Consider the following 56,628-nt stretch of genomic DNA (forward strand, 5'->3'; position numbering starts at 1 on the left):
GGTACAGATACACTTTTTCGACTTTGGCATCGGGTCGCATCATGGCGAGCTGGCTCCTGAGGGAATCGGGAGCACAGCATCCGGGATCAGATCAGCGCTTTGAATGTGGGGTTTATGGAGCGCTTACGAATGTCTGGGCATCCGCTCTAGGTCGATTACGGCTCTCGCGACAGGCAGAGATCGGCCAAAAGGAGCCCGTCGAAGGCGTTTAGGAAAAGAGTGGCGCTTCACATCCGCCCAGCAAAAAACTATGAGGCCTCCCAAACTATCACTTGATGATCCACAATAGATCTGATTCCTAGTGCTTTGGTGAAGCATGGCCGCACTTTCGAATCGCCGTTTTATCTTACCTATCCTGATAGCGTGCTCGTTCGCGACTGGTTTATTTTTCGGACTAATAGCAAAAGGCTTGTTAAATCCTTCAGGCTGAGCTGAGGCCGTTTCGGGCATCGCTACGGTAGTAGCTCTCACTCTTGCTGTCGTCACATATATAGAGCTTGTCGCGGAAGTACATCCTCCTTATTTTTCCCAACATTTCCATGCTGATCAACCTGTGTTCTCCTGCTCAAAAAGTGAGCACAAGTAGTTGAACACCGGTAAATGGGGTCTGACCCTGAGGAGTCGTCTTGAGAATGGTGGTCTGACCCCTATTTCTTCGTTCCTCGGAAGAATGGCAGTGGTTACTATGATCATTTGAACGAAATGCAGGAGCGGATAAGAGGGCTTACCAACCATGCAGAAACGCTTAAGAATGTAAGTAACCCAGAGGCGCAAGCGGCCCGACAGGCAGCTTTGGATACTTTAAAACGTATTTCTGACTCTCTAAATGGTGCGGGTATATGAAAAAGACATTTCGTCAAATAGATGAGAGTAATGGGTTTAAGTGGGAAGTTGAGCCTGATTCTGATGAGTCTGCGCTGGAGTCATGGCACAGGTCGATTCTGGACACTCCGATAAACGAGCTTGAGATCGGCGACCTTTGCAGATCGGTCAGGCAAGATATGTATACGTCGGAATTATTGCCTGTCGTGGTTCGCGAGTTGGATAAGGAAGTGCTGGTAGGATTTCTGGATGACGCCGAGTTGCTAAAAGGAACCTCAAAATTATCGGAGGCAGTCTGGGCGAAGAATTTACTGCTGACGCAAAAAATGTTGAATATTCTGCGGCGAGATAAAGAGCTTATTGCTGCGGAGCCTCGCGCTGTCGAATATGTCGAATATGCTCAGGCGCTAGAGAGGAAACTGCTGGCAGCGCTTAATGGTAAATGACACAAGGTGCAAAAGCTAGAGTGGATGCGCCCAAGGGTGGATTTGGGCCTACTTATCGGCCAGCAGATAGCGATCAGTTTGAAAGAGGTAAATGGGGTCTGATCCTGATTAGCTCCCGATTAGTTCCTGTTGAGGGCTGGTGATGAATATGAATGTTATAGAACGATTTGTGCAGCAGGAGTTAGATGCTCATGTTAGAGGGGTCCTACAGGGCGCCATCGACGAGAAGCGTGGTTCTGAGAACGTCTATAAACGAGAGTTTGAATTTAATAGCTTTGATGTGGTTTTGGACTTTTCAAGAGGAATGGTGGTTGTACAAGATGTTTTGATCGCAGGCGAAGATGGTGATCAGGAAATCTCTATGTCAGACTTCATTGATGTTTGTAACTTGAAAGGATTAGATCGGTAGATCGTGCGGAAGTCATTATGCCTATGGGCTTGGATGCTGTAACTGTCAGCGGTTAACATTCCAGATGTATATTATTTGTGGTTGATGGTCTTGCCGGTGGCAGCAATAGGACCCGCGTGATGGAGTTGACTAGCTTTTTTGATGCGATAGTGGATGACGCTGAAAAGATACTTCTGGCCGGCGGAAATCGGGGTCAGACCACGTTTTTACAAAGGTCAGCAACATTGCTCTTTAAAAAAATGAGAATGGTGGTCTTGAGAATGGTGGTCTGACCCCTATTTCCCACGACATCGACAATCTCAAGGCAGAAATATCTCTGTTTCTATTGACTGGCCTTTTCCCTGAGTTGTTGGCGGTTAGGGCGGGGTAAATGGGGTCTGACCCCCAATTAGTTCCAGCCAGATACAACCAGCCACTACGGGTTCGGATGTAGGTAATGTCTGCTACCCAGGCCTTGTTCGCCGCCTCGGGTTCAAATTGGCGGTTCAATACATTTTCAGCAATCGGCAGGTCATGTTTGCTGTCGGTGGTGTGCACAAATTTACGCTTCCAGGCCGAACGCAGGCCGTTGACGCGCATCATGCGGCGAATCTTGTAAATGCCTACTTCCATACCCTTTGCGCTTAACGCTTTACGCAATGGGCGACTGCCATAACGCCGCCACTTTCAGCAAACGACGCCTTGAGTTGCAGAGCAACGGGGCAGATCGATGCAGGAGCCTCAGCGCGCTTGTTGGCCTCGTAGAAGGCGGATCGACTAACCCCCAACAAACGGCACACATACGCCACCGAATAAGCCTTCTGTTGCAGCTGCCGAACCAAGCGGTACGTTACTTCAGCTCGCGGGCAAAGAAGGCGGTGGCTTTTTTTAATACATCGTTATCCATCTTGAGCTGACGGTTTTCTTGCTCCAACTGGCGAATACGCTGTTGCTCAGAGGTCAGTGGCTTGCCGATCCCGGCTTGCCCCAACTTCTCGGCCTCATACTGTTGTACCCGGCGTCGAACGGCCGTATCACCAATATCAAGATCACGACAAACCTGTGAAACACTCAGGCCTTTGTCCTTGATCATCTTTACAACTTCCAGCTTGAAGCTGTCGTCGAATACTTTGCGTTTGCCGGTCATGGAGAACTCCTCAATAGGTGCATTTTCCACCTATCGGGGTGTCCGGGGAAATTAGATCACTACACAACCCGGACTTTAGCCGTGCCAACCCACTACTTTGCCAACGGTCCACAGCAGAAGAGCAAAGCTCAAAAGCCCTATGACACTCCACTGCAGGATTGCCAGCTTTCGCTTAAGTGGTGCTGGGAAGGTTCTCAAATCTTCCGCGTTTAACTGACCTCTTTTGAGAAGACCGTTTGGAAAGGTGACGATCCCAGAAAGCCCACCCACGAGCAGCAGTTTGCCCCAGGGGCCGCCATCTTTGAGCGGGGCTCTAGCCAGAACCGCAGGGCATTTAGTCAAGTGATTCAGCATTAAATCCATCTGGGTATAAGCCATATGCAGTGCGAACCCTATCCAAGCAATAATACCCAGCACAACGCCGCCAGACAGGTATCCAAAAAGGGTTTCGGTACCGGTCATTTGGTCTTCTCATAAATGACTTCGCCAAATTTCTCACTTGCGGTGCCCACAACAGTTCCCCCAGCAAAAGATCCGGCTCCCACCACCACAATGCCGCATGCCAAGGTCGCGGCCCCCACAGTCGGCACGCCTAGCGCAACGCATAAGGCGCTGACCACGGAGCCTGTTAAAAACGCTCCCGCTGCGGCGCCTCCGGCAACCGTGCCGATATAACTGCCTGTTTCAGTGTATTTGCCCTTCTCGCATGCCCCCTTATTACCAGCCGAACAGACATTCTGAACCTTCAGAGCGGACGCGCCTACAGCCATGCCGATCCAGCCGCCATACTTGATGGCTTTAGCTGCTCTGGATATCCCTTTAATGTGGGTGGCATACCCTGGGATCTGCCCAGGTGTCCCTGCCTGCGTCCAGCGATGCACGAGGCTTCGACTTGAAATGCCTAATGCAAATTTCAGGTTCGGATGATCAGGCAGGCCTGTGCCTTTACGCACAAAGGATGTCAGGTGGGTATCGAGCTGGGCGAGCAGGCGTTTGCGTTCACTGAAAAACTCAGGTGATCGTAAATGCCCATCCTTGAGGAACGCCCGCTGATGCAGCGCCTCGATTTCCTGTAGGACGTTTTTGAGGTCGTCCAGATTTCGGGCAAACATGGCTTCGCCTACGCCAATGGCAGTTGACCCGAGGGCCAGGAAACTTTGGATTTCCTCGCGGTGGCGCATCATGAAGTTCGCCTCGTCCGCGCTAAGTGGGGCCAGGGATTCATTGGTGTGCGCTGCTGCTTCCATCAGCCTGCTTTCTTCGCGGGTGCATTGGAAGTTGTTCGGGTCGCTGAGCACGATCATCGAGCCGGCTTTGACTTCGCTGAGATTGGGGTTCAGCGATTGGAATTTATCCAGCACTGCGGGGCTGGGTGACTGGAAAAGGGTCTTTTTCAACGCGTCGGCCGTTGTGCTCTCCGGTACGACGTAAAAGCCCGGCTCTTGGGGCTGAGGGCTAGTACGCATTGGCTTGCTGACCGGTAGAGGCGCCGGTTCGGTTGATCGGCGCTTATGGAAGCGACCTGCCCAGCCTTTGTCGGTGATGAATGAGTACTTACCGGAGGTGTCGTTGCTCAGTGGGCTGAAGGGCGCGTTAGTCACCAATAACAGATGACCACTTTCAACCGCGTCCAGGATCTCTTGCTGGCCCCAGGCTCTACCGAACGTGCGGACATCAAGCCCGCTGATGGTTGAGAATGACCGTCCCTCAAATGCGCTTCTCACGTCGGAGGCCGCAAAAAAAGGCGACTCGATTTGTTTGAAGGTTATTCCTAAACGCTCGCGGTCGTGCCAGTGAATCAAGCGCATCGATTATCGTCCTGATAGGGGAAGCCTAGCGGCCTGCATCCATTGATAGGAGGGCGAAAGATAAGTCGTGGATTGGCAGCGCGAGAATGCGGGGGTTATTGCATTTTATTTCTAGCGGGGTGAAGCAAGACGCGAACCCCTATATTTTCAATGCAGGTTGCCAAATTTAGAGGGAAGTCGAAGCAAAGTTTTCGAGGATTCTGTGAAGGCATCATTGTTAAATGAAATTACAGCGAGTGCCCGATAGTTATATCGGGCTCCCGCCAAGCATGGAGGATACTTTACGAAATGATTGGCCCCTCAAAGAAAGTGCCTCGAACCGTTTTACACCCGCCATGGCTTCGTTTTCGTCGAAAGCAGTGAATTCGACAATTATTATGACCGTCAGCACCTTACGCCGCGCTGTGCACCTTGCCAGCCAGGTGAAATGATTTGAATCCAGCGCCCTCCTTCTAGACAATCCCCGCCTTTGGCTCGAAAGGATGCGTGCGATGAAGTTCGAAGGGACTTTCCAATACATGGGCAATCACGGGATCGTGTTCAACGTCTCGCAGATCACCCTCACCGACAGCGAACGCGGGCGGCTGCGCGAGCTGCATTTTGGTGAGGCGAAGAGCGCGCACTACGAGGTCAACCGCAAGGTCGTCGAGGTGTACGACAAGATGCTGGCCAAGAACCTGCCGTGCCTGATGATGATCGGCATCTCCAAGCCGCTGACTCGGCAGCAGGGCGATGTGCTCAACGCCCAGCGCACCAGAATCGCCAACTTGGCGGCCTCGGCCTTCGCGGGCGTCACCTCTTACGTTGTCTCCCCCTACGTGGGGGCCCCCGCCGGCGCCGGTGTGCGCATGTACGTGAATGAAACCCTGCCCACCTATCATGCAGGCGACATACTGGTGAGCATCGAGGCGCAGGTGAACGGCGGTATCGGCCCGCAACGTACCGCCTCGACACTGATCATCAAGACCTGACGGGAGAAACCCATGTCTGACATTACCCAACTGGTCGCTGCTCTGGTGCTGTTCTTTCTGCTCGATCGGTTTCTTAAGTCGTACCCGCTTCGCAAGTGGTTAGGGGTACTGCTGGTGGCGATGGGGGCGGTCGGCTGCGTTGCGGCGAGCCACATCCGCTTGCTTGGATTTGACCTGGGGTTGCTGTCGATCTTTGCCGTTGCACTGGGGGTGGGGTTGTTCCTAAAGCGGCGGCGGTTCGAGCAGATGGGTTGAAGGTGGCAGGGGCTCCGCGGTTTAGTGCTCCAATGCCTGTCATACAGGAAGCAGCGGCGCAAACATTTGTTGTGATGCTTACGGCAGCGCTCTCTCGGCGACAGCCCTCCAGCGCCCAACCCATGATCGTTCCCAAGCACCGCGTGGGAACGATCAGCATGGCGTTACGCCGTGGCGTGTGCTCCATCAACAACGACGTTATACGGCGCTTGCTCACGATCCCGCAGGCCGTAATCACGAATGACCGAAGTCACGCGAACGCGGTAATCGTCGAAGATCTTGTCGCGCCCGGCGCGTTGTGCAGACAGGTGCGCGGTGACGTTGCGCCACTGCACCACGGCTTCCTCATCGCGCCAGGTGGTCACCGACATCACCTTCTTGGGGTTCAGCGTGCTCTGAAAACACTCGACGGAGATAAACCCGTCCATGGGTTCCAGCAACGGGGTCAGCTTATTGACCAGGTCCACATAGGTCTCGCCCTGGCCCGGTAGTGCCTGCAATTCGAATAACACGACGATCATGATTGACTCCTCATCCTTGACGGTTTTTTCAGGTGGTTTTAAACCGCGGCGGTTGCCCGCCGTCAGTGGGTTAACGGGGGCCCAGGTTGTTTAGCCAGGCGCGCATCACGTTGCCAGCAGCGCGGGTCAGGCGATCGCCCAGGCCAGCGGCCGTGGCGCGCAGTGCGACGAGGTCGATGCCGGCGTGGGCGAGTTCGCTGGCGTGGCCAACCAGCCACTGTTCGATGTGGGTGGTGTTGGCTTCGAGATGAAACTGCAGGCCCAGAATCGTGCGGCCCACGGCAAACGCCTGGTGGGCGCCCACTGGTGTGCTGGCCAGCAATACGGCACCGTCGGGCACATCGAACTGGTCGCCGTGCCAGTGCAACACGGGCGTGTCCATCAGCGCGGCGAGCGGTGAGTCCTGGCCGGCCGGAGTCAAGGTCAACGCGGAAAAACCGATCTCCTTGACGCCCAACGGGTAGACCTTGGCGTGCATGGCGCGGGCGATCAGCTGTGCGCCCAGGCAGATGCCCAACAACGGTTTGCCGGACGCCACGCGCTGGCGCACCAGCTCCAGTTCGTCGTGCAGAAACGGGTACAGGTCCTCGTCATACGCGCCAATCGGGCCGCCGAGCACAATCAGCAAGTCGGCCTGCAGCACCTGCTCCCTATAGATGGTGTCCACGGTGGGGTCGAGGTAAATCAGGGTGTAGCCTTCATCGGCCAGCACCACATCCAAGGTGCCCACGTCTTCAAAATGAATGTGGCGCAGTGCAATAGCAGTTTTCATGGAAACACTCAGCGGTTGAAATAAGGGCGTGACGGTTTATGCAGTGGGGTTGAGGTCGACCTTGATCGTCCCCGATTGCGGGAAGGTGCAGCAGGCCAACGCAAAGCCTTCTCCCTTGTCCTTATCGGTCAGGCAAAAGTCGGGCTCGAGGGTGTATTCGCCCTCGGACAATTTGATCCGACAGTGGCCGCAGATCCCGGCGCGGCACAGGCTGCGCACTGCAATGCCGCTGGATTCGAGCATCTCCAGCAGGCTCTTGCCGGCGGGCAGTTCCAGCAACTCGTCGGTGTGGCTGATGTGCAGGCGCAGCGCATCGCTGGTCGCAGGTTGCGCCTGCGCGGCCCTGACAGGCGGGGAGAAGGATTCGATCAGCAATTGGCTGTCCGGAAACAGCGCCAGCGTTTGGTCGCGCAAGCCTTGGGCAAAACGTTGACTGCCGCAGATCACCAACGTGTCCGGGTTACCCAGCAGGTTCAGGTCGGCGGCGGTGGGGCGGCCGGCCCTGAAATGGCCGTTGCTGCGTGCAGCTTCGCGGGTAATGAAGACCTGCAGCGAAAACCAGCGGGTGTTCAGTTCCAGGTCCAGCAACTCATGCAGGAAGGGAATGTCGGCCACCGTCGGCACACACAACAGCAGGCTTACCTCGGGCACCGCCAGGCCGCGTCGTGCGCGTTCCAGCAGGCCGCGCAGCAAGGCGATTGGCAAGGTGATGCCGATGCCGCCAGCGAGCATGCCGACGTGCTTGCAGCCGATGATCGACGCCAGGCTGATGTCCCCGGCCACAAACTCCACCGCGACCTGCGAACCCTCCTGCAAGGTAGCGTGCAACTGGTCCGAGACCCCGCCATGGCCTTCGCGCTTGACCGCAATCTCGAACCCGTCGGGGCCTTGCCTGCGAGTGATCGAATACAGCCGTTGCTGCGGCGTGCCCGCAGCGTCCGGAAAGCGCAGCGCCACGTGCTTGCCGGGTTCCAGGCGGTCGAGGAACTCGGCGTGGGCGCCCACGGCGCGCAGGCTGAAGACGTTGATCGCAGCGGTTTCAATGGTCACGCGTTCGCAACGGGCCTGCAGTGGGGTCATGGCGTTCATGCGCGGGCCTTCTCGCTCAAAGTTTCGATGGCGTGTTCGGCGCTGCTCAGGCCTTTGCCGGTCAGGCCGATACGGTCGATCAGGGCCTGGAGCGAGTCGGTGTATACGCTGATTTCGTTGTTGTCGCCCACGTCATGCAGGATCTCGCTGGCATGCGCCATCTGCAGTATCGAGAACACCTTGGCCCATGCGCCCATTTCGTTGTTGGCGAACATCTGCACGGTGCGCAGGATGATTGAGCGCAGGTACTCTCGCTCGGTGCGACTCAGGCCATGAACGATGTCGGAGGCGACAAAACTGAACACGCTGGAATGGCTCCATTCATCGATGGCGTGGGTGCGTGTGACCTCGTGGCACACCGCCTGGATGCTGGTGTCTTCGGCCATGGTCTTGAGGTAATCGGTGATCAGCGTTTCACTCGCGCACGCCACACCAAAACGGGTCAGGCGGCGCTCCCATTCGGCCGTGCAGTTGGCCAGCAGGGCTTCGCGCCAGGTCACTAGGTTGAACGCGCTGAAATCCAGCGGGGTCAGTTTGCGCATATCGTAGATGTAGTTGCAGGCCATGATCGACATACGCGTGTGCAGGGCTTCGTCCAGCAGTGCCTGGGACATCACGTCCTGCAGCAGGGCGCGATTGTGGCTGTGTGGCGGGGTCTTGATGATGTCCTCGCAGGCGGGCACCACCACGTCGCATTCGATGTAGATCGTCTTGAGGTTGTAGATGCCCCACGCGTAGGACAGGCACTTGGATTGCAGGTCCTGGGGCGCCTCGAGCCAGGCCTGGTGATGACGGAACGGCAGCAGCGACAGGCTGAAATCCTGCTTCTTCGGGTCAAAGGCCAGGCCCCAGTAATCCGGTTGCGGATTGTTCACGGCAGCGTGAGTTTTCCAGAGCCCGGACAACTTGGCGAGCATGTTTTTTACCACGTCATCGGTACCACAATTCAAACGGTCCATGTTTTAACTCCAAGGAAAAAAATATTGGTGTTCGGGTTAACCGCGCAGTCCTGTGCAAACATGACGGGGCCCACAAGGGGGTTGCTGCGTAATAAATGCGGGACGTTGCCCTTCAAGTCTGCGGCAAAAAAACGCCGGGGATATTGCTCCAGGTCAGCTGAATTGCGGGTGTGATGCGGGCATTTTCCGGGCTTTGGCCAAGTGCCGTTCCTGCATCAGGGTCAGCGCGACCGTCAGGCCCATAAAGGCAGCACTGGCCCAGAAAATCGAGTTGGGGTGGCCTTGGTCGAGTAGCCAGGCGAACCCGACCGGGCCGAGGGTGCCGCCGATATTGAAGCCGGTGGAGACAATGCCGAAGGTCTTGCCTTCGGCGCCTTTCGGCGACGCTGCGCGCACCAGCATGTCGCGGGACGGCGCGATCACCCCGGTCAGGAAACCGGCTACACCGAGTACCAGCAGCAGTGCCAGCACGCTCAAGTGCGCCGTGGCGACCAACAGTATCAACCCGCTGGCCAGGGCAAACGCGCTGGCGGCCACCACGCCATGGCGGCGGGTGCGGTCGGCCAGTGCACCGCCTGCCAGCACGCCAAAGGCGCTGGCAAACAGGAACGCCGTGAGTGCCGAGTTGGCCCAGGTCAAGGCCACGCCCTGGCCTTGCATAAGGGCCGCGACCGAGAATTTTTCAATTGCGCCGGTGCTCAGGTTCAGCAGCACGAACAACAACGTCAGGCTCAGCACCAAGGGCGAAAGCAACGAGCGCCGACGCGTGTCGAGGGGCGCCGGGTCGGCCGCTGGCGACACATAATTGACTTGGGCCCGTGCCGCGCCAGGTATCGACAACACCGCCAGCGCGACAAACCCTACGCCTGCGGCGGCGGCAAACGCCATGGCCGGCGTGCTCGCCACGGCGATGCTCAACAAAAACACCGGGGCCACAGCGGCGCCGAGGAAGCCGGCGAAGGTGTGCACGGAGAACGCTTTGCCAATGTGGGCAGGGTCAATATGGCGGGACAGCAGGGCATAGTCGGCCGGGTGGTAAACCGCGTTGGCGACGCCGGCCAGCGCCATGCCGATCAGCAAGCAAAGGTAGCTGGGCACGAGTGCAATCAACAGGAAACTGCCACTGCCCACTGCCAGCGCGGCTAACAGCAGGCGGCGTGCGCCGAAGCGGTCCACGGCAAATCCCATCGGCGCCTGCACCAGCGCGGTGACGATGTTGAACAGGCTCAGGGCCAGGCCCAACTGCACGTAATCGACGTCGAAAAAAGCCGGGAGGAGGGGAAACAACGCCGCCAGCACCATGATGTGCAGATGACTGACAAAGTGCGCGGCTGCGACCTGCGGCAGCAGTCCGATACGAAAAGACGTCATGGCAGAACCTGGGGAATGGGGGTGACAAAACCGGCGCAGAGCTTAGTGAGGTGTTGGTCTTGCGGGATAGTCCAATGTTCAGAGGTTCACCAGACCACTTTGCAGCGCTACTGGCCTAGCGCCGTGGCGCCGCGCCGCGCAGTGGTCTGCAACGCTGGCGCAAACTGGTATACCGACGCGGGCCGTGGGCCGCTAGGGTAGACGCCGTTTGCCAATCGACGTTTTCACAGGGAGTGACCATGCCGCATTTCGCTTATCGAGACGGGCACGCGCTGCCGGTGCTCAGTGGCGTCGCACTGGCCCAGGCGGACGGGGATGTGTGGCGTGCCATCGACGCCGAGCGCCAACGCCAGATGCAGTCAATCGAGCTGATTGCTGCCGAGAATTTTGTCAGCCGTGCAGTGCTTGAAGCCCAGGGCTCGGTGCTCACCAACAAGCATGCCGAAGGGTATCCGGGGCGCCGTTATTACGCCGGCTGCTGCAACGTCGACGCGGTAGAAGAGCTGGCCAACGAGCGCGCCCGGCGGTTGTTCAACTGTGCCTACGCCAACCTGCAACCCCACTCGGGCAGCCAGGCCAATCAGGCGGTGTTTCTGGCGCTGCTGGCACCGGGCGACAAGATCCTCGGCCTGGACCTCAAGTCCGGCGGGCACCTGTCCCACGGCGCGGCGTTCAATATGTCCGGGCGCTGGTTTCAGGCCCTCAGTTATGGCGTGGATCCGCTGACCCATCGGGTCGACATGGACCAGGTCGAGCAGATGGCCCGCCAGGAACGCCCGCGATTGATCATCGTCGGCGCTTCGGCCTATTCACGGGCGCTGGACTTCGCGCGCTTTCGCGCAATTGCCGACGAAGTGGGGGCCTTCCTGATGGCCGACATTGCCCACGTCGCCGGACTGGTAGCGGGCGGTGCGTACCCGTCGCCGGTGCCGTTCGCCCACGTCACCACCATCAGCACCCACACCACACTGCGCGGGCCGCGCGGCGGGATGATCTTGTGCAACGAGCCGGGCATTGCGCAGAAAATCAATGCGGCGGTGTTTCCCGGCCTGCAAGGCGCGCCGCTGATGCACACACTGGCGGCCAAGGCCGTGGCGCTCGGCGAAGCCTTGCAACCGGCGTTCAGCACCTACGCGCATGCGGTGATTGCGAACGCCCAGGCCTTGTGCGGGCGCTTGGCCGAAGGCGGGTTGTCGGTGGTCTCGGGCGGCACCGACTGTCACCTTGGCGTGATTGACCTGCGGCCGTGGGGCCTGGTCGGCAATGTCGCCGAACAGGCGCTGGAAGCGATCGGGATTACCGTGAACAAAAATATCGTGCCGGGCGACGAGGTCAAACCCAGTGTCACCTCCGGCATTCGCATCGGCAGCGCGGCCTGCACGTCGCGGGGCATGGGCGTGGATGAATTTCGCGAGATCGGCGACATGATCCTCGCCATGCTCGGCGGCGTGCGCAGCGGCGCCCTCGACAGTCGCACCGAGCGCTCGATTCGCGAAGGCATCGGCGAACTGACCAAGCGTTTCAAGCTGCCTTACTGAGCGGCTGCCTCTAGATTTTCAGCGCATTGGCCAGGCGCAGCATGGCGGCTTCGATTTCATACGCGGTCAACGACGAGTAGCCCAGCAGCCAGCCGTATTGCTGCGGTTCGCCTGCGTACAGCTTGCTGAGTCCGGACAATTGCACGCCGGCGGTGGCCGCCTGGCGGATGGTTTTTTCTTCGCTCCAGCCCGCCTTCAACAGACACGGAATCTGCAAGCCGCCCGGTGGCAACTGGGCGGTGACGACCTCGCCCAGGTACTTGCCAATGGCGTCATGCATGATCGAGCGTCGCCCGGCATACAGCTTGCGCATGGCCCGCACGTGGGCGTTGTAATGACCGTCTTCCATAAACCGCGCCAGGGTCAGTTGCAGCACTTGCGGCGTATGCCCGTCCATCATGCTGCGCGCGTAGGCAAAGGGCTTGACCAGTTCGTGGGGCAGCACCATGTAGCCCATGCGCAAGCCGGGGTAGAGCGTCTTGCTGAACGTGCCGATGTAGAGCGTGCGCTGATACTTGTCCAGGCCCTGCACGCAGGCGGTGGGTTGTCCGTCGTAATGGAACTCGCTGTCGTAGTCGTCCTCGATCAGCCACTTGCCTTTTTCTGCCGCCCAGTTGATCAACTCAAGGCGCCGTTCCAGCGGCAGCGTCACGCCGGTGGGGTATTGGTGCGACGGTGTGACGTACACGCAGTTGGCGCCGCTGCGGTCGGCGTACAGCAGGTCGGTGCGGATGCCGCGTTCATCGACATCGATGGGCAGCACCTTGGCTTCAGCGATCTCGAAGGCTTTGCGTGCGCCGTAATAGCCAGGGTTTTCGAGCAAGATCGGCTTGCCGGCATCCACCAGCAACTGCGCGCAGAGGTACAAGGCCTGGCGCGTGCTGCTCAGCACCAGCACCTGATCGGGCGAACACTTGGCCCCGCGCTCTAGGTTCAGGTAGGTGGCAATCGCCTTGCGCAGCGGCTCGGCGCCTTGAGGGTCGCCGTGCAAGAGCACGTTGGCGCGATAGTCCTTCATCACCTGGCGTTGCAGGCGTTCCCAGACATCCGTGGGGAAACTGCGGGTTTCCGGCAAACCGGTGGCGAAGGCCTTGATGACTTGCTGGTCGCTGACGCCGCCCGTTTCGAAGATCATCCGCCCGCGCTGGCTCAGCTCGGCGCCGGGTGCGGCGGCGTTGCTGCGCACTTCCTGGGCCTTGATGCGCCGGCGTGTGGCGCCGCGCAATTCGACGCCGACCGTGTCGCAGACGTAACTGCCGGCACCCTCGCGGCGCACGATAAACCCGTCCCGATGCAACTGCACGTAGGCGTTCTCGACGGTGTCGCGGGCGCACCCCAGCGACTTTGCCAACACCCGTGTGGCAGGCAGTTTCAGGCCGGGGCCGAGGGCGCCGTCGAGGATCAGTGCGCGCAACGCCCGCTGGATGCGCTGGTGCAAGTCCAGCAGTTGAAACTCCACGTCGTTGAGGCGCATTTTCAGGGTTTCGAGCTCGAAGGTTTTTGCCATGCGGTCTGCTCCGTCCTTTGGAATTGGCCTGTAATGGCAGGCCAGTCTATCCGTAGAATCCAGCCCTCGCCAGCCCGGCCCCGGCGCGTGGCGAGCCCGCACGATGCGAGTGTTCTTGAACAGGAGTTACGCGACGATGGCCAGATCCCACAACTTCAGCGCCGGCCCCACGGCGGTGCCGCTGGAAGTGCTCACCCAGGCACACGAAGAATTTTTTGATTTTGCCGGCACCGGTATGTCGGTGATGGAGATCAGCCATCGCTCCCGCGTGTTCATGGACGTGGCCCGCCAGGCGGAGCAGGACCTGCGCAACATTCTCGGCGTGCCGGACGCGTACAAAGTGCTGTTTTTGCAAGGCGGCGCCTCGCTGCAGTTCGCCCAGGTGCCGATGAACCTGTTGGGCGGCAAAGGCACGGCGGACTACCTGCACACCGGCCTCTGGTCGGGTAAGGCGATTGAAGCGGCGCGGCGTTATTGCGATGTGCGAATCGCGGCCAGTGCCCGCGCAACCGGCTTCGACCGCGTGCCTGACGCAGCGAGCTGGCACCTCAATCCTGACGCCGCCTACCTGCATTACACCGAGAATGAGACGGTCCACGGCGTGCAATTCATCGCCCCGCCCAACAGCGCCGCGCCGCTGGTGTGTGATGCCTGTTCAAGCCTTTTGTCCAAGCCGATGGACGTCGCCCGGCATGACCTGGTATATGCCGCCGCCCAGAAAAACATGGGGGTGGCCGGGTTGACGGTGGTCATCGTCGACCCCGCATTACTGGAACGCTCCCATGCCTTCACTCCGGACATTCTCAACTACGCCCACATCAGCGATGCGCAGTCGATGCTCAATACCCCGGCGACGTTTCCCTGGTACCTCACCGGCCTGACGCTCAAGTGGATCAAGCACAACGGCGGTCTGCCGGCCTTGCATGAGCGTAACCAGACCAAGGCACGCCGGCTCTATCGCGTCATTGACGAGAGCGGCGGTTTCTACCGCAATCGGGTGCAGCCGGCGTACCGCTCGATCAACAACGTGCCGTTCGTGCTGGCGGATTCGACGCTGGAGAAGACCTTCCTGCGCCGCGCCGAAGACGCCGGCCTGAACGGCTTGAAAGGCCACGCCAGTGTCGGCGGCCTGCGCGCCAGCCTCTACAACGCCGTCTCGTTAACCGCAGTCGAGGCGCTGACTGACTTTATGGCTGACTTCGCACGCGCACATGGGTAACCGCCCCTGCGCGAAAAAGTGGTCTGGTCTGCCGCGCGCAAGCGTAGGGGCAAACCCCACCATTCAACGGCTATAAATGACCGCCTGGCCACGGCCTGATCCATTGTCCAGCAAGGAGCCAAGACTTATGCCCTCTACTCAATCCCAGTCGTACCTGCGTCTGCGGGATGTGCTGCACCCGGTGGTTGCCGGGCTGATTTCGGTGATCGTCAATTACGGCGGCACCTTCATTCTGGTGTTCCAGGCCGCCAAGGTTGCCGGCCTCAGCCCTGAGCTGACGGCGTCGTGGGTCTGGTCGGTGTCGATTGGCGTCGGTGTGACCGGGTTGTTCCTCAGTTGGGTGAGCCGCGAGCCGATCATCACCGCCTGGTCGACCCCGGCGGCGGCGTTCTTGATCGTTGCCCTGGCGACCACGCCCTACGCCGAGGCGATTGGTGCGTATTTGATTTCAGCGGCGGCGTTCGTGCTGCTGGGTGTATCCGGCTATTTTGAAAGGGCTGTGCGCCTGATCCCGCCTGGCGTTGCGGCGGGCCTGCTGGGCGGCATTCTCTTGCAGTTCGGCATCGGTGCATTCGCGAGCATGACGGTCGACCCGCTGTTGGTAGGGCTGCTGATCGGCGCCTACATCGTGTTCAAACGCTTGAGCGCACGCTACGCGGTGGTCGGCATTCTGGTGCTGGGGCTGGGCTTTTTGCTGATGCAGGGGCGAGTGGACTTTTCCGGACTGGCGCTGGAGTTCGCCACACCGGTATTCACGCGGCCCGAGTTCTCGCTCAATGCGTTGCTGAGCGTGGCGTTGCCGCTGTTTCTGATCACCCTCACAGGGCAGTACATGCCGGGCATGCTGGTGCTGCGCAATGACGGCTTCAAGACCAGCGCCAACCCGATTCTCAGCGTGACCGGGCTGGGTTCGCTGCTGATGGCGCCGTTCGGCTCCCATGCGTTCAATATCGCGGCAATCACGGCGGCGATCTGCACCGGCAAGGAAGCGTCCGAAGACCCTTCCAAACGCTGGATCGCCGGGGTAGCGGCAGGGGTGTTCTACATCCTGGTGGGGATTTTTGGCGTAACCCTGGCGGCGGTGTTCATGGCCTTTCCGGCGACGTTCATTACCACCCTGGCCGGGCTGGCGCTGCTCGGCACCATCGGCGGCAGCCTGGCCAATGCAATGGCGGACGTCAAATCCCGTGAAGCCTCGCTGATCACCTTTCTGGCGTGCGCCGCCAACATCACCTTGCTTGGCATTGGCGGCGCGTTCTGGGGCTTGCTCATCGGCCTCGCGGCGTATGCGGTACTCAATGGACAACTGCCACGTCGTGAAAAAACCACTGCGGTGACCACCAAGGGAGCGACCCACTGATGACTGGGCAAGCCGAACACCTCACCACGCTCCACGCCGACCATGGTCGCTATCCGCAGGCGGTCAGCGTCGAGGACTTTCGTCGCAACCTTGCCGCTGTGCAGCAACGCATCATCGATGCTTGCCACCGTGTCGGGCGTGACCCGGCCACCGTGCGGTTGCTGCCGGTCAGCAAGACCTTCGACGAAGCCCATCTGCGCCTGGCCTATGCCGCCGGTTGCCGCCTGCTCGGCGAAAACAAGGTGCAGGAGGCCCAGCGCAAGGCGCAAGCCATGAGCGACCTGCACGACCTGCAATGGTCAGTCATCGGCCACCTGCAAACCAACAAGGCCAAGCAGGTTGCGCGTTTTGCCAGCGAATTCCAGGCGCTCGACAGCCTGCGCGTGGCCGAAGTGCTGAACCATCGCCTGCAGCTCGAAGGTCGGCAGATGGATGTGTTCGTGCAGGTCAACACCTCGGGCGAAGCCAGCAAGTACGGCCTGGCTCCCGAGGATGTGGCGGCGTTCATCGCGGCGCTGCCGGCATTCCCAGCGTTGCGGGTTCGCGGGCTGATGACCCTGGCGCTGTTTTGCGCCGACGTGGTGCGGGTTCGCCCCTGCTTCGTGCGCTTGCGTGAATTGCGCGACCGCTTGCTCGCGCAGGTGCCCGAGGGCGTGTCGCTGCAGGAGTTATCGATGGGCATGTCGGGCGACTTTGAAATTGCCATTGAAGAGGGTGCAACCGTGGTACGCGTCGGCCAAGCCATCTTCGGTGCCCGCGCCATGCCCGATGCCTATTACTGGCCCACGGCCGACGCCAGACCGCGCAACGACGACGAGTTGCCGGCGCTCGCCCCTTAACGTTGATTGATCTTTATAGGAGGCCTGCAATGTCCGCTGCACCCGCTTACCTGATGCACACCTCATCCCGTCAGCCGGTTTCGTTCAGCCGAGGCCTGGGCGCCCGCCTGTGGGACACCGACGGCGTTGAATACCTGGATGCCATCGCCGGCGTGGCCGTGACGAGCCTGGGGCACGCCAACCCGGAAATTGCCGCCGCCATCGCCGAGCAGTCCATGCAGTTGCTGCACACCACCAACATGTTTCGCATCCCGTGGCAGGAGCAACTGGGCGAGCGGTTGTGCCTGTTGTCCGGCATGGAGCGCGCGTTTTTCTGCAACTCCGGCGCCGAGGCCAATGAAGCCGCGCTGAAACTGGCGCGGTTGCACGCCCATGCCCGAGGCGTGGCCCAGCCGCAGGTGCTGGTGATGGACAACAGCTTCCACGGGCGCACCCTCGCCACGCTGGCGGCCACCGGCAACCCGGCGGTGCACGTCGGTTTCGAACCGTTGATGCCCGGCTTTGTGCGCGTGCCGTACAACGACATCGAGGCGATTCGGGCGGTCGCGGCGCGGTCACCCAACATCGTTGCAGTGCTGGTCGAACCGGTGCAGGGCGAGGGTGGGGTGCATGCGGCGTTCGCGGGCTACCTGCAAGGGTTGCGCGCCCTGTGCGATGAACACGACTGGCTGATGATGATTGATGAAGTGCAAACCGGCATGGGCCGCACCGGCGCCTGGTTTGGCTTTCAACACGCGGGCATCGAGCCGGATGTCATCACCCTGGCCAAGGCACTTGGCAACGGCTACCCGATAGGCGCATGCCTGGCGCGGGGCAAGGCCGCCGAGCTGTTTTCCCCCGGTCACCATGCGTCCACGTTTGGCGGTAACCCGCTGGCCTGCCGCGTGGGGTGCACGGTGCTGGACATCATGCAGCGTGAGCACCTGCCACAACGCGCCGCGGCCAGCGGCCGACGCCTGCTGGCCGCGCTCAAGCTGGCGCTGGGCAACCATCCCGAGGTGGTGGCCATTCGTGGTATCGGCTTGATGGTCGGCGTCGAACTCAACCGCCCGTGCGGCGAGCTGGTCGACCGCGCCCGTGAAGAACAACGCCTGCTGATCACCGTCACCCGTGGCACCACCGTGCGCCTGTTGCCCGCACTGATCTGCGATGACACACAGATCGACGAGATCGCCGCACGTGTCATTCGCCTGCTGTCGCCCGCTGTTTGAATTTGTTAACCAAGGACGCCCCCACCATGTACGACTCAACGCTCACCCTGGATGCTTTCGACCCTGAACTGCGTGAGGCGATTCATAACGAAGCGCATCGCCAGGAAGACCACATTGAGCTGATCGCGTCGGAGAACTACGCCAGTCCGCTGGTCATGCAGACCCAGAGCACGGTACTCACCAACAAGTACGCCGAGGGCTATCCCGGCAAGCGCTACTACAGTGGTTGTGAATACGTTGATGTGGCCGAGCGGCTGGCGATTGAGCGGGTCAAGACCCTGTTCAACTGCGACTACGCCAACGTGCAGCCTCACGCGGGTGCGCAGGCCAACGCGGCGGTGTTCCTCGCGTTGATCAACCCCGGTGACACCGTGATGGGCATGAACCTGGCCCAGGGCGGCCACCTGACCCACGGTAACCCGGCGAACTTTTCGGGCCGGCATTACAAGATCGTGCCCTACGGGCTGGACCCGAAAACCGGTTTTCTCGACTACGACGAGATGGAACGAATTGCCCTGCAGACGCGCCCGAAAATGTTGATCGGCGGCTTCTCGGCGTACTCGCGCTACAAGGACTGGGCACGCATGCGCACCATCGCCGACAAGGTCGGCGCCATATTCTGGGTCGACATGGCCCACGTCGCCGGGCTGGTCGCCGCCGGCGAATACCCGGACCCGCTGCCCCATGCGCATGTGGTCACCAGCACCACGCACAAAACCCTGCGCGGCCCACGGGGCGGTTTGATTCTGTCGAAGGGCCAGGACGAAGCCTTCTACAAGAAACTCGATTCGGCAGTGTTTCCCGGCGTGCAGGGCGGCCCGCTTATGCACCAGATTGCAGCCAAGGCCGTGGCGTTCAAGGAAGCGCTGACGCCCGAGTTCCGCGTCTACCAGACCCAAGTGGTGATCAACGCCCGCGCCATGGCGGCGGTGCTGCAAAAGCGCGGCTACAAGATCGTCTCGGGCGGAACCGACAACCACATGATGCTGATCGACCTGTCCGACAAGCCCTACACCGGCAAGGACGCCGATGCGGCATTGAGCAGCGCCTACATCACCGCGAATAAAAACTCGGTGCCGAATGACCCACGCTCACCCTTCGTGACCTCCGGCTTGCGCATCGGCAGCCCGGCGGTGACGACGCGGGGCTTCGGTGTCGAGGCCTGCGAGCAAGTGGCAGGGTGGTTGTGCGACGTACTCGACGCCCTGGAATATGGCGACAGTGACAAGGTCGGCCACCACGTGCGCGAACAGGTTGTCGCACTGTGCCGGCGTTATCCGGTTTATCGCTGAATGGGTTTGGGGGGCCGCGTGGACGGCCCCTGATTCACTTCTTTGCCGAAAAGGACGCTCATGCAGCCCTGCTTCCAGCTTTATCAGGCGTTCGATCTGGGGGAGTGGGGGCGTCGTGATGATCTGCCGGAGATTGATCCCGGTGAGCCCGAAAGTCACAGCGCGTGGTACTTCCCAAAAAATGATCTCAATTTGACGGCTCACCGGGCGCTGCCGCTTCAACTGCGTGTTGGAAGTGGAATCAACTTTTCATGTGATCGTAATGGCGGGTGGTCAGGGTTACATTGTCCAGATGTGCGGTCTTGGCTTGCAGAGTTGCGTTGATCAAGGATGTTGAGACGTTGAGTTCGGTCGCGTTATCAGAAGACGTATCTCCCCGAAACGTAGAGCGTTCAGCGCAAATGGCTGAGCAAAATAATATGTCCATCCAAGATCTGCTCAAAACAAGCGGTGGACTGAAAAGGCTCGCTACCAGCCTGCAGCTTGAAGTGAGCAAGTTTCAGTTGTAGGGGAACATTCAGCAGCCTTTTAAATCTTGAATTGCTTCAACAGGCCTTCGAGGCGATGACCGATGGCGTATAGCTCATCGACCGTGTGCACGCCGTTTTGCGTCTGGTCGGCGACGCTTTCAACCGCACGGGCTATTTGGTGGACGCTGCGGTTGATTTCTTCGGCCACGGACGTCTGCTCTTGCGCGGCACTGGCAATGTGGGCGTTCATCGCATTGATCGTGACGATCAGTTCGACCGCTTTGCCTAACGACTGGCCCGCCTGTTCAGCGTGCAGGCTGGCGCCATTACCCGCCGCGCCAGAGTGGCTCATCGCAGTGACGGCCTCTGTCGTGGCCTGGTCAAGCCGCTCGATCATCGCTTGAATTTCTTGGGTGCTGAGTTGTGTCCGGCTGGCCAGCGCGCGCACTTCATCGGCAACCACTGCAAATCCACGCCCAGCATCCCCGGCTCGCGCCGCCTCGATAGCCGCATTGAGTGCCAGCAGGTTGGTCTGCTCGGCGATCGAGCGAATGACATCCAACACCTTGACAATGCCTTCTACATCGCCTTGCAGGCTTTTCAACGACACGCCGCCTGCGGACAGGTCCTCGGTCAAGCTACCCAGCCGGACGATGCTCTCGTTGACGACCTGCCTGGCATGCTGCGCCTGTAAATCGGTCTCGGCTGCGGCATCCGAAGCGCTTTGGGCACTGACAGCCACCTCTTGCGCGGCGGATGACATTTGATTGATCGCAGCGGCTACCTGGTCGGTTTCCAAGCGTTGCTGCTCCATCGCGTGATCGATGCACTTGCTCTGTTCGGCCACTTGGGTGACCGAGTCATTCAGCTCCCGGGCCATGCTGACGATCTGGCTCACTAGCCCGTGAATCTTGTCGGCGAAGGCATTGAACGACATTGCCACCTGCCCGAACTCATCGCGACTGGTGGGTAAGCGCCGTGTCAGGTCGCCTTCGCCGGCTGCGATTTCATCCAGGTGTTCGCGAATCCTCGATAAGGGGCGCAGGCTGTTTTTCACCAATATCAATGCCAGCACGCCGATGACGCTCAGCGCAATCAAGGCGATGACGGTTATCCCATAGACAAGGTTGCGCACGCGCTGATGGATTTCTCCGCGTACCTGGGTAACCTGGTTTTCGATGCTGTCGAGATTGATCGCGGTGACCACCACCAGGTCCCAGGCGGGCAGGTAAAAGCTGTAAGCCAGTTTCGGAACGACTTTATCCGTATTGATCAGGGCCCCCGAATAATTGACGAAGTGGCTACCGCTCTTGGCGGCGGCAACCATTTCCCGGTTCAGGTAAATCCCGTTTTTGTCTTTGCGGTCACGCATGTTGGTGCCGACGCCTTCGCTACTGTCGCCACGAAACAGACGCACGACCTGACTGTCGTAACCGATAAAATAGCCGTCGTCGCCGTACTTCATTTTGGACAGTCGCGCTATCGCCAGCGCGCGCGTCGCCCGGTCCCCGGTCTCAGCCCGCGCATAAAGTTCCGCCACAGAGGTTTGCGCAAGCGTGGCGTAGTCCTTCAAGCGTTCGCGGCTTTCTTCGAGCAGACGTTCGCGGGTCACCGTGACTTCCTGCTCGGCGCTCGACAGCAGGGTGGCGCTTGTTGTCAGTGCCAACACCGTGGACAACAGCACCACGGGAGCCAGCACCAGGATCAGTACTTTGTTTTTGAACAGCATGTTGGGGGTTCCTCGCCTTAACCTGTAGGAAAGCGGCCGCATGGGCCACAATCGTCGACTTACCAGAGGGCGATGTCATAGGTGAGGTAGAGGCGGTTGCTGTCGCGCCCTCGGGAGAACTCCGAGCGGTACACATAGTTGCGCATGCGCACGCCCAGGCCCTTGAACGTGCCGGCCTGCACAACGTAGGCCAGTTCGGTATCGCGCTCCCATTCCTTGACCGTGGTGGTGGACTTGCCGTCATTGCCGCTCAAGTAGCGCGCAGAGAAAGTCAGGCCGGGGACGCCGACGGCGGCGAAGTTGTAGCCGTAGTTGAGCATCCAGGTCTTTTCGTCTTCCTCGATGAACTTGCCAATGCCGGCGTTACTGAACGAGTAAACGCTTGCGCCACTGATGTAGGGCAAACCGGCATCGCCGCGCAGGCTCTGGTAGCCCCCGCCAACGGTATGGCCAGCGATCGCGTAGGACAATTGCCCGCTGAGCATGTCGTTATCGATTTTGCCTGCGTAGGCAGAGCCGCTATCAGCGCTGTTGAAGTACCGCAGGTCGCCAGTCAGCACGCCTCCGGCCAGCGGCAGGTCGTGCTGGATGCCAGCGAAGTTCTGGCGGTAAAAGTTTTCCAGTTCGCCGTAGAAGTAACTCAAGCGGGTGTTTTTCCCCCATTTGTACTCGGCGCCGGCGTAGTTGAAGTCGCCTGACTTTTCGCCGCTGTAGCCATCCGGCACAATCGGCACGCTGTCGGTGGAGTCGCGTAATTTGAAACGGTCCAGGTGCCCGCCGGTGATCGTCAGGTTCTCGATGTCGTTACTGCTGACCTGGGTGCCCTGAAAGGTCTGGGGCAACAGGCGTGCGTCGTTGTGAATCAGCACCGGGGTCTTGGGCAGCAGGGTGCCGTACTTGACGGTAGTTTTGGCGAACCGGGCTTTCGCAGTGGCGCCGGCGCTGGCAAATTCGCCTGCTGCGCGGCCGTCGTCATGAAGCGGCATGAGCCCGGTACCGCTGCGACCGCGTCCTGAGTCGAGCTTTACGCCGTAGAGCCCCAGGGCATCAATGCCGAAGCCGAGAGTGCCCGCAGTGAATCCGGACTGATAGTCCAGCAAGAATCCCTGGGCCCATTCCGTACGTTCGCTTTTTGCCGTTCTCGCGGCACGTGAACTCATGCCGTGCTCATCGCGAAAGTTCTCGTTGAAATACACATTGCGCAGTTGCAGCTTGAGCTTGCTGTCATCAATAAAGCCTTCGGCATTGGCACCGGCGATGGGTACCAGACCCAATGCACAAAAAAGGGCCCGACGGGTATACATAGGGTTCATGGCAAACGTCTCGTTGTTGTTATTTGGCGTGCAGGGCGACACGCACCCCGTGAGCGAGGCGCGTTGGAAGGCAGCAGAGAGATGAATCAGGTAAACAGGCCGATGGCCCCAGTCAACAAGGCCAGCGCGGTGACGACCAAGGAGGTCAACACCGCCCACTTGACAGTGGCTTTCTGGAAATCGCCAATGTCTCGGTCGACCATTCCCACCAGCAACAGAGTCGATGCGACCAACGGACTCATCAGATGCACAGGTTGCCCGAGGATAGACGCACGCGCGATTTCTACTGGGTCGATGCCGTAAGCGGCGGCCGCATTGGCAAGAATTGGCACTACACCAAAATAGTAGGCGTCATTGGACAGCACGAAGGTCAGCGGCATGCTGGTGATCGCGACCACCAATGGAAACAGATGGCCCCAGGACGGAGGGATCCAATCGACCAGCGTCTGGGCCAGGGCATCCACCATTTTGGTGCCGGAAAAAATCCCGGCAAAAATCCCTGCGGCGAACACCAGCAGCACGACCGTCATAGCGTTGCCCGAGTGCGCCAGGATGCGTTCTTTCTGAATATCCAATTGCGGGTAGTTGATCATCAGTGCGAGCACAAAGCCGATCAGGAACAGGATCGCGGAGTGCATCAGCCCCATCACCAGGGCCACCATCACCGCAATCACCAGCACCAGGTTGACGTAGGCCAGTTTGGGACGTTTGTGGGGCGTGTTCTCAAGAATCGCGTTGATGTAGCAATCGCCGCCACCGCTTTGCAGTTGCACGTTGCCAATACGCTTGCGTTCGGCTCGCCCCAGTATGAAAGCCACAAAGACCACCCACATGGCACCGCCGATCATGGTCGGCAGTAACGGCACGAAGTATTCGCCGGCATCCAGGCCCAGCGCTGCGATGGCCCGTGTCGCGGGGCCACCCCAAGGTGTCATGCCGCTCATGATGCTCAGGGACAGCATGGAGATAGTCGCCAGGATCATCGGGTTCATGCCGATACGTTTGTACAACGGCAACATCGCTGCGCAGGTAATCATGTAGGTCGTGGTGCCGTCGCCGTCGAGTGCAACCAGCAACGAAAGGAGAGCAGTGCCCACCGCAATCTTCATCGGGTCGCCATTGACGCGCTTGAGGATCTTGCGGATCAGCGGGTCGAACAACCCTGCGTCGATCATCAGGCCAAAGAACAGGATGGCAAACAGCAGCAGTGCGGCAGACGGTGCGACCATTTTCAGGCCGTCGAGCATCATCTTGCCCGTGGTGCCGCCGAAACCGCCTATCACGGCGAAGACGATAGGTACGACGGTGAGGGCGACGATCGGCGACAAACGCTTCGTCATGATGAGGAAGGTGAATACGACCACCATGGCCAGGCCAAGGAAAGCGAGCATAGGAGGATTCTCTTGTTGTTATCGTAAGAATGGCTGACGCCGAGGCGCACGAGCCCTGACCCGCCGGGCGGCACAACGGCGCCTGGCGGGGAGGGGGGGGGGCAGTCAGGGGTAAGCGTTATTCAGTTTTCGCTAGACGCGTTTGGCGACCGGCAGGTCTTCCCAGGCTTTTCCCTGTACCGCAGAAGATTTGCCGTCGAGCGCCCGGTTCAGCGTTTCACGGTGACAGGCATTTTCTGACATCGAAATAACCACTGTCGCAACCGCGTTGCTGGCCAGGCTGGTCAGGGCCCGGGCTTCAGACATGAAGCGGTCAACGCCGATCAGCAACGCCAGGCCGGCCAGCGGGATGTCGTGAATGACCGTCAGGGTCGAGGCCAGCGCCACGAACCCGCTGCCGGTAACGCCGGCGGCGCCTTTGGAGGACAGCAGCATGATTGCCAGCATGGTGATGATTTGCATCAGGCTCAGGTCAATGTTGCAGGCCTGGGCAATGAAAATCGCCGCCAACGACAGGTAGATGGCCGTACCGTCAAGGTTGAACGAGTAGCCGGTGGGCAGTACCAGGCCCACGACGCCTTTCTTGCAACCCAGTGCTTCGAGTTTCTCCAGCATGCGCGGCATGACAGGTTCCGTGGAGGAGGTTCCGAGTACCACCAGGAATTCTTCGCGAAAGTAGCGCAGCAGTTTCCACAGGCTGAAGCCGTTCGCACGGCAAATGCTGCCCAGTACCACGAAGACGAAGAAGCCGCAGGCGATGTACAGGGTCATGATCAGCTTTGCCAGCGAACCCAGCGAGGTGATGCCGTACTGGCCGACGGTGAACGCCAGGGCCCCAAAAGCGCCGATCGGTGCAAAGCGCATCAGATAAGAGAAAATCTTGAAGACCATGTGCGAGGCGGATTCGAGTACGTCGAGTACCGGTTTGCCACGCTCGCCCAGCGACGACAAGGCAAAGCCGGACAACACCGCGATAAACAGCACCGGCAGCACTTCACCTTTACTGAAGGCACCGATAAAGGTTTCAGGGATGATGTGCATGAAAAACTCTACAACCCCAAGTTTCGCGGCCGATTCCGTGTACTGGGTCAGTCCCTTGGTGCTCAGTTGGCTGGGATCGATGTTCATGCCGGCGCCCGGCTGGAACACATATACCGCCACCAGGCCGATCACCAGGCTGATCACCGTCAATACGAAGAACAGCAGCATGGTTTTGCTGAGCAGGCGCCCAAGCGAGCGTTTGTCGCTCATCCCGGCGATGCCGGTGACGATGGTGCAGAACACCACTGGAGCGATCATCATCTTGATGAGTTTGATGAATGCATCACCCAGCGGTTTGAGCGCGATGGCCTGCTGGGCCCAGAAGTGTCCGACGACGATACCCAGCACCACGGCGCAGAGAATCTGGAAGTAGAGCGATTTAACAACTTTCATGGCATCACCCATTTTTAGAATTGTGCGGATGCAAAAATGCCAACGATCGCCGGAGTTATCCGGCGAGGCGTTGAGAGTCCGTGGCATAGACGTAGCCGGAGAAAAGCCTGCGTGCGGTGCGTACGACTGAAGCTTGGATTGTCTCACCCTTGACGCCGGTGTATGACAATACGACATCAATTGCGCCGCTTGGGTGCTCGATACGCACCGCTTCAAGGCGCGGCGTACTGATCCCGCCGAGCATCTGCGCGACAATGCTGCCTTCTATAACGCATGCGGTGGCCAAACCAATCGAGCCGGTAATGGCCAGGGCGCGGTGGCAGTTGTGTGGCATGAAATAGCGAACCTGGAGCGTACCGCCAGCGTTGGCGGGCGAGACCAGCACCGGCTTTGGAATCACTTTGTCGCTGACATCACCCAGGCCCATCGCCAGGCCTGCCTGAAGTCGCAATGACTCTAGGCGCCGCAGGAAGTCTTTATCGGCGTCCAGTTCTGCCGGGCTTTCATCGCCACGCTTGCCCAGTTGGCTGGCTTCGATCAGCACCATGGGCATTGCCATGTCGATGCACGTGACCGCAATTCCATCGATCACATCTTGCGTGTTGCCAGTGGGGAAGAGTTTGCCGGTCTTGCTGCCGGCTGCATCAAGGAACGTCAGTTGCACCGGCGCCGCAGTACCCGGCACACCGTCGATCGCGGTGTCGCCCTCGTAACTGACTTTGCCATCCGGTGTGCATACCTCGGAATGGATAAAGGTCCCGGTGTTCACATTGCGAATGCGCACGCGAGTGCGCCCCGGCGTACCTTTGACCAAGCCCTGCTCGATGGCGAACGGGCCGACGGCACACAGCATGTTGCCGCAGTTGGGTGCGCTGTCGACCCGGCGCTGCGAAACCATCACCTGGACGAACAGGTAATCGACGTCCGCGTCCGGGTGCAGGGAAGGGCTGACAATCGCGACCTTGCTGGTTTGCGGGCTGCCACCGCCAATACCATCGATCTCCAGTTCATGGCCGGAGCCCATCACGTTGATCAGTAGCTCGTCGCGTTCCGCGATTACGGCCGGCAGATCCCAGTCGAGAAACACCGGCCCCTTGGAGGTACCACCGCGCATCAGCACACAGGGAATTCTTTGCATGACTCTGACTCTTGTTGATCAATTGACGTAATTGATGCTCTTGGAGCAAGAGTCTCAAAGAATAAAAAATGTTTCCAATGCAAAAATTGACGCAATTATTGCGTTTGACGAATGATGGATTTGCTTTAAATTATTGGTCGACTTCTTCTGTTGGTGAGGCAAGACATGGATTATGAGCTTAACGATATCCGATCTTTCGTGAAGATCGCCGAACTTGGCAGCTTTCACGAAGCTGCCGATGCGCTTCACCTGTCTCAGCCCGCACTCAGTCGTCGCATCAAAAAACTCGAAGAGGGGCTGGGCACCGCATTGCTGGATCGCACCACGCGCAAGGTCAGCCTCACGAGCGTCGGTCGGGACTTCCTGCCTAAGGCGCGCCGATTGCTGGATGATTTCGATGAGTCGATTCTCAATATCCGCGAACTTGCACAGCGCCAGATTGGCCGAGTCACCCTGGCGTGCATCCCGACGGCCGCATTCTATTTCCTACCGTCGGTGATCCGTCTGTACAACGAGCGCTATCCGCAAATTCGCATCCGCCTGCTGGACTTGAGTGCAAACGAGGGGCTTGAAGCGGTACTGCGAGGGGAGGCTGATTTCGGTATCAACATGATGAGTGGGCAGCATCCTGATATTGAGTTCGTGCCCCTTGTCATAGAACCTTTTGTTTTGGCCTGCCGGCGTGATCATGAGCTCGCTGGACGCAGTGCTGTCACATGGTCTGAGCTCAGTGATTACCGTCTTATTGGGGTGGGCCGCCTGAGCGGGAATCGCATGTTGCTTGATCACGCGTTGTCAGGCTTGAGTTGGCGTCCACAATGGTTCTACGAGGTCCAGCACCTCTCGACCTCGCTGGGTCTGGTGGAAGCCGGGCTGGGGGTGTCGGCGATGCCGAGCCTGGCCATGCCGGCGCATGATCACCCCACCTTGGTCAGCGTGCCGTTGATTGAGCCGATAGTGAACCGCTCCCTGGGTCTGGTTTACCGCCGCGGCGCATCACTCTCTCCCGCGGCAGAAAAGTTTGTTTCAATACTGCTTGAACAATGGCCGCAATGACGCATATCGCGAGCTCAATCCTTGCGGCACCAGATCCAGCGTTGCCAGATAACTGTTGCTGAGCCAAATTCGCCGCGACAGCACGACCCTCGCCATGTACTGGCGAACACCATCGAACGGCTGGAAGCCGATGGATTCCATCCGGTAATGGCCGTTGAATTGGAGTTTTACTTGCTGGACCAACAGCGCGACGTCAACGGTCGACCGCAGCCGGCGTTGCAGGCCAATGGCGTACGCCCTGTTGCACCTCAGGTTTATGGCGTATACGAACTCGAGCAGCTTCAACCGTTTCTTGATGACCTTTACGCGGCTTGCGCGCTACAGGGGTTACCCGTGCGTACGGCGATATCCGAGTACGCTGCGGGCCAGGTCGACTTGACGCGGGAGCATCGTTTCGACGCACTCCACGCTATTGATGAAGGCGTACGTTACAAACGCTGGGTCAAAGGCGTGGCCAACAAACATGGGCTGCAAGCGTGCTTCATGACCAAACCGTTCAGCGATCAGTCGGGTAGCGGTATGCATTTGCACGTCAGCCTGGCCGACGAGCAGGGTCACAATCTGTACGCGAGCGCAGACCCACAGGGCGCACCGCTGTTGCGTCACTCCATTGGGGGGATGATGGCAACCTTGTTTGACTCGCTGGCAATATTTTGCCCCCATGCCAGCCCCTATCTCGCCGCGGCCGCAGTACTCGCGGGCATTCGCTACGGCATCACTCATCAAAGCGACCCTGGCGCGGCGGTTGAGGGCGATGGCTATGAACAGGCGACCGATTTTCTACCCGCCGACTGGCTTACAGCGTTGCACGCATTGCACCGTTCAACGTGGGCACGCGAGGCGCTGGGAGCTGAATTCCTGAACCTGTTTCTGGCTATCAAGTGGCGCGAGTTCCGTCAACTCAATGCTGAAGTCGCAGAGGGTACTGGCGCTGCTACCTCACTCACGCATGAATATTAGCCCGTCAGCCTGCCTGGAAATGGACCGCTGACGGCCATCGTGCTCAACTCATCCAGCTTGCCGCGGTTTTGCTTCGTGACGGATGGCGGGGAGCGCTCTGATGGGCCCGTAAAAAAATTTATAGGCGATGCTTGAAAAATTTCCTCCTGAACCTACTTAGGCTTTACGCGATGCCGAATCCGGGTCGCGTATCAAATCACTTGGAGAAAACTCAGGAGATTTTGTAATGGCTACTACTCTTTCCTTGGCCCCACTGTTGCGCCACTCTGTCGGTTTTGACCGTTTCAACGACCTTTTTGAATCGGCGCTTCGCAGCGAGGCCGGTACCACCTACCCACCCCACAACGTCGAAAAGCACGGTGATGATCATTACCGGATCGTCATCGCGGCCGCAGGCTTAGTGGAGGATGACCTGGAGATCCAGGTGGAAAAAGGCGTGTTGACCGTCGCCGGCGGCAAGCGCGAACACAATGAAGGCATCACCTATCTGCACCAGGGTATCGCCCAGCGCGCGTTCCGTTTGTCGTTTCGCCTAGTCGACCACATTGAAGTGCAGGGCGCACAGCTCGCCAATGGTTTGCTGAGCATTGATTTGCTCAGGGTTGTACCGGAGGAAGCCAAGCCTAAGCGCATCGCGATTGGTGGTGCTGCCAAGGCTGATGTTAAGTCCATCAGCGAGCAGTAACGTGAATAGAGTAAAGGCGCTCCACGGAGCGCCTTTATTCCTGGGTTCACTTTAGCCTGCGGGCGTGTTCCGAGTGCTCGGTTCATCTCAGCAGGAAGTGATGGGTGCCCAATCCGTGCCGTCGGGCGCTGCTGCGCATCAGCATTCCCACCACCTATGCCCAACAATGAGTGCATCCAGTACGAACTGCCGAGCAATGGTCGCCGCATCGCGTGGCTATTCCAAGTGGACGGCAAGGCGCAGGAATATGCGGGGGAGGCGGGCTACAGTTGCTCTGACGATGTACTGGGCGGCTTGACCCTGGCCACACGCATGGGGCGGTGTTGTTTCAGACCTACACATTTATTGTCGAGCAGGCGCTGGCAAACAGCAGTCTGGTGGGGTGGCTGGTATTGATCGGCGTAGCGCTGGTGATCGCGTGGGCGGCACGTGATCATGGTTTTAAGCCAGGGCGACGGGCCCATAGAGAGGCCATGGCTCATTAAACCTTCGGTCGACCGCCATAGGGTGTTGGCTGGCACCTCAATTCATCAGATATTAGCCCGTCATGTCCACGCTAAGCGAAGAGAGCCGCCAGATCGTAGCGTCTCTGGCGTACCGTGTTGGTCCCACCGCTGATATCGCAGGCATCGCCGAGGCGATCATTTCGATATTGCAGGACATGGACGCAGCACTCACGCCCATCATCGGGCAGCAAGGGGTTGTGGCGCTCTTGCGCCGCAGCCTGCTCCTCAGCGCCTCGAAGCACACTCGGCTGGCCGCCACGTACGAACGTGTACAGGTCACGCCGGACCTGATCGGCCTCAAAACTGTATTGATCGAGCAAAGCGAAGCCGATGCGCTGTTTTTCGGTGAGGTGCTGCTGATCACCTTTTACACGTTGCTGACCTCGCTGATCGGGCCCTCGCTGACCGCCCAGTTACTGCGCAACGTGTGGGAACCTTCTTTGAGCGACACCCCTTTGCAGGAAAATTCGCCATGAGCTCCAAAGTAACTATCAACCGCCTGGCTACCGGTGTGCCAGGTCTGGACGAGGTGCTGGGCGGAGGATTGCCGGAATTTTCGTTCAACCTGATCGCCGGCCCACCTGGCTGCGGCAAGACCACGCTGGCGCATCAAATGATGTTTGCCCTTGCGACCCCTGAACGCCCCGCGCTGTTTTTTACCGTGCTGGGCGAGCCGCCGCTGAAGATGCTGCGTTATCAGCAGCAGTTCGACTTTTTCGACACTGATGTGATCAACCAATCGATCCGCTATATCAACCTGGCCGATGACACCCTGGCCGGTAATCTGGATGAAGTGCTGCGGCGCATTGTCAGCGAAGTGGAGGCACATTCGCCGTCGCTGGTGTTTGTCGATTCCTTCCGTTCGGTGGTGCTGGCCAGCCAGACTCAGACCAACCCCAACAACAACCTCCCGCAGTTCGTTCAGCAGTTGGGCATGTTGATGACGACCTGGCAGGGACCACCTTCCTGATTGGCGAATATTTCACCGAAACCGACACCAATCCGATCTTCACCGTGGCCGATGGGCTGATCTGGTTGCGTCAGAGCGTCGAGCGCGATTCGATGGTGCGCAAGATGGAAATCATGAAGATGCGCGGCCAACCGACCTTGCCGGGGCTACTCACTGTTGGTTGCGGGGCCTTCGGGGTCGGGCAAAAGCATTCTGGCGGCGACGTTTCTGGCCGAGGGTGCGCGCAATGGCGAAACCGGTGTTATTGCGGTGTTCGAGCAACGGCCCAACCGCTCGCAAAACGCCACACTGATCGACCTGATCAAATGTGGCAAAGTCAGTCTGGTGGACAGCCGGGCGCCGGACCTGTCGATTGACGAAATCGTCCAGCAGTTGCTCGGTGAAATCAGGCGCATGAACGCCACGCGGGTGGTTATCGATTCGTTGTCGGGCTTCGAGTTGGCCCTGGCGCCGACCTTTCGGGCGGACTTTCGTGAGTCGTTGTCGCGCATGGCCACGGCGTTGACCCGCGTCGGCGTCAGCGTGTTGATGACTTCGGAATTGGAAGACCGCTACACCGACCTGCGCTTCAGCCCCTACGGCACGGCGTTCCTGACCGATGCGATCATCGTGCAGCGCTACATTGAAGTGCGTAGCCGCCTGCTGCGCATCATGGCCGTGGTCAAACTGCGTGCCAGTGCCCACTGCGATGAGTTACGCCAATACCACATCACTGACGATGGCCTGCAGATCGGCGAGATGCTTCCCGATCAGGAGGGGCTTCTTGGCGGTCGCCCGACGACCCGGCATACAGGGCGTGACAATGTTTGAGCTGACTCATGAGTGACCGCGCTGGAGAGGAGGAACGTAAGGTAGCCAATGCTGCCCACGAACTCTTCCTGCTCGGCCGCAAAACCGTTGAAGCCCGCGCGGTATTGGCTGCGCTGCAGGATCAACTGAGTGACGCGAATAATCGTCTGGAAGACGCCCAGCACGTCGAGCAACTGATCGAAGCCAATCAGCAACTGGTGCTGGCAATACTCCTGACGCAATCCGACGCGATCGCGGCGCCTCAGGTCGAGGAGCTGCTGCTGTTCCAGGAGCTGCGCGAGGCGAATGCGCAATTGGTGATCGCTGCACTCAGTGCCCAGGACCTTCAGGCCACGGCCGAGCTTGCACTGGGCCAGCAGAAAAGCATCCTGGCGATGGTCGCCCATGAACTGCGTAACCCGCTGACGCCTATCAGCCTGATTGCCGAGCGCATGGTCAGGCTGCCCAGCGACCAACTGCCGCGCATGCGTGAGTTGATCGAAGGCCAGGTCCAGCATATTTCCGAACTGGTCGACGACCTGCTGGATGTCTCGCGCGCCAGCACCGGTAAGCTGCGCATCCAGTGTCGCGAGGTGGACATGCTGCGCATCTTGAATGCCGTAGTCGACGCGTGCAGCCCGGTGATGATCGCGCGAAATCAGCAGTTCGACGTGGCGTTTCCCGACGCTAGCCTGATCATGAGCGGTGACCCCGTGCGGCTCGCGCAGATCCTGCACAACTTGCTGGGCAACGCGGCCAAGTACACCCAGGCCGGTGGCAGAATCTCGATGGTGGTCACCGTGGAGGCCGATCAACTGAGGATCTGCATTTGCGATAATGGCATCGGCGTGACCGCCAAGGCCCTGCCGTTCATTTTTGATCCTTATGTGCAAGACGCCCACGCCATCGGTTTCAACAGCGCCGGCCTGGGCATTGGCTTGACCGTCGTGCGCGAACTGGTCGAAGCCCACGGCGGTACGGTCTCGGGAAAGAGTGATGGGCATGGCAAGGGCAGCGAATTTGTGGTGATGCTGCCCCTGACGGCGTAACGGGGCGAGCGCGCGGCACCAAAGTGATTTATGAGGGTCCATACACCCCGCACGATTGTCTGTGGTCGTGCGCCTGTAGGTTCCGTGCCTCGGAACCTGTCGTCCGTTTTACCCTCAGCATAAGATCTAGAGCATGTACCTACGCAACATTGCAGTCGGGCTGTCTGCCCTTGTTTTGCTCTCTACCGCTGTAGAAGCCCGCAACCTGGCAAACCCCTACACCCCCACCGAGCAACGCGCTTCATTTGATGGTTGCGCTGATCTTTTCCCTGCCAATACGCCGATCAAAACCGCCACCATCCCTGCGTCAATGACACCTCTGGCGCTGTGTTCCGACACGTTTGCAGTGCTGTACTCGCAAACCAGCAAGACGCCGCTGGTGGTGGTCGAACGCCTGAATGCTGCGCAGTTGAAAGAGGCGAAAGGCGAGGAGCGTACCAACCAGTTCTACCCCGACCCACGCATCCCCAAGGCTGGGCGTGCTGAGTTGAGTGACTACCGCAGCCAGCACCCGGCTGTGGACCGCGGCCACCAGGCCCCGGCCGCCGACGCACCGGATGCCCACGCGATGGCCCAATCCTTTGCACTGTCGAACATGGTGCCGCAAGACCCCACCAACAACCGCAAGATCTGGAGCAAGGTCGAGGCCGACGTGCGCAAGTTTGCCAAGCGTGCTGGCGGCGATGTGTATGTATTCACCGGTCCGCTGTTCGACCCGGGCCACGGCACCATCGGCGACAACCACGTCTGGGTGCCGACGCGGCTGTTTAAATTGGTGTACGACGCCTCAAGCAAGCGAGCCTGGGCGTATGTGCTACCCAACGCTGAGACGCGCCTCCAGAAACCGATGGACTACGACACCTTTGTGAAGAGCACCGGCCTCAAGTTGCTGGGGAATCTTCCGGTGTCAGGGTCGGTGGGGAGGGGTTGACCGACGCATCACCACTCTCCTGACCGGCACGGCGAGCGCAGCACCCACCGCAGCAGAGATCACATGTGGGAGCTGTCGAGCCCCTGCGAGGCTGGGAAGGCGGCGGCATTGCCAGCCCCTTTCTCGCCTGGCCCACCGCTTTCGCAGCCTCGCTAAAGCTCGACAGCTCCCACAGGGGGATTGGCGGTATTGGTTGAGTTTTCGATCGCCTGGGCGTTGAGCGGTTGCTGAGTCAGCTGTCCTGGGAAGTACTTGGCTCTTGAGCCGCTTCAGCCGCCAGCTTTTCCCGGTCTGCCTTGCTGACGTACGTATCCTTTCTCTTCGGCGCCAATTTGGCGCTGGCCTTTTTGGCCTTGGCCTTGAAGAGCTGCTTCAGTTTTTTCTGGCGGTTCATGTCTTTCTACCCGGGCTGTACAGGCTCGGGATGATACCAGCTTAAAAACCGACGCCATTCCCTGAGTCGCTTTTTAGCGCCAATCTGTGTATTGAATCGCCCTCCCTTTTGCCAATAATCGGGTCCTCCAGCGCACAACGGACGACACTGATGAGCATCCACACCCGCACCAAACGCATGACCGTCCCGCAACTGGTCGCCATGAAGGGCCAGCAGAAAATCGTCTCCCTGACGGCTTACTCCAGCGCCATCGCCAAGCTGATCGATCCTTTGGTCGATTTCATCCTGGTCGGTGATTCCACGGCCATGGTCGGGTACGGCCGCCCCTCGACCTTGAGCATGCAACTTGAAGAAATCATCGGCCACACACGGGCCGTGGTCGATAGCACGCGCTTGGCCTGTGTGATTGCCGACATGCCGTTTGGCAGTTATCAGGAATCCAATGAACAGGCCTTCCGCAATTGCGCCCAGGTGCTGGCGCGCACCGGCTGCGACGCCGTCAAGCTGGAAGCCAACCAGGCGTTAGCCGGCACCGTCGAGTTTCTGGTGGCGCGCGGTGTTCCGGTGATGGCGCATGTGGGGCTGATGCCGCAGTTCGTCAACGTGATGGGCGGCTTCAAGGCTCAGGGGCTCACCGCCGAAACCGGCGCGCGGATTGCCGAGGATGCACGGGCCAATCTGCAGTCGGGTGCGTTCAGCCTGTTGCTCGAAGGGGTGGCAGAGGGCGTGGCCCGGCAGATCACCCTCGACTCGGCAATGCCCACCATCGGCATCGGCGCTTCACCGGCCTGCGACGGCCAGGTGCTGGTGACTGAGGATGTGCTGGGCCTGGGCGGCGAGCAGATGCCGCGTTTCGTCAAACAATACGCGGACGTGGGCGCGGTGATCCGCGATGCCTGCGAACGGTTTGCCGAAGACGTGCGTCACGGTCGTTTCCCTGAGGCGCGGCACTGCTACGGACTTTGACGAATTGCCCGGGCCAGTTGCTCCACGGCCTGGGCGATGTCTTTGCTCCAATCGAGGGTAAAGCTCAGGCGCACATGCTGTTTCCAGGCACCTTGCTGGCTGAACAGTTCGCCGGGGGCGATGACGATGCGTTCTGTCAGCAGGCAATCGAACACGCGCTGCATGTCGACCAGACGCGTGGCTTCCAGCCAAAAACACGCGCCACCCTGCGGGATCTGCACTTCAAAGGCACCCTTGCCGTGTTCGTCCAGCAGGCCTTTCAGCCGGGTCATACAGTCCTGCAACAAGGCCCGCAGCGTGTGCAGATGCGGGTCGATGCGCTTGGAAGTGAATAGCTTGGCAATCGCCTTCTGGCGGATCGGCGACAGACGAAATGCCCGCGCCAGGAACGCCTGCTGCAACTGCGCCCCACACCCACGGCACAGCACATAGCCGTAGGGTGCCTCCGAGCCGATCACCTTGTCGAAGGTCGAAAACACCAGCAGTTTCTGCGGGTCGGCAACGTCGCGATAGCGGGCCGGCCGGGGCGCGAAATACAACTCGCCGTAGGTGTCGTTTTCGAACAACCAGATATCCCGCTCCGCCAGCCATTGGCAGATCTGCTGTTTATCCTCAGCCGGCATGCGGCTGCCGTGGGGAATGTTCACGGTGGATGACAGCACCGCCAGGCGAATGGGTGCGTGCTTGAGCAGTTGATTAAGCGCAGGCAGGTCGAAGCGCCCGTCGGCGTCAAGGTGCAGTTCGATCACGCGGATGTTCGCGGCTTTAAGCTGGCGCAGGATCGCCCACGAGCACGGAGACTCCACCAACGCCACTGTGCCCGCCAAGCCCAGGGCGTTCAGCGACAACGCCAGCACGCTGTGCAGGTCCGCGCCGACATAGACCTGATCGGCCTGCCAGTAGTTGTCAGTGGAGCAGGTGTAGCGCTCGGCCAATGCAGCGCGCAGCTCCGGTTCGCCAAAGGGCAGGTACAACGGTGTCAGTGAGCGCGGGTATTGGCGGGCCATCTCCCGCTCAATCATCAGCAGTGGGTTTTCCAGCGACATCAGCATGGCCGGTGCGTCGCTGCTCAGGGCCAGCATGCCCGGCTGGCGGGCATTGGCAAAGACCTGATCGAGCAGGCTGGGTGCGCGCTCAGTTGAGACAGCCGTCGGCTGCAGACGGGTGAAGTAACCGAACTTGGGCCTGGCGTATACCCGTCCTTCATCCTCAAGGAGCGCGTAGGCGTACTTGGTGGTCGACACCGATACGCCGAGGCGCTGCGCCAACTGGCGCAGCGACGGCAACTTGTGGTCGCCTTGCGAAGGGCTTGCCTCAATCAACTCGACGAGGTAGCGGTACACCGCTTGATAGGCGAACGGGGCGTTTTTAGGTGTATCCATAACCCTTTGCGCCGCATGACTCGCCATTGCAGAGAACACGAGCAGGGTGCCCTGTTAAAGGTTGGCAGCCGTGAGCGTGTCGCCGCTCTCTGGCCGGCGCTCTACAAACGTGGCCTTGACCCGTTTAGAGACAAGCATATAGGGCACCCATACACACAAGCCAATCAATGCACGTACCATTTCTTTCGCTGTGTTGAAGTCGAATATGGGTTGATCCGCCAGAACAAGCGAGCATGCCCATGCATCAAGAGGAATGAAAATAGCCGATACAACGACTGCGGCTATATAAACCTTGGGGAACAAGTAGTGCTTTGTGCAGAACAGGTAGATCAAATAAGCGTAGGTAGCAGCCATGAGTGCGTTGATAAGTGTTTCTGAAATCAGGATCGGCCCCCACAGCGGGTTATACAAGGGTGATGCCTGCGTGGTGACAGCGGTAAATGTACCCTCTGCGAAGATAGGGTAATGCACTTCGAGAAGCATCTTGGTCAGGCGGAAAGCTGTTGCAAACAGGCCTATTCCAACTAATATAAGCCAACCTCGTAGTCCCTTTAAATTTCTGCTTTCTTGCATGTCACGCTCTATAAGTAAGTGTTCAAATGATCGTATAGCAGTGGTGCATAAGGTAACGTGGTGCGCTCACTGCATTGATAATCTTCTAGGTTTTATCCCTGTTTCAATTTCGGAAAGACTTTCCCAGGAATTCAGTAATCAACCCAATCACCTGTTGCTGAATCACCGCCCTGGGGCGAGCCCCTTCACCATCGCGGCAAATCATGCCATCGCCTGGCGAGTCCTCTTCGATCAACGCCATACCGCCCGGCTTGCAGGTCGACATAAAGCTGAAGTGAGTGGCGTCGGCGATCTCTACGTAGTGTGTCGAGGCTTTAGGCAACCGCTTGACCATATCGGCGGACTCCAGGTTGGGGTCCATATCCTCCGTTGGCACGCCCCCCGCAATTACCAGTGCCGGCACCGGCAGTGCGGCCAGGCTGGCGTCGGTGAAGCCGCGCGACAGGCCCAGGTCCAATGTCACCACGGCGCCGACGCGTGGGTCGCGCAGGGCGGCGGCCAGTTGGGCCTTCGCAGCCGGTGTCTCGGCCGGTTTGATCTGCTGGTAGCCGATGCAGCCGCCCAACTTCGGGTGTGCATTGCAGTCGCGGGCGAAGAGGTCCGGGTCGAAGCGTGCACCGGCAATTTCCATGGCCGTCCATCCCCCAATAGAGTGACCCACCACGGCGATCCGGTTTTTCGCCACCGCGCCGAACTGCTTAGGCTGAGCGATCACCGCATCGATGGCCCGGCTCAGGTCTTTGGGCCGTTGCCATAACTGTGCGGCAGCCTGCGGGCTGCGGTCCTTGCTGGTGGTGCCGGGATGGTTGACCGCCGCCACGATGTAACCCTGATGGGCCAAGGCGCTGGCCAGCCACACCTGGTTGCCCCAGTTACCGCCGTAACCATGGGAGAGCACCACCAGCGTGTGTTCGCCGCTTTGCGCAGGCGCGTCGGGCACCGCGAGGGCGCCGAAGAACACTGCGTCGTCACGGATCAGCTCGGGTTTAGTGGCGGCGGCGGTGGGGTACCAGACGACCATTTGCAATGGGCGCTGCGTATCCGGGACGGTGACGTTTTGGAAGCCGATAGGTGGGGTTTCGGCGAATACAGGCGCCGCCAGGATAATCAGTAGCAGCGCGGTGAGGGTGGTTTTCACAGTTTTTATCATCCTTGATATGAGGGCCGCATCATGCCTTGAAACAAGGAGTTTTAATAGAGGGGAGGCTGGACCAGGAAGTTTCTGACGTATTCCTACGTTTAAGTATGACGGCGTTATCTTTCGTTATTTTAGGAAGTGGGTGGCTTTATTCGGTTAATTAATCGTGCAAGGGTGGGGGCGTAAATCTTACGGTTGGATTGATTTGAACGTTATGTGTTAACGCCTGACGCTATGGTGATGATTATGGAAAGCGCGATTGTGTTTGTTCGTCGTTCAGGCCCAAGCAAATATCTGCTCGCATTGGTTGCTGCTTTGGTGATTTTCATTAACGAAGGAGTGCAGGCGCAGGAAAGGTCTATTCCTAAGTCTGAGGCGCCCGGCCCTGTGCTCGTGTTATCCAATTCCAATTCCGATACCAGTGCCGGTGTAGGGTTTGCAAGTTTCAGTGTTGTGAGCTCTGATTTCCCAACCGGGACCCTCGCTGATCCCAAGCAGTTAGTGGAAGTGCAATGGAATACGACTTACTATCCTGAAAGTATCATGGAGGCTGTGAAGTTGTGCTACTCGCGCCCCTTCAGTTCTCAAGAGGACTGCAGGAAAATTCTTCCAAACTCTTCCGGAACACTGTCGGACTTCAATGTTCAGTCTTTCGGTAATGGCTCGCGTGTCAGAATCTATCATGATGTATACGGGGGGACGCCCCGCTATACTCGGCCTGCGGGTGCAGACTCAGTGGTATTTAAATACAGGTACTAACTCAGTGGAAGCTGCTGGGGATTAAGTTGCTTCGAGTTTGTTTTTAAATAGATAACCAACGTATATTTAATGCCGGGTAGCTTCGGCTTCCTCCTGGGCTGGGAGAACATCCATGATCACTGTTCAACCTCAGGCATCCGCATCCTACGGGCGCATGACAACAAGTAGTTCCGTCAGTGCCGTTCCGTTGTCTACGGTTCCACACGCTAACGATCAGACGGCTGTGGCTTCAGCTACGATCCGTGACGTTACTAGCAGCACCGTCTCAATCCTGGCTCGTCAGCTGAGCGAAGCTGCAACACGGGCTGAAACCCGGGCCGGCCAGATGAGCGCCAACCCACTCCATTCGATTACGGGTGACCATTACCTCGCCAATAAAGCTCAGCACGATACGGAAACTCCCAGCACCGAAACCCCAGAGCTCCTGGCACGGGCGCGGCACGCCACTGGTTTCGTCAACGGTACGGACAGCAACCCGTTTAAAGAACTCGCGCGCAATCAGCTCAGCCTGATTGCCGGGGATGACGGTGGCCCCTTCACCGTCAATGAACGACGTGCAGCGTGGGAAGCGCTGGCATCAACGGCGCCCAAGGTCGCCACCCAGTCGGCCCCAGCTTCCGTTAACGGCCGCGACCTCATGATGTCGCGCTTGTACAACGGCAATGAACCCCCCGTTGCCAAGCCACCCGCCACTGTCTACAACGGCACTCAAAACCACGCCGATTTCCTCAACCGTGATGACCGTGCCTTGATCTCGGATATGTACGCCTATGCAAAAGCGGAAGGTGCGGACCTGTATTTCGTAGATCGAGTGGCCATAGAACTCGGCACCTACCGTCATTACAGCGACGGCCTTCAACTCGCGGGGAGCAACGTTCGCTATGACTGGGACGGGTTCCAGGTGACGTGCGACTACAAGCCAGAGGACGCCGCAGACGCGTCAAGAATCCTGGAGGGTTCGGCGATCAACAGTACCCGTCTCGACCAGGGCTTTTTACGATACATCCTGAGTCCGAGCCAGGGAACGTTCTCCAATATTGGGGGCATACCCTTCCTGGAGCGGATGGTAAAAAAATTCTCCAGTGAAGGCGCTGATCAACCTCCACTGGGCAGCGAGTTCGCCACCTTCAAAAGAGCCAAGCGCGAGGACCATGTCGTTCAAACCACGGACAAGAACATAAGGCTCCCGCCCTTCAAAGCACTTACCGAAACCGTGAATGGTGTCTGGCACCTCACCGAGCACGGCAAGACCGCTGGCTATTTGATGGATAAGTCCACCGGTAGGCTGTACAAGCCCACTGATCCTCTAAGCGATCAAGTGCAACAGCGCTCGCCCTTGAATATTCCTGCTGGCGAAGCGCCCAACAACACCTTGCTCGACGCCCTGGCAGACACCCGCGAGCAGCCAACAACACGTTGGATCTGGCCCGGCCATCTGTTCAAACTGATGAAAAACTTCAAACCCTGAAGCGCCACTGTCCACCAGGCACTGCAAGCGCATTTTGCTCATGCGCATTGCAGCCCAGCCGACTCAGACCCCCGCGCCTTCCGCTTAAGGCCTACGCGTGCGTAAGCCCAGTCAACGTATCCGCAAGGGTCTTCGTGCGTTGCGCTGTCCCCTCAGTCGCACGGCTTGACGCCTCCAGTGCATCGAGCATTTCGCGCAGCGCGCCCACCCCGGTGGACTGGTCCTCAATCTGCTGGGCAACGCGCTGGATCTCGCTCGACAGCAGGTCGATATCCACACTAATCTCCGCCGCATTCTTACGCGTGATCTCCGCCAGTTTGCGCACTTCGTCCGCCACCACCGCAAAGCCCCGGCCCAGGTCGCCCGCGCGCGCCGCCTCGATGGCGGCGTTGAGCGCCAGCAGGTTGGTCTGCCCGGCGATTTGCTGGATCACCTGCACAATCGACTGGATACGCAAACTTGAACCCGCCAGGGTGCGTGCACCTTCCACTGCGATATCTGCCTGGCTCGACAGCCCCTCCACCGTCGCTCCAGCCTGGGCAGACACGCTGTTCTGCCGGTCAATGGTGCCCACCAGATCATCCATCGACGCATGCAACTCACCCGAGTAATGCTTGAGCTGCGAAGCAATGTCCTCCTGCTGCCGCTCGGCTTGCGCCAACACTTGGCCCAAGTCTGCCAGGCCTTCGAACACCGGCAGGATATTGCGGTCCAGCCCACGGGTATTCAGGGTGTCGGTGAAGTCTTTGTTCTTGAACGCGTTAATTTGCTTGACCACCACATGGTTCAAGCCCGCCAGTTTCTTCACCTGCCGGCGCAGGAAAAACGCCTTGAACTCGCCATAATGGGCGATGAAATTGTCGACGTACTCGTCATTGAAACTGACGCCTTTGGCCACCCGAAAGAAGAAAATCGCGGTCAGCGTCTGGTTCAGGTTCAGCCCCAGGATTTCACCAAAGGTCGAAAACCCCGCCAGCGGCACATCCCCAAACGTGCCGGCCATGCTGCCCAGTTCGGCGCCGTTGTTCAGCCGGCGCAAAATGCAGTCATTTAGAATACCCGCCACCGGCTGGCCACCCTTGCCGCGCAAAAATTGCTCGTAGTCCAAACGCGTTGCCTCACGCAACGGCGTACGCCGCACCATCACCAACTCTTCACCGGGTGCCACGTCGCAAAACAGCTGCACGATCTGCTGCTCATAGTCGATGCGCGCGATGGAGCGCACGAACAACTCACTGCCCACGCGGATGGCAAACGAGTAGTCCGCCAGCTTCGATTCCAGCGCCTGGGGCGTGCAGTTGAACGCATCGCACAGCGCTTGCACCATGTTCTTGATGTTGCCGCTGCTGTCGATCACCTGGTCAATCGTGCGGTCCTCTACCGACGCGGTCAGCACACTGAAGGTCAAATCCGCCGGCTTGAAATTTTGGCTCTTGAACACGCCAAAGCGCACTTGGGCTGCCGTCTTCAGGAACACAATCTGCGCATGGTTCTGATAACTGCGCTGGCCGTCGTGAATCAGCGTCTTCTGGAAGTCCGACTTGCCCCCGGCCGACCCGCCCACGAATAAACACGGAAAACGCCCGGACTCATACAGCGCCTCCATGAAAAACGACTCCGACGCCGACAACCCGTCAAACACGACATAGGCCAACGTATCGCGATGATCGATCTGCGTATGCACCTGCACCCCTTTGATATTGCTTACCAGCTTGGCAATCCGCTCCTGCATCCCCAGGCGCTTGCCGCCACTGCGAATGTCCTCACACTCCAACGGCACCATCACCACCTCGGCGGCAGCGATCACGCTGTCGTCGAACAACTGCAGCACAATCCGGTCCCAGCGTTCGCCAGTGGTGCAGTAAAGCGTCTTGGCTGCGTTGCACAACTCGCCGGCAGTGGTGCACAGGCTGATGGTGCTTTGGGGAAAGCGCCGTTTGAGCTTGGCGGCGATTTGGTCGATGTCCAGGTGCGGGGAGATGAAGCCGGTGATGAGCGTCGGGCTGATGCGCAGGGTGGCTAAGGACGGCTCCAGTTCGTTGGCGGTGCAGGTGAGCGTGGTGGTGCCTTGACGGTCGGGCCGGGCTTTTTTGAGAAGGGCGAGTGGGTTCATGGTGGGGGCTCAATCGGGAGGGGGCGCAGGGTATTGGCATGCGGTTAATAAGGTTATCGGCGGGAGGGGTGAGGGCAGGAGGGGAGGTTGGCGGGATGCGACAGATGGCCGCATTTGGCCGGCGCGGGATGCGCGCGAGCTACGGCAGGGGCCTTGCGGAAGCCTATGACTAGCCCTGTAGATCTTGATGAGTGGGTGACGCACGGAGAAGGGGGCGAAAGAGATTCTTGATGCCCTGAGAGGTCGATGAAATGAGCGAATCGAAATTCAAACCCGAGGATATGCCGATCCTCGATCTTGATACGTCCGGTACCCGCGTCTATGAAGCTTCGCGCTTCCTCGACAGCCCGGACACCATCAGTGCGTATCTGGCGCAAAGCATGAAGTCTCAAGACCCACAGGTACTGATGAAGGCACTTGCGGAGGTCACCAAAGCCCAGGGCGTGAACAAGGTGGCCGAGGCGGCGGGGGTTAATCGCGAGAGTCTTTACAAAACGCTGAAAGGCGGATCAAAAACGCGCTATGAGACGATCCAGAAGCTGATGATGGCGTTAGGGGTTGAGCTGACTGTGCAGCCGATTGCGATCCAAAAAACACCGGCAGTCGTCCGCAAACCTTAATACGAAAACGCGCACTTCAGCACGAAGCAGTTCGAGTGTGGGAGCAGGCAAGCCAGCTCCCATATTTGTTTGCGTGTTTTTGGCCTTACCGCACCAGGCACGGCTGTTTGTTGTTGAAGCGCCATCCCGGAATCAGGAATTGCATCGCCACGCTGTCATCCCGCGCCCCGAGGCCCATGCCTTTGTACACTTCATGGGCCTTGGCCACGGCGTCCATATCGATCTCTACACCCAGGCCTGGCTTGCTCGGCACTTTCACGTAGCCGCCTTCGATTTTCAGTGGCGCCTTGGTCAGGCGTTGACCGTCCTGCCAGATCCAATGGGTGTCGATGGCGGTAATGTCGCCCGGCGCGGCGGCGGCTACCTGGGTGAACATCGCCAGGGAAATATCGAAGTGGTTGTTGGAGTGCGAGCCCCAAGTCAGGCCCCATTCATGGCACATCTGTGCGACGCGCACCGAACCCTGCATCGTCCAGAAGTGTGGGTCGGCAAGAGGAATATCGACGGATTGCAGCTGGATGGCGTGGCCCATTTCGCGCCAGTCGGTGGCGATCATGTTAGTGGCGGTTTTCAGCCCCGTGGCGCGGCGGAATTCGGCCATGACTTCGCGGCCTGAGTAGCCGTTTTCGGCACCGCAGGGGTCTTCGGCATAGGCCAGTACGTGGTGCTGGTCTCGGCACAGGCGGATGGCTTCTTTCAATGACCAGGCGCCATTCGGGTCTAGGGTGATGCGGGCATCCGGGAAACGTTCGGCCAAGGCCGTGACGGCTTCGATTTCGGCATCGCCACTGAGCACGCCGCCTTTGAGCTTGAAGTCGTTGAAGCCGTATTTGGCGTTGGCAGCCTCAGCGAGGCGCACCACGGCGTCGGCCGTCAGGGCTTTTTCGTGGCGCAGGCGGAACCATTCATCGTCGCTGTCGGCCTCGTTGCGGTAAGCGAGGTTGGTAGCGCTGCGGTCGCCGACGTAGAACAGGTAACCGAGCATTTTCACGGCATCGCGCTGCTGCCCTTCGCCGAGCAAGGCGGCCACCGGGACATCGAGGAATTGACCCAGCAGGTCGAGCAGCGCGGCTTCCATGGCGGTGACGGCGTGGATCGTAATGCGCAGGTCAAACGTCTGCAGGCCGCGCCCGGCCGAGTCGCGGCAAGCAAAGGTGCTGCGCATCTGGTTGAGCACGCGCTGGTACTGACCAATGGGCTGGCCGATCACCAGGCTGCGGGCGTCTTCCAGGGTCTCGCGGATGCGCTCGCCACCGGGTACTTCGCCCACGCCGGTATTGCCGGCGCTGTCTTTGAGAATGACGATATTGCGCGTGAAGTAAGGCCCATGGGCGCCGCTGAGGTTGAGCAGCATGCTGTCGTGGCCGGCGACGGGGATGACCTGGAAGTGGGTAACGACGGGAGTGTTCATGGCAAGTTCCTAAATGGGCTCAAAGAGGTTTGCTGAGGGCGGCACCCGTAGGCACAGTTGGCGCCAGCACGGCGGAGGGCGACGTCTTGGCAAAAAACACCAGGATCGCAGCGAGCACCGAGGTGCCGGCCAGGCCATAGAGGCCGCCCTGGATCGAACCGGTGGTCTGTTCCAGAAAGCCAAAGGTGGTCGGTGCAACGAAACCGCCCAGGTTACCGATCGAGTTGATCAGCGCGATCACCGCGGCGGCAATGCGCGCATCCAGGTAACCCTGGGGAATCGGCCAGAACAGCGACGACGCCGACTTGAAGCCGATGGCCGCAAAGCAGATCGCCACAAAGGCAAAGATCGGCCCGCCGATGGTGGACATGAACATGCCTGCGGCGGCAATCAACAGCGCCGCCGCCACCCAGGCCTGCTGGAACTTGAACTTGCCCGACAGCGAGGCGAAGGTGTACATGGCGATGATCGAGATCAGCCATGGAATCGAGTTGAAGAGGCCGACCTGTATATCACTCAAGTCGCCCATCTTTTTGATGATGCTCGGCAGCCAGAATGTCGCCGCGTAGATCGTCAGTTGGATGCAGAAATACAGCGCGCAAAACAGCAGGATCTGGCGGTCTTTCAGCAACGTGCCGAGGGTCGGTTTGACGGTGGTTAGGGCTTCACGTTCGCGCTGTTCCTGGTCGATGGCATTGACCAATGCGTCCTGTTCTTCGCGGGTCATCCATTTGGCGTCGTGGGGTTTGGAGTCCAGCCAGAACCACACAAAGGACCCCAGCGCCACCGAGGCCAGGCCTTCAATGGCAAACATCCACTGCCAGCCGTGGAAGCCAAACCCTTCGATCTGCAACAGTGCGCCTGAGAGAGGACCGGAAATCAGTGAGGCGACCGCCGAGCCGCTGAGGAAAATCGCGATGGCTTTACCACGCTCCACGCCGGGCAGCCAGCGGGTGAAGTAGTAGATCACCCCAGGGAAGAAGCCGGCTTCGGCCACGCCCAGCAGGAAGCGCAGGATGTAGAAGTGGGTTTCGTTCTGGATGAACGCCATCATCGTCGCGACGATGCCCCAGGTGAACATGATGCGGGTCAGCCAGATTCGCGCCCCGACCTTCTGCAGCAGCATATTGGAGGGCACTTCGAACAGGGCGTAGCCGATGAAGAACAGTCCGGCGCCGAATCCATAGGCGGCGGCGCCAATGCCCAGGTCATGCTCCATGTGCGTGCGCACAAAGCCGATATTGACCCGGTCGATGTAGTTGAGGATGAACATGATCACGAACAGTGGGAGCACATGGCCCTTCACTTTGCTCACGGCGCGTGCGAGGACCGAATCGCTTTCTGGTGCGGCAGATGCATGGCTTGAATTGTTCACAATTCAAAACTCCCCCTGATTATTTTTATGCGGGTTTGCGTGTCTTGTTGATAGACATCATACAAGTAGGTTTCGCGAGATCGCAATGCGTTGGTGCGTGTTTTTGTGCCTATAACACCCTGCGTACATCATATTTTTGGTTTTTTGTATAGGTTTTACTAGGTTTTATGCAGGTTTTGAACGGTCTGATTGTTTGGGAGAGTCGCAATGGCTCGAGTGAAAAACGTGAGCGTGATGATTGGTTGTCATACAAGCTGATGGTTTTTTTAATCAACCCGGGCCCGTCGCCGGGCGGGGTGTTAAGCTCCCTCCAGCTCAGCCCCGTGGACTTGTAGCAATGCCCATTGAAAGTGGAACCCCCCCGCGAAGACGCCCCACCAACCTTGCCCAAGGCGTGGTCGATGCGCTGACCCAGCGCATCCTGCTTGGCCAGTTGAAGCCCGGTGAGAAATTGCCATCGGAATCCACCATCGTGCTTGAGCATGGCGTGAGCCGAACCGTCGTGCGCGAAGCGCTCTCGAAACTGCAGGCGTCTGGCCTGGTGGAAACCCGTCACGGCATCGGCACCTTTGTATTGGCGCTGCACGCCCAGCAGGGTTTGCGCCTGCATGTGGACACGGTGGCCAGCGTGCGCAATATGCTCGAGCTGCGTCTGGGCTTGGAGGTACAGGCCGCAGCGCTGGCAGCGGTGCGTCGAACCGACGCTCAACTGGCCCACATGCGCCAGGCGCTCGACGATTACCAGGCGTCCCTGGCCAACAACGACACTTGTGTGGAAGAAGACAAACGCTTTCACCAACTGATCGCCGAGGCCACCGGCAACACTTTTTTTACCGAGATCATGCTGCACCTGGGGAACGCGATGATCCCGCGCACCCAACTCAAGGGTGACGAGCGTGGCGGCGCCGACTTTGCCCAATTGGGGCAACTGGCGAATCTGGAGCACGAGGCGATCTTCAACGCGATCAAACGCCAGGACCCTGACGCCTCACGCGCCGCCATGGTGCTGCACCTGACCAACAGTCGGGACCGTTTTTCGGGGGAGCGGGGCCGTTGAACGAACACACTTTATCCATGCGCCTGGAACGCGTGGGGGCGAACGTACCGACTGGCGCGCGCCTGGCGGATATTGGCTCCGACCACGGCTATTTGCCGGTGGCCTTGATGCGCCGTGGTTTGATCGTGGCGGCGGTAGCGGGGGAGGTGGCTGCTACGCCATTCCATGCGGCGCAGCGCACCGTGCGCTCCAATGGCCTGGAGCAGCAGATTACGGTGCGCCTGGCCGATGGCTTGGCCGCCATTGAACCCCGTGACGGCGTCACCGCGATCAGCGTTTGCGGCATGGGTGGCGAGACGATTCGCGACATTCTCGAAAACGGCAAGTCTTACCTGAGTGGCCAGGAACGGCTGATCCTGCAACCCAACGGCGGCGAGCAACCCGTGCGCCAATGGCTGATGGATAACGGTTATTCCATCCTCAGTGAAGAGCTGCTGTGGGAGAACCGCTTCTACTACGAAATCATCGTCGCCGAGCGCGCTGGGCCGGTGGCTTATAGCGCCGAACAGCTGTACTTCGGCCCGCTGCAGATGCAGGCGCGCAGTCCGGCGTTCCTGGCCAAGTGGCAGCGCATGTTGCATCAAAAGCAAAAGACCCTGGCCAGCCTGGAGCGCGCGCGGCAGGCGGTGCCTGAAGAGACGCGGCAGGAGATTTCCCAGCAGGCCAGGTGGATTGCCGCGCTACTGGCTTGACACACCTTCATTCAAATTTTCCAGCCCCCACAGGGATGGGGGTTGTGCCGGGTGTTTGCGCCATTAGTTACAGGGGCGCTCTGGGGGTGAGTGTTTCTGCCCCATTTTCGTGCGTTTCTCGTTGTTTATTTGGTGCGAGCCCGCCTATTTCGGGGCGTTCCCTCATAGGCCCATTTTTTGCTTGTGGCTTTCCAATCAATGACATGGCATTTTGCCGTTAGTCATTTCAAGGCTTCACCCAGCGGTGCACCGCGTGGGTCGTTTTTGGAGAGTGGTCGGACATGCACAGCCTTTTATCACCGGGTATCCGCCTGCTGGGTCGTTTCGGCTTTGCGCGCAAGTTCCAGATCCTGTTCTTGCTGTTCATGCTGCCCCTGGCGGGTAGCCTATGGACGATTGGCTCGGACTATCGCGACAAATTAACCGTGATCTCGAGCGAGCAGTCCGGCGTTCGGCAATTAAAAGCCTTGGACGCGTTGGATGACCAATTGACGGCCCAGCGCAACCTGGCCGCGCGGTGGAAAGCGGCAGATATCCTGCACGCTCCGACGCCGGCGGCGAAGGCGGCGATGGACAAGGTGGATGCGAATTTCCCAGTGATCCTGCAAAGCCTGCAAGCGTTGGGCGATTCACTAAAGTCCCAGAACGCCAGCGCCGATATCCTGGCCCGCTTCGAAGCCTTACAGGCCACAGTCAAGGGCATGGATTCCCAATCCCTGCGCACCGTGGGCTGGTGGCCGGACGGCTACGACCGTTTCACCTTGGCCCTGACCGCGATGCAAACCCTGCGCGAGCAGATCACCCAGGATACCGGCTTGATCCTCGACCCGTGGTTGGAAACCTACCTGTTGATGCAGATTTCCACCCAGCAAACGCCTGACCTGATTGAGCGGATCGGCCGCATGGCCAGTGTGGGTCAGTCCTCCATCGCCTCGGGGCAGTTCACCCTGCAAAGCCGTTTGCAGATGCGTGACCTGCGCAGCCGCATCGGCGATGCACGGGACCAGTTGGTTAAGGCCGCTGCCCCCCTTAGAGCCAAGCAATACGTGGGTCTAGAGCCCTGGACCACGCAGTACGACAACAGCCTGCAACGGCTGGACAACGAACTCAAAGTGCTCGACGACGGCGTGTTCGGCGGCACCATCAAGCTCGACACGGCGGCCTTCGTAACCAGTGTCGACGGCATGCTCGACGGTTTGGCCGCACTGCGTAACCAGTCGCTGACCTCGCTGGATGCGCGCTTGAGCTATTACCACACGCGTTCCATGCAGCAGTTTATCCCGTTGGCGGCGACCTTCAGCCTGCTGGCGTTGGCAGCGTTGTATCTGTTCATTTGCCTGCAAGCCTCGATCCGACGCAGCGCCAGCGGTATCACTACCTTGGCCGAATCCTTGCGAGACGGCAATCTGTGTGTGGAAGTGGCCGTTGAGGGGCGCGACGAGCTCGCCGCGATCAGCGCTGCCTTGAACGTCGCAGTGGTGCAATTGCGCACCAGTCTGCTAGGCGTCAATCACGAAACCCAGCAGCTTGGCTCTGCGGTACAGACCCTCAACTCGCAATCGGGCAGTACCCTCAACGAGGTCGAAGACCAGCAACACCAGATCAGCCAGATTGCCGCCGCTGCTACCCAATTGGCCGCCACCTCCGTGGGCGTTGCCCGCAGTTGCGAACAAGCCTCGAGCAGCGCCCAACAAACCCGGCGCATTGCCGAGGACAGTAGTCGCGACAGCCAGCGCACCACGGCCAGCATCCAGCAGCTCAATCAACGCCTGACTGACACCGCCAATGCGCTGGAGCAAGTCAACCAGCAGGGCCAGCAGATTCAATCGGTGGTCGATACCATTCGGGGCATCGCCGAACAGACCAACCTGCTGGCACTCAACGCCGCCATCGAAGCCGCCCGCGCCGGCGAGCAGGGCCGGGGGTTTGCCGTGGTCGCTGATGAAGTGCGCAGTCTGTCACAACGCACCCAGGCCTCGACCGCACAGATCGCCGGCACTGTGGACAGCCTGCGCGCGACGGTCAGTCAGGCAGTCACGCTGATGGGCGCCGCCTGCGAACAAGCGCTGACGGATGCGCAATCGGTCACCGGGCTTGGCGTTCGATTGGGCGAGATCGCGGGCGCGGTGCAGAACGTTACCGACACCTTGGCGCAAATCGCCACGGCAGTGGAGGAGCAGGCCACGACGGCGGATGAAGTGAGCGGCAATATCCAGCAGGTCGACCAGGCCGCCGGGCGCCTGCTCGACGGCGCGCGCGCGGTGAACCAGGCGGCCGACACGCTGAGCAAGGGCAGCCAGGCACTGAGTGACAACACTGCACGGTTTCGATTGGCGTAAGCGCCGACGCTGGCGAGCGGAACCCTTTCGTAGCGACTGACCACTTATTGTCCGAACCCTGGCGCACCCGATGAGTGACGCCAGCATCCAGGTCTCCAAGGAACACGGCCAACAACAACGCCCTTCGATCCCACGGGGTTATAGGTATGAACTTTGATATCTCGAGTACTTTGCGTGCGACTCTGCTGAATATCGGAATTTCCAAGGAGCACATTGGTGCTTTCGATATTCATTCGTCTATTGAAATTAACTTCAAAACGATTAATCCCATTATCATTACTGTTGAAAATGACAGGGTGTGGATGTGGAGTCAGTTGAAAAGGCACTTCGCTATTGATTTTCATGCACGGGAATTACTCGGTCTACTGCAACATGCATTGCCATGGGTAGTGACGGGGCAGGCAGTCTTCGGAAAAGGACAGCACGGCCATGAAGTCAAAGCGTTGTTGGTCGTAGATTGCATTGTCTCGCCTGAGAAGTTGCAGGGCGCGTTGGATGGATTCTACAGTTTGATGGTGTCAATCGATAACAAGCTCAATTAAGTACTCAGCAGCATTCCACCTCTTTTATATGAGTGATACGTCATGGGCATTGAAGCGGGCGCGGTACCTGTGCAACGAACGGCTGTGGGTCAAAAAAGTGAAGGTAACGGACTGGGAAAAACTGAATTCATTAAAAACTATGACTGCATTAAGAACAGGGCGATTGATGTGTCCTCCAACACGTTGCCGTCGTTGACTATAAAAAATGGAGACGAAGAATATCCGGTTCATTTTCTGGTGGAGGGGGCGCAAGTCAGAAATGGCGCTGTCTACAATGCCGTTATAGACAGTGATATTGTGGAAAAATACTCTCAAGATTATATCTTGCCCGGCAAAGCATCTATTAAGGATGGTGCGTTGAGCCTGGGTTTGAATCGCTTCAGGATTGCAGGACCTGTTGAAACGCAAACCCAAAAAATCCTGGCTGCGCTCCAGCTCATCAAGCACCCGGAGGCACGTAGGGCTGAGCTGGCCAAACTCGTCAGCGATCAAGGAACGCAGGGCGCCGAGGGGGCGATGAGGCTCGCCATGGTAAACGATCCGGTCAGGCGAGCATTTGAGAGCTATTACGCCAAGTATGCCTTGCAAGACTATTTCAGCAGTCCGGAGAAATACCAGAAGTTTTCAGACATCTCCGATCGTCAAGTCGACTTTCTTAAACAGCATTTCATTCCTGCACCGCTATTTGATAAGTATGAAGCCGCGTGGCGCAATGAAAGTTTTGACACCCGCATTATTGGCTTGGATCAGCTTCAAGGTTTCTATGCGCGCGCTAAGAAAACCCTCGAAACGCTGGACATTCCAACGTCCGCGCAACACGCGCTGTTTGATATTTACAAACATCGGTACTTAAGTTACGCGCTGAAAAATGAACCTGAGGTCGCAGCAAAACTTCCGGCGGGGCATTGGGATGGCGTGTTTGATCCCATTAGAGCACCCGGAAAAGGGCGAGTGGAACTCAACGCCAAGGAGGGTAACGTGTTCAGGCAGGCAGACAGTTTTAACGTCGGCATCATGAGGAACATTGATGCGACGCCGAGGGATTTGCGGCTAAACGAGCCCTACTACATTAAATATGAAGATGATTACAAGAACCCATTACTGGCCAGCGCCAGTACGCGCTGTCCAGACCGGCTCGAGATGCAAGATCCCAATCATCCCGATGCGTTCAAGCCGGGTTCGTACTTGAAGGACTTTTTTGAGAAAGGTACCGGTACTTATGTCAATGGTCCTTCGGGTTCCATCTTGATTGAACACGGTGCTTTACGTGCCTGCCAAGAGGCCCATGCACAGGCGAGCGCCACCGACATAGAAACGTACTTGGCCATTCAAGCATTGTTATTTATTTATGTTGATGGGGGGCATTCAATGGACGAAATCGCTTATGCGCTGAAACACGGCACCGCGCGTGAAAAACTTCAAGAAGCGTTCGCAAACCAAGGCGGATTCGACAAGGTCGGGGAGCAGCTTTTCATGAACTTCGGCGCATTGGAGCAAGCAGCCAAGGCCGCCGCCACCTTCAGTCATGCGTTGCAGATCAAAGATCTCACCCATCAAAAAATAGCCCACGCCCACTGAGTTTCAGATCCCTTGTATGCCTACTTCCGAACCTACTTTCATGCTCACCACGGCTTGCGTCACGTAGAAATTTAATTATCGGCACTCCCGGGCGCTGGCGTAGTCTGTTTGCAAGACACCCCTGTCGCCCAGCGGAGCATTCAATGATCATCGTCCACCACCTCAACAACTCACGCTCGCAACGCATCCTGTGGCTGCTCGAAGAACTCGGCCTGCCCTACGAAATCAAGCGTTACCAGCGCGACCCAAAAACCAACCTCGCGCCGCCTGAACTCAAGGCCATCCACCCGCTGGGCAAATCCCCGGTAATCGAAGACGGTGGCCAGGTGCTGATCGAGTCTGCCGCCATCATTGACTACTTGATCCGCCGCCACGGCCAGGGCCGTCTGCAACCGGACCCCGCCAGCGCCACCTACGACAGCTACGTGCAATGGCTGCATTTCGCCGAAGGCTCGGCCATGCTGCCGTTGATGCTCAACCTCTATGTCGGCCGCCTCGGCGACGCAGGCGCGCCGTTGCACCCGCGTATCGAATCGGAGGTGGCCAATTATTTGGGTTACTTGAACGATGTACTGGGGCAGACGCCTTACCTGGTCGGCGATGAATTGAGCGGCGCGGATATCCAGATGAGCTTTATCGGGGAAGTCGCCGGCGCCCAAGGCAAATTGCAGGCCTACCCGAACCTGGCCGCGTGGGTGGAAAAATTCCAGGCGCGGCCTGCGTATCGCAAAGCGGTGGAGCAGGGCGGGGAGTACGCGTTCGCGAAATAGCGTGGCTTAGGACCACCCTGGCCTCCACACCGCCGATGCAGCCTTGCACCGGTTTGCACGCACATCTCGCGCTCTTGCGCGGGCGAGATTCGGTCGAGTGTCTCGGGCGTTGAGGCGGTGTTGTACTGCGCCGTGGCTATCTTCAGACTGCCCTCACCGGGCAACGCGGGGAAGCCTTAGTTGGTATGTTCCAATGGCTATTTCGGCCGAAAGCGTCCCCTTTCTTTCACAACCGGTCTACCATGCCAATCCCGGCAGTGGTTCACGCGCTACCGACCTCATTCTTAAAAGGTACCGCAATGTCCATCGACCAAATCTCTCTTCCCAAAGGCTTAGGCCCTCACGCCATCAAGCTTCTCGAAGCCATCACCGGCGCTTCAACCCATGAAGAACTCAACCGCGCCGGCGGTAAGGCTGAGGGGTTTGTATTGGGGCTTGAGTCCACCAAAACCATCAAGAGCCAAATCGCCGAGTCGTTGTATGTGGCCTACGACGACGCGGCGAGTAATCGGGCGGGTGAGTTGAAGGGCTAACAATCAGCCGGGGCAGGGTGCTTCGCGGTCAAGGAGTTTGGCCGTGAGCAACACGCCCAGTTCGCTCAGTTGGTGGATAGCCAGGGCGATGTCGCGGTGTTTGCCGGACAGGTCTTCGGACAGGTCGAGCAGCAGCGTGCTGACGGAAGCGAAGGTTTCGTAGCTGTTGGTGATGAGGGTTTCGTTGCTGGCGCCGGGGGCGACGCTGAAAAGGACAGATGGATCAGGTTTTGCTTGAGACATGACGATATCCAGATTAGGGCCATCACCTCGTCGCTACTAAACAAAAAGGTGGCAGCTGTACGCAGGTTAGTAGACCGGTGGATATCAAAGCCGGCGCGCCCGAAGGCGCCCTACGCACAGCCACCATCAAGCTCAGACGCAATGTCTGACTGATGAAGCTCATGCACTTTCAATACCCAACTCAGGCTACTAAACCCGATCACCGAGAAGTCGGCGACCAGGCAACCTTAGAGACGGCCACCCCTGCGCACAAGCCGGCGGATTCTGACGCAAGCGTAGGCAATGGAGCAAATTGCTGTGGCTGATGGTTTTGGGCTGCTGCGCAGCCCAACGGGAGCAACCTCCCTCGCCACAGGGGTTGCGGGGTTAGTAGCCTTGGCTCACGCTCACGCCGCGCATGATCGAGAAGCGCGGGTCGAGCAGTTTCAAGCCTTGTTCACCTTTCACCCGGCCCACGGTCACGTGGCAGGTCTTCGGCACGTCGGAGAGGTTTTCCGGGTTGCGCGCCAGTTCTTCTTTCGCAGGGGGTTTAGCCCAGGCGGCGATGGGTTTCTGGCGGATGTCCACCGTCACGATCCAGGATTTATCCACGGCGGCGCCCATTGGGCCGGTGTTGGGGGAGATGCCCTTGATTTTGGCGGTTTCATAGCCTTGTGAGTAACAAAAGCGAGGTGCTTGTTCCACGTAAGCAGCGCGGCCAGGGTCGGTGAGGCTGTAAGTCTTGTCGCTTTTGGCGAGCAGAACGCCATCCAATACGCTATAGAATTGCCTCCTGGAACTGGCCTCACAACGAAGGATTGAGCATGACATTGACAGTCGAAACCCTACTCCAACTGGCCATGGCCAACCCCATCAACGCCGAAATCAACGCACGCCTGCCCGACCTCGGCGTGGACCAATGCATGCTCACCGCCGGCTGTCTGTTCCAGGCAGTGTGGAACCATCAAGTGAATCTTCCCGCCGCTCAGGGCGTGAAAGACTACGACGTTTTTTACTTCGACACAGACGTGTCCTACGAGGCGGAAGATGCGGTGATTCGTTCTGCCGAGGCGCTGTTCCAGGACCTGGGCGTGAATGTGGAGGTGAAGAACCAGGCGCGGGTGCACCTTTGGTACGGCGAGCGGTTTGGTCGGCCCTATCCGCAGTTGCACTCGGCCAAGCAGGGCGTGGATCGTTACCTGGTGGCAGGTACGTGCATCGGTTTGGATATCGCGACGGGTGAGGTGTACGCGCCCTATGGGTTGGATGACGTGGAACACGGCGTGCTGCGCATCAACCCGCTGCATGCGGAGCCGGCGTTGTTCATGCACAAGGCTAAGAGTTATCAAGCGCGTTGGCCGTGGCTGAAGATTGTGGCGCCGGGTTCAGCCCAGTAACCCTCCCAGCACGGCGCTGGCGGCCACCACCAACCAGGGCGGCAGCTTCCAGAACATCAGCGCCAGCAAGGCGGCCAGTGCCAAGCTGAAGTCCAGCGCAGTGAAGATCGCGCTGGTCCACACCGGCTGATACAGCGCCGCCAGCAATAACCCCACCACTGCCGCGTTCACGCCGGCCAGCGCGGCCTGGGTGCGTGGGCTGCGGCGCAGGGTTGCCCAGAACGGCAGTGCACCCATCACCAGCAAAAATGACGGGGCAAAGATCGCCAGCAGGGCGATCACACCTCCCGTCCAGCCGTTCGGAGCATGGTTCATCGAGGCGCCAAGGAACGCGGCAAAGGTGAACAGCGGGCCGGGCACGGCTTGCGTGGCGCCGTAGCCCGCGAGGAATACGTCATTGTTCACCCAGTGCGGTGGCACCACTTCGGCTTGCAGCAACGGCAGCACCACATGGCCGCCGCCGAACACCAGCGAGCCGGTGCGGTAAAAGGCATCTACCAAGGCCAGCGTGGGAGTGGGCAGCCAGCCGGCCAGCATCGGCAGGCCCGCCAGCAACACGAGGAACAGCCCCAGCCACAGGGCGCCCGCGCGGCGGCTGATGGCGACCGGCAGCGTGTCAGGCTCGGCGCTCGGCTCACGTTTGAACAGCAGCAGACCGGCCACGCCTGTGGCGCAAATCACCCCGACCTGGGCCCAGGCGGACGGTTCCAGCAGCGCCATACACGCCGCAATCATCATCAGCATCACACGCGCCAGGCCTTGGCACAGGGAGCGCGCCATGCCCCAGACGGCTTGGGCGACCACGGCCACGGCGACGACTTTGAGGCCATGCAGCGCGCCGTCGGGGAGGGCGCTGCCATAGTGGGAAAGGCCCAGGGCGAACAGAATCAGCGCGATGGCTGACGGCAGTGTAAACCCGGCCCAGGCAGCAGCGGCGCCACCGTAACCGGCGCGGGACAGGCCCAGCGCGATGCCGACCTGGCTGCTGGCCGGGCCAGGAAGGAATTGGCACAACGCGACCAATTCCGCGTAACTGCGCTCGCTCAGCCAGCGTCGCCGTGTGACGAACTCCTCGCGAAAATAACCCAGGTGCGCAATCGGGCCGCCGAACGAGGTGAGGCCCAGGCGCAGGAAGATCAGGAATACCGACCAGGGGCTGTCGGGATGATCAGCACAGGAGTGGGCCAAGGGGCGAGGTCTCATGAGGTGTTGCGCCACCTTAGCGAATTTTGATGACGTGAAGAAGAGGCCTCTGTTTACGCCAATTGCAACGCGTGATGGAATTTTTGCGCGGGCATTTGAGTCATTGAAGGATGCACGGAGAAAGCCTTCCCATCACTAACACTGACGACAGCAAGGACAG

At 59.2% G+C, this 56,628-nt stretch carries 50 protein-coding genes and 6 pseudogenes; 31 read left to right on the forward strand and 25 right to left on the reverse strand.

Annotated elements, in window-relative coordinates; translation table 11 throughout:
• Positions 1–839 precede the first annotated feature (839 nt).
• On the forward strand, positions 840–1,268 hold the full coding sequence (locus tag AACY30_RS25970) for a contact-dependent growth inhibition system immunity protein (RefSeq protein ID WP_258709673.1): 429 nt from the start codon (positions 840–842) through the stop codon (positions 1,266–1,268).
• 142 nt (positions 1,269–1,410) lie between these two features.
• Entirely contained in the window at positions 1,411–1,677 is a 267-nt protein-coding gene (locus AACY30_RS25975; RefSeq protein WP_339541338.1) for a hypothetical protein, read from the forward strand.
• 396 nt (positions 1,678–2,073) lie between these two features.
• Here AACY30_RS25975 and AACY30_RS25980 read toward each other — a convergent pair.
• The 3 genes and pseudogenes from AACY30_RS25980 to AACY30_RS25990 all read right to left on the reverse strand — a co-directional run.
• A pseudogene (locus tag AACY30_RS25980) lies at positions 2,074–2,803 on the reverse strand (IS3 family transposase); the annotation flags it as partial.
• Positions 2,804–2,878: 75 nt separating this feature from the next.
• Entirely contained in the window at positions 2,879–3,265 is a 387-nt protein-coding gene (locus tag AACY30_RS25985) for a hypothetical protein (RefSeq protein ID WP_339541339.1), read from the reverse strand.
• Positions 3,262–4,611, reverse strand: a complete 1,350-nt coding sequence (locus tag AACY30_RS25990; RefSeq protein ID WP_339541340.1) for a hypothetical protein — start codon at positions 4,609–4,611, stop codon at positions 3,262–3,264. Before AACY30_RS25990 ends, AACY30_RS25985 begins: the two co-directional genes overlap by 4 nt.
• A gap of 299 nt (positions 4,612–4,910) precedes the next feature.
• Here AACY30_RS25990 and AACY30_RS25995 point away from each other — a divergent pair.
• The 3 genes and pseudogenes from AACY30_RS25995 to AACY30_RS26005 all read left to right on the forward strand — a co-directional run.
• A pseudogene (locus tag AACY30_RS25995) lies at positions 4,911–5,047 on the forward strand (GNAT family N-acetyltransferase); the annotation flags it as partial.
• 55 nt (positions 5,048–5,102) lie between these two features.
• Entirely contained in the window at positions 5,103–5,582 is a 480-nt protein-coding gene (locus AACY30_RS26000; protein ID WP_339541341.1) for a hypothetical protein, read from the forward strand.
• Between the two features lie 12 nt (positions 5,583–5,594).
• Positions 5,595–5,837 (forward strand): hypothetical protein, encoded by a 243-nt coding sequence (locus AACY30_RS26005; protein ID WP_065874196.1) that lies wholly within the window; start codon positions 5,595–5,597, stop codon positions 5,835–5,837.
• Between the two features lie 164 nt (positions 5,838–6,001).
• Here the strand turns inward: AACY30_RS26005 and AACY30_RS26010 are convergent, their stop codons facing one another.
• From AACY30_RS26010 to AACY30_RS26030, 5 genes are all read right to left on the reverse strand, one after another.
• Positions 6,002–6,358 carry an antibiotic biosynthesis monooxygenase family protein gene (locus AACY30_RS26010; RefSeq protein WP_065880860.1) on the reverse strand — a complete coding sequence of 119 codons (357 nt, stop codon included), beginning with the start codon at positions 6,356–6,358 and terminating at the stop codon, positions 6,002–6,004.
• A gap of 70 nt (positions 6,359–6,428) precedes the next feature.
• Positions 6,429–7,130, reverse strand: a complete 702-nt coding sequence (locus AACY30_RS26015) for a glutamine amidotransferase (protein ID WP_339416431.1) — start codon at positions 7,128–7,130, stop codon at positions 6,429–6,431.
• A gap of 36 nt (positions 7,131–7,166) precedes the next feature.
• On the reverse strand, positions 7,167–8,219 hold the full coding sequence (locus AACY30_RS26020) for a 2Fe-2S iron-sulfur cluster-binding protein (RefSeq protein WP_339541342.1): 1,053 nt from the start codon (positions 8,217–8,219) through the stop codon (positions 7,167–7,169).
• The gene (locus tag AACY30_RS26025; protein WP_339541343.1) at positions 8,216–9,178 is read right to left on the reverse strand and encodes an AurF N-oxygenase family protein; all 963 of its coding nucleotides are present in this window, start codon (positions 9,176–9,178) and stop codon (positions 8,216–8,218) included. The genes AACY30_RS26020 and AACY30_RS26025 overlap by 4 nt, the downstream gene beginning before the upstream one ends.
• Positions 9,179–9,331: 153 nt before the next feature.
• The gene (locus AACY30_RS26030; protein WP_339541344.1) at positions 9,332–10,549 is read right to left on the reverse strand and encodes an MFS transporter; all 1,218 of its coding nucleotides are present in this window, start codon (positions 10,547–10,549) and stop codon (positions 9,332–9,334) included.
• A 239-nt stretch (positions 10,550–10,788) separates the two neighbouring features.
• On the opposite strand from AACY30_RS26030, the gene AACY30_RS26035 reads away from it, so the two are divergent.
• Positions 10,789–12,087 carry a serine hydroxymethyltransferase gene (locus tag AACY30_RS26035; RefSeq protein ID WP_339427438.1) on the forward strand — a complete coding sequence of 433 codons (1,299 nt, stop codon included), beginning with the start codon at positions 10,789–10,791 and terminating at the stop codon, positions 12,085–12,087.
• Between the two features lie 10 nt (positions 12,088–12,097).
• Here AACY30_RS26035 and pdxR read toward each other — a convergent pair whose 3' ends face one another.
• A complete protein-coding gene (gene pdxR, locus AACY30_RS26040) occupies positions 12,098–13,594 on the reverse strand; it encodes a MocR-like pyridoxine biosynthesis transcription factor PdxR (protein WP_339471348.1) in 1,497 nt (498 codons plus the stop codon).
• Between the two features lie 136 nt (positions 13,595–13,730).
• Here pdxR and serC point away from each other — a divergent pair, with 136 nt between their 5' ends.
• The 5 genes from serC to glyA all read left to right on the forward strand — a co-directional run bounded on the left by serC (position 13,731) and on the right by glyA (position 19,515).
• Entirely contained in the window at positions 13,731–14,813 is a 1,083-nt protein-coding gene (serC, locus tag AACY30_RS26045; RefSeq protein ID WP_339541345.1) for a 3-phosphoserine/phosphohydroxythreonine transaminase, read from the forward strand.
• Between the two features lie 127 nt (positions 14,814–14,940).
• Positions 14,941–16,173, forward strand: a complete 1,233-nt coding sequence (locus tag AACY30_RS26050) for a benzoate/H(+) symporter BenE family transporter (protein WP_339541346.1) — start codon at positions 14,941–14,943, stop codon at positions 16,171–16,173.
• Positions 16,173–17,012: a YggS family pyridoxal phosphate-dependent enzyme gene (locus tag AACY30_RS26055; protein ID WP_065874177.1), complete on the forward strand. Its 840-nt coding sequence runs from the start codon at positions 16,173–16,175 to the stop codon at positions 17,010–17,012. The genes AACY30_RS26050 and AACY30_RS26055 overlap by 1 nt, the downstream gene beginning before the upstream one ends.
• Positions 17,013–17,041: 29 nt before the next feature.
• On the forward strand, positions 17,042–18,223 hold the full coding sequence (locus tag AACY30_RS26060) for an aspartate aminotransferase family protein (RefSeq protein WP_339471345.1): 1,182 nt from the start codon (positions 17,042–17,044) through the stop codon (positions 18,221–18,223).
• 26 nt (positions 18,224–18,249) lie between these two features.
• Positions 18,250–19,515 (forward strand): serine hydroxymethyltransferase, encoded by a 1,266-nt coding sequence (gene glyA / locus AACY30_RS26065; protein ID WP_305394087.1) that lies wholly within the window; start codon positions 18,250–18,252, stop codon positions 19,513–19,515.
• Positions 19,516–20,043: 528 nt separating this feature from the next.
• Here the strand turns inward: glyA and AACY30_RS27640 are convergent.
• The 6 genes and pseudogenes from AACY30_RS27640 to AACY30_RS26090 form a co-directional block, all read right to left on the reverse strand.
• Positions 20,044–20,922 (reverse strand): methyl-accepting chemotaxis protein, encoded by an 879-nt coding sequence (locus AACY30_RS27640; protein WP_445261456.1) that lies wholly within the window; start codon positions 20,920–20,922, stop codon positions 20,044–20,046.
• A pseudogene (locus tag AACY30_RS27645) lies at positions 20,902–21,756 on the reverse strand (cache domain-containing protein); the annotation flags it as partial. The pseudogene AACY30_RS27645 and the gene AACY30_RS27640, both read right to left, overlap by 21 nt.
• Positions 21,757–21,773: 17 nt before the next feature.
• On the reverse strand, positions 21,774–23,018 hold the full coding sequence (locus AACY30_RS26075; RefSeq protein ID WP_445261457.1) for an OprD family porin: 1,245 nt from the start codon (positions 23,016–23,018) through the stop codon (positions 21,774–21,776).
• Positions 23,019–23,113: 95 nt separating this feature from the next.
• On the reverse strand, positions 23,114–24,418 hold the full coding sequence (locus tag AACY30_RS26080; RefSeq protein WP_339471342.1) for a CitMHS family transporter: 1,305 nt from the start codon (positions 24,416–24,418) through the stop codon (positions 23,114–23,116).
• Positions 24,419–24,550: 132 nt separating this feature from the next.
• Positions 24,551–25,864: a dicarboxylate/amino acid:cation symporter gene (locus tag AACY30_RS26085; protein WP_339471341.1), complete on the reverse strand. Its 1,314-nt coding sequence runs from the start codon at positions 25,862–25,864 to the stop codon at positions 24,551–24,553.
• A 43-nt stretch (positions 25,865–25,907) separates the two neighbouring features.
• Positions 25,908–26,990 (reverse strand): 4-oxalomesaconate tautomerase, encoded by a 1,083-nt coding sequence (locus AACY30_RS26090; protein WP_339541348.1) that lies wholly within the window; start codon positions 26,988–26,990, stop codon positions 25,908–25,910.
• Between the two features lie 165 nt (positions 26,991–27,155).
• Here AACY30_RS26090 and AACY30_RS26095 point away from each other — a divergent pair, with 165 nt between their 5' ends.
• The 8 genes and pseudogenes from AACY30_RS26095 to AACY30_RS26130 all read left to right on the forward strand — a co-directional run bounded on the left by AACY30_RS26095 (position 27,156) and on the right by AACY30_RS26130 (position 33,936).
• Complete coding sequence (locus AACY30_RS26095; protein ID WP_065873293.1) at positions 27,156–28,046, forward strand: LysR family transcriptional regulator; 891 nt, start codon at positions 27,156–27,158, stop codon at positions 28,044–28,046.
• A gap of 84 nt (positions 28,047–28,130) precedes the next feature.
• Positions 28,131–28,999 (forward strand): annotated as a pseudogene (locus AACY30_RS26100) (glutamine synthetase family protein); the annotation flags it as partial.
• A gap of 233 nt (positions 29,000–29,232) precedes the next feature.
• Positions 29,233–29,691, forward strand: a complete 459-nt coding sequence (locus AACY30_RS26105) for an Hsp20 family protein (protein ID WP_339471339.1) — start codon at positions 29,233–29,235, stop codon at positions 29,689–29,691.
• A gap of 156 nt (positions 29,692–29,847) precedes the next feature.
• A pseudogene (locus AACY30_RS26110) lies at positions 29,848–30,071 on the forward strand (LysR family transcriptional regulator); the annotation flags it as partial.
• A gap of 167 nt (positions 30,072–30,238) precedes the next feature.
• The gene (locus AACY30_RS26115) at positions 30,239–30,673 is read left to right on the forward strand and encodes a hypothetical protein (protein ID WP_339541349.1); all 435 of its coding nucleotides are present in this window, start codon (positions 30,239–30,241) and stop codon (positions 30,671–30,673) included.
• A pseudogene (locus AACY30_RS26120) lies at positions 30,670–31,977 on the forward strand (RAD55 family ATPase). The gene AACY30_RS26115 and the pseudogene AACY30_RS26120 overlap by 4 nt, the downstream one beginning before the upstream one ends.
• An 8-nt stretch (positions 31,978–31,985) precedes the next feature.
• Positions 31,986–33,005 carry a sensor histidine kinase gene (locus tag AACY30_RS26125; RefSeq protein ID WP_339471336.1) on the forward strand — a complete coding sequence of 340 codons (1,020 nt, stop codon included), beginning with the start codon at positions 31,986–31,988 and terminating at the stop codon, positions 33,003–33,005.
• Positions 33,006–33,138: 133 nt separating this feature from the next.
• A complete protein-coding gene (locus tag AACY30_RS26130) occupies positions 33,139–33,936 on the forward strand; it encodes a DNA/RNA non-specific endonuclease (RefSeq protein WP_339471335.1) in 798 nt (265 codons plus the stop codon).
• Between the two features lie 232 nt (positions 33,937–34,168).
• Here the strand turns inward: AACY30_RS26130 and AACY30_RS26135 are convergent, their stop codons facing one another.
• Complete coding sequence (locus tag AACY30_RS26135; protein ID WP_339471334.1) at positions 34,169–34,330, reverse strand: DUF2986 domain-containing protein; 162 nt, start codon at positions 34,328–34,330, stop codon at positions 34,169–34,171.
• A 150-nt stretch (positions 34,331–34,480) separates the two neighbouring features.
• Here AACY30_RS26135 and panB point away from each other — a divergent pair, with 150 nt between their 5' ends.
• Positions 34,481–35,296 carry a 3-methyl-2-oxobutanoate hydroxymethyltransferase gene (panB, locus tag AACY30_RS26140; RefSeq protein ID WP_339471333.1) on the forward strand — a complete coding sequence of 272 codons (816 nt, stop codon included), beginning with the start codon at positions 34,481–34,483 and terminating at the stop codon, positions 35,294–35,296.
• On the opposite strand, the gene AACY30_RS26145 is transcribed toward panB, so the two are convergent.
• The 3 genes from AACY30_RS26145 to AACY30_RS26155 all read right to left on the reverse strand — a co-directional run bounded on the left by AACY30_RS26145 (position 35,284) and on the right by AACY30_RS26155 (position 38,389).
• Positions 35,284–36,678 carry an aminotransferase-like domain-containing protein gene (locus AACY30_RS26145; RefSeq protein ID WP_339541350.1) on the reverse strand — a complete coding sequence of 465 codons (1,395 nt, stop codon included), beginning with the start codon at positions 36,676–36,678 and terminating at the stop codon, positions 35,284–35,286. The two genes, panB and AACY30_RS26145, sit on opposite strands and share 13 nt — an antisense overlap.
• A 54-nt stretch (positions 36,679–36,732) precedes the next feature.
• Positions 36,733–37,251 carry a DUF2569 domain-containing protein gene (locus AACY30_RS26150; RefSeq protein ID WP_339471331.1) on the reverse strand — a complete coding sequence of 173 codons (519 nt, stop codon included), beginning with the start codon at positions 37,249–37,251 and terminating at the stop codon, positions 36,733–36,735.
• A gap of 103 nt (positions 37,252–37,354) precedes the next feature.
• Positions 37,355–38,389 (reverse strand): alpha/beta hydrolase family protein, encoded by a 1,035-nt coding sequence (locus AACY30_RS26155; protein WP_339541351.1) that lies wholly within the window; start codon positions 38,387–38,389, stop codon positions 37,355–37,357.
• Between the two features lie 246 nt (positions 38,390–38,635).
• On the opposite strand from AACY30_RS26155, the gene AACY30_RS26160 reads away from it, so the two are divergent.
• Positions 38,636–39,148, forward strand: a complete 513-nt coding sequence (locus AACY30_RS26160) for a hypothetical protein (RefSeq protein ID WP_339541352.1) — start codon at positions 38,636–38,638, stop codon at positions 39,146–39,148.
• A gap of 112 nt (positions 39,149–39,260) precedes the next feature.
• Positions 39,261–40,616, forward strand: a complete 1,356-nt coding sequence (locus AACY30_RS26165) for a hypothetical protein (protein ID WP_339541353.1) — start codon at positions 39,261–39,263, stop codon at positions 40,614–40,616.
• 91 nt (positions 40,617–40,707) lie between these two features.
• Here AACY30_RS26165 and AACY30_RS26170 read toward each other — a convergent pair whose 3' ends face one another.
• Positions 40,708–42,729 carry an FIST N-terminal domain-containing protein gene (locus AACY30_RS26170; protein WP_339471327.1) on the reverse strand — a complete coding sequence of 674 codons (2,022 nt, stop codon included), beginning with the start codon at positions 42,727–42,729 and terminating at the stop codon, positions 40,708–40,710.
• Between the two features lie 251 nt (positions 42,730–42,980).
• On the opposite strand from AACY30_RS26170, the gene AACY30_RS26175 reads away from it, so the two are divergent.
• Complete coding sequence (locus tag AACY30_RS26175; protein ID WP_339541354.1) at positions 42,981–43,349, forward strand: addiction module antidote protein; 369 nt, start codon at positions 42,981–42,983, stop codon at positions 43,347–43,349.
• An 85-nt stretch (positions 43,350–43,434) separates the two neighbouring features.
• Here the strand turns inward: AACY30_RS26175 and gudD are convergent, their stop codons facing one another.
• Positions 43,435–44,760, reverse strand: a complete 1,326-nt coding sequence (gene gudD, locus AACY30_RS26180; protein ID WP_339541355.1) for a glucarate dehydratase — start codon at positions 44,758–44,760, stop codon at positions 43,435–43,437.
• 19 nt (positions 44,761–44,779) lie between these two features.
• Complete coding sequence (locus tag AACY30_RS26185; RefSeq protein ID WP_339541356.1) at positions 44,780–46,135, reverse strand: MFS transporter; 1,356 nt, start codon at positions 46,133–46,135, stop codon at positions 44,780–44,782.
• Positions 46,136–46,472: 337 nt separating this feature from the next.
• On the opposite strand from AACY30_RS26185, the gene AACY30_RS26190 reads away from it, so the two are divergent.
• From AACY30_RS26190 to AACY30_RS26225, 7 genes are all read left to right on the forward strand, one after another.
• Positions 46,473–47,192, forward strand: a complete 720-nt coding sequence (locus AACY30_RS26190; RefSeq protein ID WP_339471323.1) for a FadR/GntR family transcriptional regulator — start codon at positions 46,473–46,475, stop codon at positions 47,190–47,192.
• Positions 47,189–47,884, forward strand: coding sequence for a tRNA (adenine(22)-N(1))-methyltransferase (locus AACY30_RS26195; RefSeq protein WP_339471322.1), 696 nt, complete (start codon positions 47,189–47,191; stop codon positions 47,882–47,884). The genes AACY30_RS26190 and AACY30_RS26195 overlap by 4 nt, the downstream gene beginning before the upstream one ends.
• Positions 47,885–48,165: 281 nt before the next feature.
• Complete coding sequence (locus AACY30_RS26200; RefSeq protein ID WP_339541357.1) at positions 48,166–50,223, forward strand: methyl-accepting chemotaxis protein; 2,058 nt, start codon at positions 48,166–48,168, stop codon at positions 50,221–50,223.
• A gap of 146 nt (positions 50,224–50,369) precedes the next feature.
• A complete protein-coding gene (locus AACY30_RS26205) occupies positions 50,370–50,765 on the forward strand; it encodes an InvB/SpaK family type III secretion system chaperone (RefSeq protein ID WP_339471320.1) in 396 nt (131 codons plus the stop codon).
• A gap of 42 nt (positions 50,766–50,807) precedes the next feature.
• A complete protein-coding gene (locus AACY30_RS26210) occupies positions 50,808–52,343 on the forward strand; it encodes a hypothetical protein (protein WP_339471319.1) in 1,536 nt (511 codons plus the stop codon).
• Positions 52,344–52,486: 143 nt separating this feature from the next.
• A complete protein-coding gene (locus tag AACY30_RS26215; protein ID WP_339416376.1) occupies positions 52,487–53,113 on the forward strand; it encodes a glutathione S-transferase family protein in 627 nt (208 codons plus the stop codon).
• Positions 53,114–53,412: 299 nt separating this feature from the next.
• Positions 53,413–53,646, forward strand: coding sequence for a hypothetical protein (locus AACY30_RS26225; RefSeq protein WP_339416375.1), 234 nt, complete (start codon positions 53,413–53,415; stop codon positions 53,644–53,646).
• A gap of 3 nt (positions 53,647–53,649) precedes the next feature.
• On the opposite strand, the gene AACY30_RS26230 is transcribed toward AACY30_RS26225, so the two are convergent.
• Both AACY30_RS26230 and AACY30_RS26235 read right to left on the reverse strand, forming a co-directional pair.
• A complete protein-coding gene (locus AACY30_RS26230) occupies positions 53,650–53,889 on the reverse strand; it encodes a DUF6124 family protein (protein ID WP_339541358.1) in 240 nt (79 codons plus the stop codon).
• 366 nt (positions 53,890–54,255) lie between these two features.
• Entirely contained in the window at positions 54,256–54,642 is a 387-nt protein-coding gene (locus AACY30_RS26235) for a hypothetical protein (RefSeq protein WP_339541359.1), read from the reverse strand.
• A gap of 50 nt (positions 54,643–54,692) precedes the next feature.
• Between AACY30_RS26235 and AACY30_RS26240 the strand changes: the two genes are divergently transcribed.
• Positions 54,693–55,265, forward strand: coding sequence for a nucleotidyltransferase family protein (locus AACY30_RS26240; protein WP_339541360.1), 573 nt, complete (start codon positions 54,693–54,695; stop codon positions 55,263–55,265).
• Here AACY30_RS26240 and chrA read toward each other — a convergent pair.
• Positions 55,254–56,468, reverse strand: coding sequence for a chromate efflux transporter (chrA, locus tag AACY30_RS26245; RefSeq protein ID WP_339541361.1), 1,215 nt, complete (start codon positions 56,466–56,468; stop codon positions 55,254–55,256). The two genes, AACY30_RS26240 and chrA, sit on opposite strands and share 12 nt — an antisense overlap.
• Between the last annotated feature and the right edge of the window lie 160 nt (positions 56,469–56,628).

It is taken from the genome of Pseudomonas sp. RA_5y_Pfl1_P24 (genome assembly GCF_963970945.1).
Taxonomy (GTDB): Bacteria; Pseudomonadota; Gammaproteobacteria; order Pseudomonadales; family Pseudomonadaceae; genus Aquipseudomonas; species Aquipseudomonas tritici.

Bases quoted from the DNA above. Each gene is read 5' to 3' on its own strand.
- AACY30_RS25985 (WP_339541339.1), bottom strand. From the start codon at position 3,265: ATGACCGGTACCGAAACCCTTTTTGGATACCTGTCTGGCGGCGTTGTG.
- AACY30_RS26020 (WP_339541342.1), bottom strand. From the start codon at position 8,219: ATGAACGCCATGACCCCACTGCAGGCCCGTTGCGAACGCGTGACCATT.
- AACY30_RS26030 (WP_339541344.1), bottom strand. From the start codon at position 10,549: ATGACGTCTTTTCGTATCGGACTGCTGCCGCAGGTCGCAGCCGCGCAC.
- AACY30_RS26190 (WP_339471323.1), top strand. From the start codon at position 46,473: ATGCCCATTGAAAGTGGAACCCCCCCGCGAAGACGCCCCACCAACCTT.
- AACY30_RS26080 (WP_339471342.1), bottom strand. From the start codon at position 24,418: ATGCTCGCTTTCCTTGGCCTGGCCATGGTGGTCGTATTCACCTTCCTC.
- AACY30_RS25975 (WP_339541338.1), top strand. From the start codon at position 1,411: ATGAATATGAATGTTATAGAACGATTTGTGCAGCAGGAGTTAGATGCT.
- serC (WP_339541345.1), top strand. From the start codon at position 13,731: ATGGCCAGATCCCACAACTTCAGCGCCGGCCCCACGGCGGTGCCGCTG.
- AACY30_RS26050 (WP_339541346.1), top strand. From the start codon at position 14,941: ATGCCCTCTACTCAATCCCAGTCGTACCTGCGTCTGCGGGATGTGCTG.
- AACY30_RS26060 (WP_339471345.1), top strand. From the start codon at position 17,042: ATGTCCGCTGCACCCGCTTACCTGATGCACACCTCATCCCGTCAGCCG.
- AACY30_RS26015 (WP_339416431.1), bottom strand. From the start codon at position 7,130: ATGAAAACTGCTATTGCACTGCGCCACATTCATTTTGAAGACGTGGGC.
- AACY30_RS26115 (WP_339541349.1), top strand. From the start codon at position 30,239: ATGTCCACGCTAAGCGAAGAGAGCCGCCAGATCGTAGCGTCTCTGGCG.
- AACY30_RS25970 (WP_258709673.1), top strand. From the start codon at position 840: ATGAAAAAGACATTTCGTCAAATAGATGAGAGTAATGGGTTTAAGTGG.
- chrA (WP_339541361.1), bottom strand. From the start codon at position 56,468: ATGAGACCTCGCCCCTTGGCCCACTCCTGTGCTGATCATCCCGACAGC.
- AACY30_RS26200 (WP_339541357.1), top strand. From the start codon at position 48,166: ATGCACAGCCTTTTATCACCGGGTATCCGCCTGCTGGGTCGTTTCGGC.
- AACY30_RS26160 (WP_339541352.1), top strand. From the start codon at position 38,636: ATGGAAAGCGCGATTGTGTTTGTTCGTCGTTCAGGCCCAAGCAAATAT.
- AACY30_RS26085 (WP_339471341.1), bottom strand. From the start codon at position 25,864: ATGGGTGATGCCATGAAAGTTGTTAAATCGCTCTACTTCCAGATTCTC.
- AACY30_RS26215 (WP_339416376.1), top strand. From the start codon at position 52,487: ATGATCATCGTCCACCACCTCAACAACTCACGCTCGCAACGCATCCTG.
- AACY30_RS26240 (WP_339541360.1), top strand. From the start codon at position 54,693: ATGACATTGACAGTCGAAACCCTACTCCAACTGGCCATGGCCAACCCC.
- AACY30_RS26000 (WP_339541341.1), top strand. From the start codon at position 5,103: ATGAAGTTCGAAGGGACTTTCCAATACATGGGCAATCACGGGATCGTG.
- AACY30_RS26035 (WP_339427438.1), top strand. From the start codon at position 10,789: ATGCCGCATTTCGCTTATCGAGACGGGCACGCGCTGCCGGTGCTCAGT.
- AACY30_RS26205 (WP_339471320.1), top strand. From the start codon at position 50,370: ATGAACTTTGATATCTCGAGTACTTTGCGTGCGACTCTGCTGAATATC.
- panB (WP_339471333.1), top strand. From the start codon at position 34,481: ATGAGCATCCACACCCGCACCAAACGCATGACCGTCCCGCAACTGGTC.
- AACY30_RS26055 (WP_065874177.1), top strand. From the start codon at position 16,173: ATGACTGGGCAAGCCGAACACCTCACCACGCTCCACGCCGACCATGGT.
- AACY30_RS26135 (WP_339471334.1), bottom strand. From the start codon at position 34,330: ATGAACCGCCAGAAAAAACTGAAGCAGCTCTTCAAGGCCAAGGCCAAA.
- gudD (WP_339541355.1), bottom strand. From the start codon at position 44,760: ATGAACACTCCCGTCGTTACCCACTTCCAGGTCATCCCCGTCGCCGGC.
- AACY30_RS26075 (WP_445261457.1), bottom strand. From the start codon at position 23,018: ATGTATACCCGTCGGGCCCTTTTTTGTGCATTGGGTCTGGTACCCATC.
- glyA (WP_305394087.1), top strand. From the start codon at position 18,250: ATGTACGACTCAACGCTCACCCTGGATGCTTTCGACCCTGAACTGCGT.
- AACY30_RS26130 (WP_339471335.1), top strand. From the start codon at position 33,139: ATGTACCTACGCAACATTGCAGTCGGGCTGTCTGCCCTTGTTTTGCTC.
- AACY30_RS26090 (WP_339541348.1), bottom strand. From the start codon at position 26,990: ATGCAAAGAATTCCCTGTGTGCTGATGCGCGGTGGTACCTCCAAGGGG.
- AACY30_RS26010 (WP_065880860.1), bottom strand. From the start codon at position 6,358: ATGATCGTCGTGTTATTCGAATTGCAGGCACTACCGGGCCAGGGCGAG.
- pdxR (WP_339471348.1), bottom strand. From the start codon at position 13,594: ATGGCAAAAACCTTCGAGCTCGAAACCCTGAAAATGCGCCTCAACGAC.
- AACY30_RS26230 (WP_339541358.1), bottom strand. From the start codon at position 53,889: ATGTCTCAAGCAAAACCTGATCCATCTGTCCTTTTCAGCGTCGCCCCC.
- AACY30_RS27640 (WP_445261456.1), bottom strand. From the start codon at position 20,922: ATGTCGTTCAATGCCTTCGCCGACAAGATTCACGGGCTAGTGAGCCAG.
- AACY30_RS26175 (WP_339541354.1), top strand. From the start codon at position 42,981: ATGAGCGAATCGAAATTCAAACCCGAGGATATGCCGATCCTCGATCTT.
- AACY30_RS25990 (WP_339541340.1), bottom strand. From the start codon at position 4,611: ATGCGCTTGATTCACTGGCACGACCGCGAGCGTTTAGGAATAACCTTC.
- AACY30_RS26005 (WP_065874196.1), top strand. From the start codon at position 5,595: ATGTCTGACATTACCCAACTGGTCGCTGCTCTGGTGCTGTTCTTTCTG.
- AACY30_RS26125 (WP_339471336.1), top strand. From the start codon at position 31,986: ATGAGTGACCGCGCTGGAGAGGAGGAACGTAAGGTAGCCAATGCTGCC.
- AACY30_RS26145 (WP_339541350.1), bottom strand. From the start codon at position 36,678: ATGGATACACCTAAAAACGCCCCGTTCGCCTATCAAGCGGTGTACCGC.
- AACY30_RS26095 (WP_065873293.1), top strand. From the start codon at position 27,156: ATGGATTATGAGCTTAACGATATCCGATCTTTCGTGAAGATCGCCGAA.
- AACY30_RS26105 (WP_339471339.1), top strand. From the start codon at position 29,233: ATGGCTACTACTCTTTCCTTGGCCCCACTGTTGCGCCACTCTGTCGGT.
- AACY30_RS26165 (WP_339541353.1), top strand. From the start codon at position 39,261: ATGATCACTGTTCAACCTCAGGCATCCGCATCCTACGGGCGCATGACA.
- AACY30_RS26025 (WP_339541343.1), bottom strand. From the start codon at position 9,178: ATGGACCGTTTGAATTGTGGTACCGATGACGTGGTAAAAAACATGCTC.
- AACY30_RS26170 (WP_339471327.1), bottom strand. From the start codon at position 42,729: ATGAACCCACTCGCCCTTCTCAAAAAAGCCCGGCCCGACCGTCAAGGC.
- AACY30_RS26150 (WP_339471331.1), bottom strand. From the start codon at position 37,251: ATGCAAGAAAGCAGAAATTTAAAGGGACTACGAGGTTGGCTTATATTA.
- AACY30_RS26210 (WP_339471319.1), top strand. From the start codon at position 50,808: ATGGGCATTGAAGCGGGCGCGGTACCTGTGCAACGAACGGCTGTGGGT.
- AACY30_RS26225 (WP_339416375.1), top strand. From the start codon at position 53,413: ATGTCCATCGACCAAATCTCTCTTCCCAAAGGCTTAGGCCCTCACGCC.